We start from the raw sequence: 57,671 nt of genomic DNA, 5'->3' as shown, positions 1-57,671 counted from the left end.
GGGCGGCTTCCATCACGTCCATCACAATGAAGGGATCGACTTTGGACCGGCTTGAGTTTCGCATGCTGATCTCCCATGGTGCGGCCATGAGTTTTGACCGTGTATTCTCCTCCGCGTCAATCCCGGGCAGGCGCCTGTGGCCGCTTCTTTTCCATGCCGTTTGCGGCCTGTTTCACCGTGGGCGCATGACGGGCGCTGCGGTCGTCGTTGCGCTGGTGCTGACGCCAATGACGGCGCAGGCGCAATCAATTCGTTTGCTGCGCGATGCAGATATCGAGCATGGGCTGACGGAACTGGCCCGCCCGATCCTGCGAGCCGCAGGTCTGAACCCGCGACGGGTGCGGATACTGGTGGTCAATGACAGTGGCTTCAACGCCTTTGTGATCGACCAGCGGGCGATCTTCGTCAACTACGGGCTGATTCTGAAGTCGGATACGCCGGAAATGCTGCAGGCGGTGCTGGCGCATGAAGCCGCTCATATCGCCAATGGCCATATTGGACGCCGCATCCAAAACATGAGATCCGCAAGCACGGCCGCCGGGTTTGGCGCCGCTCTGGGCATGCTGGCCGCCGCTGCGGGGGGCGGGCGCGCCGCAGCGGGAGTGGCGTTCGGGGTGCAGTCCTCGGCCTTGCGAAATTTCCTGTCGCACACCCGTGCGGAGGAATCCTCTGCCGACCGATCCGCCATCGGCTACATGACCGCCGCGGGCATCAACCCGAAGGGAATGGTGGAGTTGCATCGGATCTTTGCCGGCCAGGAGGTACTGAGCCCGGCCAGTCAGGATCCCTATATGCGCTCTCATCCGCTGAGCCGGGATCGTATCCGCGCTGCGCAGGCCTACGTGGCTAGCGCCGGAGACGGCGCCCCGACCGATCCGCAAGCCGCCTATTGGCTGGCGCGGGTCCAGGGCAAACTGTCTGCCTTCACCCGCGCGCCCAGCTGGACCAAACGGCGGGTGTCCTCCGAGCGTTATGCGGATCTGAAACGCATGCGGGTCGCGGTGGCCCACCACCGCCAGAACAACCTCGGTCGGGCACAGGCCGAGATGCAGGCGCTGTTCGCGGCACGCCCAAAGGACGCATACTATCATGAGCTGTGGGGGCAGATCCTCTATGAGAACCGGCGCTGGCCCGCTGCGGTCTCTGCCTTTGCCACCGCAGCACAACTCGCCCCGAACGAACCGTTGATCCTGGCCAGCCTGGGACGGGCACAGCTTGCTGCCGGCAATCCACGCGCGGCACTGGACATAATGGAAAAGGCGCGCAGCCTCGATTTTCGCAACGCAACCTTGCTTCGCGACATGTCGCTGGCTTATGCCAAGACCAAGCAAACCGGTATGGCCGCACTGGTCACGGCAGAACGATACGCATTGCGGGGACGACTGGAAGATGCTGGCCCTCACGCCAAGCGCGCCACTGGCATTCTGCCACGCGGCTCCCCGGCATGGCGCCGGGCACAGGATGTGCTGATTGCATTTGAACAAGACGAGAAAAGGAAGAACAAATGATTGCCCCGACACGCATGGCCCTGATGGCGGCCTGCGCGCTCTCTCTCACCGCTCCGGCGGCGCGGGCGCTTGATCTGAACGACATGACCGAGGCCGAGCAGACGGCCTTTGGCGCAGCTGTGCGCAGCTATCTGATGGAAAACCCCGAGGTGATCCTGGAGGCCGTCGACGTGCTGGAACAACAGCAGGCTCAGGCAGACGCCCGGCGGGACGAAGCACTGGTCGCGGCCAATCTGCAGGAGTTGCAGGACGACGGCTATTCCTGGGTTGGCGGCAATCCCGATGGCGACATCACGCTGGTGGAGTTCATGGACTACCGCTGCGGCTATTGCCGCCGCGCCGCTCCGGAGGTCGAGGCATTGCTGGCCGCAGATTCAAATATCCGTTTTGTGATCAAGGAGCTCCCGATCCTGGGCGACGCCTCTGTCCTGTCCTCGCGCTTTGCCATCGCCACCAAACTGGTGGCCGGTGACGCGGCCTACAAGGACATCCACGACACGCTGCTCGCCTTCAAAGGCGAACCCAACGAGGTCGCAATGCGCCGTATGGCCGAAGGGCTGTCGCTGGATGCCGACGCGATCCTGGCCAAGATGGATGCGCCCGAGGTGAACGAGCAATTGCGGCGCACCCGAACGTTGGCGCAAACCCTGTCGATTTCCGGCACGCCGACCTTCGTGCTGGAAGAGGAAATGCTGCGCGGCTACCTGCCTGCGGATCAGATACAGATCATGATCGAGGAAATCCGCGCCGCGCGCAGCTGAGGGACGCCACCTTCGACGGGCGCGAGTGGCCCGGCCGCTATGACGTCCGGGGGGCAGCCAAGACACCAAGAGCATGGGGGCTCTGCCCCCAAACCCCCGAGATATTTATGAAAAGATGAAGGACAGAGATTACTCTGCCGCTTGCTCTACCGCCGCCGCCTCAGCATCGAGTGCGGCGGCTTTCTTTTCGACCTCCTCAACAATGTGGTCGATCATCTGGTCGTTGGACATCTTGTGGCTCGCCTTGCCCGCCAGATAGACCATGCCGGAGCCTGCGCCCCCGCCGGTGAACCCCACGTCGGTCATCAGCGCCTCGCCGGGGCCATTGACCACGCATCCGATGATCGACAGGCTCATCGGCGTCTTGATGTGTTCCAGCCGTTCTTCCAGCGTTTCGACCGTCTTGATGACGTCAAAGCCCTGCCGCGCGCAGCTGGGGCAGGAGATGATATTGACGCCGCGATGGCGCAGCCCAAGCGATTTCAGGATCTCAAAGCCGACCTTGACCTCCTCGACCGGGTCCGCCGAAAGGCTGACGCGCAGGGTGTCACCGATGCCCATCCACAAAAGCTGCCCAAGACCGATGGCAGATTTGATGGTGCCAGACATCAGCCCACCCGCCTCGGTGATGCCGAGGTGGATGGGGGCGTCAGTGGCCTCCGCCAGCATCTGATAGGCGGCGGCAGACATGAAGACGTCGGAGGCCTTCACGGAGATTTTGAATTCGTGGAAATCATGATCTTGCAGGATCTTGATGTGGTCCATGCCGCTTTCGACCATCGCGTCGGGACAGGGCTCACCGTATTTGTCCAACAGATGCTTTTCCAGACTGCCGGCATTGACCCCGATGCGGATCGAGCAGTTATGATCGCGCGCCGCGCGGATCACCTCGGCCACGCGTTTCTCGTCCCCGATATTGCCCGGGTTGATGCGCAGACAGGCCGCCCCCGCCTCGGCGGCCTCGATGCCGCGTTTGTAGTGGAAATGGATATCGGCAACGATGGGGACCGGACTTTCGCGCACGATCTCTTTCAAAGCGCGCGAGGAGGCCTCGTCCGGCACGGAGATCCGCACGATATCAGCGCCCGCATCCGCAGCCGCCTGCACCTGGGCAATCGTGCCCTTGATGTCGGTGGTCAGCGTGTTGGTCATGGTCTGCACCGCAATCGGGGCATCCCCGCCAACGGGAACATTCCCGACATGGATCTGGCGGCTCTTGCGGCGTTCGATGTTACGCCAGGGGCGAATGTGATTCATGGACATGGCTGCCTCGTCCTGCTTGTCGCGTCCCCCTTAAATAGGCCGACACCCCGGAGCCTGCAATGGCTGTCCGGGGTGTCAGGTAAATCCGTAACGGGAACGCAGGGTCTGCGTGATCGTGATGTCAGTCCGAGACGGACCCCGGGGTGGTCTGAACCGCCCGCAGCTGTGCAACCATCGTGGCCAGTGCCTCGTTTTGATCAGCCTCGAGATCCGCGAGCTGGAAACGTCCGCTCAGCGCATCCGGCGAAAGTTCGACATTCTTTGTCACCTGACCACGCCCGCCGACAGGACCGTAATGCTGGCCATTGACGGCGAAGTAGATAGCGCTGCTTTCGCCGGTGCGCAGGCGCGGCGCATCCTCGGTCAACGGCACCTCAAACGTCTGCCCCGGTTCCATGATGGTTTCAAAGATTACACTGCCATCGGCGGCCTTCACCTGAACCCAAGATGGTCGGACAGCAAGCATCTCGACTGACGGTGCAACGTCTTCGAGAACCTGCGGCACCGAGAGATCCGTTGCCTCATTCGCTGGAACCATTGCCTCCGCCAGCATCAGGCCGGGACGCTCCGTGCCCGCGAAATTACCCTGACCGCGCGGATCAAGGGTGGAAATCGGCGCATCGCGCGCCACGAGAACCGGCACATCCAGGGCCTGCGGGCGATAGAGACGATCCAGCGCTTCCGTTGCGGGATCGTCGGTCACATCCCCCGTCGCCAAGGCGGCAGTGGCCAGTGGGTCGAGTTCGGCAAGCACCTCGGGCGTTTGCTCTATCGGAGCAAATGTCACCTGCTGAACTTCGTGCAGCAGCTTCCACCCCCCGAAGGTCAGACCGCCAATGACACCGCACAAGACCAGCAGGGAGCCGATGGCGCGCGGGTCAACCTGGCTCAGCAGACTGTCGGTCACGGGCACGAAGGGCGTGGTGGAGTTGGTAAAGGCGTCTGCCCCAAGCCCTTTTCCAGCGCCGTAGGTCAGTTCCTTGGGCTTGCGAACAGAGGCCTCGGAGGACATCCCATGCGCCACGGAAAACCCGCTCTCGGCGCAAAAGCCATTGAAGGCCTTCTCCGGATCCATGTTCAGGTAACGGGCGTAGGAGCGCACATATCCGGCAATAAAACCCGGAGTATCAAAGACAGAAGGGTCGCAATTCTCGATGGCGTCGATATAGGAGGCCTTGATCCTGAGTTCACGCTGCACATCAAGCAGCGATTTACCCATGGTTGCCCGCTCGCCGCGCATCATGTCACCAAGGCGCACCTCGAAATCATCAAAGCCGCGGGGCGGCTCTGTTGTATTTTGACGACCTCGGAAACTGCGCTGCGTAAGGCGCCCGATCATGCCTGCTGTCCCATCAATACCTGCCGTTTTGCGACATATGCGCTGTACCAACCGATTCTCGATTCGTCAGCGCAGTTTCATTGATGAAACGATAACACAATTCTGTTTAATGAACACTTAGCAGTAGCTCATCCGGCTAGTTCGGCACGATTTAGCGCACAATGCGACCATAGACTGTCCATGGCGCGCACCAGATGATCCATTTCCTTCGGTCCGTGCACCGGCGAGGGCGTGAAGCGCAACCGTTCGGTGCCGCGCGGCACGGTCGGGTAATTGATGGGCTGCACGTAAATCCCGTAATCCGCCAGCAACATGTCCGACAATTTCTTGGTGTGGACAGGGTTTCCGACAATGACCGGCACGATGTGCGTGCCGTGGTCGATGATCGGCAGACCCATCATCTTGAGACGGGTTTTGAGATACCGCGCCTGCTCCTGATGCTTGTCGCGCAATTCCTGAGCGGTCTTCAGATGCCGCACGGAGGCTGCTGCACCCGCCGCGATCGACGGTGCCAGCGATGTGGTGAAGATGAAGCCCGGCGCGTAGGAGCGGATGGCATCGCACATCTTGGCCGATGCCGCGATATAGCCGCCCATGACGCCGTAGGCCTTTGAGAGTGTGCCGTTGATGATGTCGATGCGATGGGCGAGATTGTCACGTTCTGCAACACCGCCACCGCGGGGACCATACATGCCAACCGCGTGGACCTCATCAATATATGTAAGTGCGTTGAACTCTTCGGCGAGGTCGCAGATTTCCTCGATCGGGCCAAAATCCCCATCCATGGAATAGACCGACTCAAACGCGATCAGCTTGGGAGCAGCCGGGTCGTCCGCTGCCAGCAACTCGCGCAGATGGGCGACATCATTGTGGCGGAAGACACGTTTCGCACCGCCATTCCGGCGCACACCTTCGATCATGGAGGCATGGTTCAGCGCATCGGAGTAGATGATCAGGCCGGGCAGCAGCTTTGGCAAGGTCGAGAGCGTGGCGTCATTGGCGACATAGGCAGAGGTGAACAGCAGAGATGCTTCCTTGCCATGCAGGTCAGCCAGCTCCGCCTCGAGCTCCTTGTGATAGACCGTTGTGCCAGAGATGTTGCGGGTGCCCCCCGATCCGGCGCCGGTGGCGTCCAGCGCATCGCGCATCGCCTTCAGCACCACCGGGTGCTGGCCCATCCCGAGATAATCATTGCCGCACCAGACGGTGATGTCTTGCTCTGTCCCGTCGGGGCGTGTCCAGACGGCATGGGGAAACTGGCCACGACGGCGTTCAATATCAATAAACGTCCGATAGCGATCTTCCTCGTGAAGGCGTTCAATCGCTGCGTCGAGTTGTGAGGTATAATCCACCGTCATCTCCATAGCTGTCTGCCGTTGCCTGACCGGCCTGGCTGCGTCTTGATCCCGAACGGCCCTGCTGATGAAGCATGAGCGTCGTGATATATTTCACGGTCTCTAACCGGCACCCCTGTCCTGCACAACGTGATAGAGTGTCACGGCTCCAGCATCCTTGATACAGGTCAAATAAACCTTTTCTGGGCTTTTAGAACCATTCTGAGTTTCAGGCAAGCGCCAGAGACCGCAATGGCGCCATGCGAAAGCAGCGCAAAACGCCGCAGACAAGCGCAATGGTTGCGGATCGGAAACAGCTGTTCCGAAGCGAGACGACGCCGAAAAACCGCCGCCGGTGTTCTGATACAATTGTGCGACTGGCCCTTGATTTATCCCACTGCTAGGCTCCGCCCCGAGACCCGCCAGCAGCGCCTCGACCACAAGGCCCGCATGCGGAAAAGCACTATTTTCAGGAGAGACCGATGTCCCTTACCCCCGTTCTCGACAAGATCGATTCCGATATCTCGGCTGCAACCGACCGGCTGTTGGAGCTGCTGCGCATCCCGTCCATTTCAACCGACCCCGCCTACAAGGCCGACTGCGAGACCGCCGCGGATTGGCTGGTGGCAGATTTGAACAGCATCGGCATCAAGGCCGAAAAGCGCACAACTCCCGGCCATCCGATGGTGGTGGGCCATGTGGGCGAGGAAAACACGAAAGGCCCGCATCTTCTGTTTTACGGACACTATGATGTGCAACCGGTGGACCCGCTTGACCTGTGGAACACGCCCCCGTTTGAGCCGCAGATGGAAGAGACCAAAAACGGCACCGTGATCCGGGGGCGTGGCGCATCCGATGACAAGGGCCAGCTGATGACCTTCGTCGAGGCCTGCCGCGCATGGCAGGCGGTGCATGGCACCCTGCCCTGCCGCATCACCTTTTTCTTTGAGGGGGAGGAAGAATCGGGTTCTCCCTCGCTGATCCCTTTCCTGAAGGCTGCCCAGGAAGAGCTGTCTGCGGATATCGCGCTGATCTGCGACACCTCGATGGTGGCCCGTGGCGTGCCGTCGGTGGCCTCGCAGCTGCGCGGCATGATGAAGGACGAATTCACCCTGATCGGGCCGAAGATCGACCTGCACTCCGGCCACTACGGCGGTCCCGGCCTCAATCCGCTGCGCGAGATTTCCCATATCATCGCCTCTTTTCACGATCCCGAAACCGGTGCCGTTGCCGTGGATGGATTCTATGAAGGTGTGCATGAGGTGCCCGCCGATATCCTGCGCCAGTGGCAGGGCTGCGGCTTCGACGAAAAAGACTACCTGTCGAACGCTGGCTACACGGTGGCCCATGGCGAGAAGAAATACTCCACCCTGGAGCAGCAATGGGCCCGCCCGACGCTGGAAATCAACGGTCTGTGGGGCGGCTATCAGGGCGCGGGTACCAAGACGGTGATCCCGTCAGAGGCACATTGCAAGATCACCTGCCGTCTGGTCGGTGACATGGACCCCGCCGCGCTGCGCAAGAAGATCCGCGCCCATGTGGAGGCCCGTCTGCCCAAAGATTGCACCGTAAAATGGGATCTCGATCTGGACGGCGCCCCTGCCTATGTGATCGACACCACCCGCCCCGAGTTCGAGGCCGCCCGTGGCGCACTGACCGAGGAATGGAACCGTGAGGCGGTGTTCTCCGGCATGGGAGGCTCCATCCCGGTGGCCGGCTATTTCAAGTCGATCTTGGGCATGGATGCGATGTTGATCGGCTTTGCCAATGAAGATGACGCGATCCACTCTCCGAACGAGAAATACGATCTGGAGAGCTTCCACAAAGGCATTCGCTCCTGGGCGCGCGTGCTGGATGCACTGAGCAAAGCCTAAGTTAACAATGCGTGGGGGCGATGGGCGCCCCCACGCCTGCGCAGGACAAAGCCCTGGATTGAGCCGACAGCCGATACCTTTGTTTTTAAGGGCGGTCCCTGCCCTCGTGTCACTCCTCGCGCAGCACCGGCCTTGGGCGCGCGTCATCATCCAGCGCCACAAAGGTAAAGATCGCCTCGGTGACCTGCTGGGTCTCTTCCTGATGGCGGGCACGACGCCACGCGTGAACACGAATTCGCATCGAGGTGCGCCCGACCTTCAACATCTCCGCATAAAGAGAGACCTCATCGCCGACCAGAACCGGGCGATGGAACTGGATCTCTTCCACCGAAACGGTGGAAGCGCGCCCCTTGGATACACGCGCGGCGATTGTGCCTGCTGCGAGGTCCATCTGGCTCATCAACCAGCCCCCGAAGATGTCGCCTGCCGGATTGGTGTCAGTCGGCATGGCAATCACGCGGATCGTGGGCTGGGATTCAGGTGGGCTTTCAGGCGGATTTTCTGACACGGGCATGAATGGGCTTTCGTCTGTTCAACGGATGGCTGGGATCTGCCCCACTGTGTCGCCAGTATTTGCGCAGGAAAAGGCAAAACAGCAGCCTGAATGCGCGAAGGAACGGCGAATGCCAGTCTTTTGGAATTTTTTGTAAAAGAGAGTGAAAGTGGCGCGGTTGACGGGGCTCGAACCCGCGACCTCCGGCGTGACAGGCCGGCACTCTAACCAGCTGAGCTACAACCGCGCATTTTTGCTGACCTTGGTCAGCAGCTCCCATCCGGGACGGTCCTGATCCTCTGTCGAGGGCCCTCAGGCGGAGTGAAAGTGGCGCGGTTGACGGGGCTCGAACCCGCGACCTCCGGCGTGACAGGCCGGCACTCTAACCAGCTGAGCTACAACCGCGCATTTTCAATGCTGACCTTCGCCAGCGCTTCCCATCCGGGACGGTCCTGATCCTCTGACGAGGCCCCTCAGGCAGGGCAGCAGTGGCGCGGTTGACGGGGCTCGAACCCGCGACCCCCGGCGTGACAGGCCGGTACTCTAACCATCTGAGCTACAACCGCTTGCTGTGCGTTCAGCACCGTGTCTGAACGTTGGGGTGTAATATTCGCAGGTCGCAGGGGCCGTCAAGCGCAGAAACGCCATTTTTCTGGCTTTCGAGGGAAAATTTTGCTGCCGTCGATTAAACACATGAATTCGTGCGGGTTTCCCTGACCGAACCTACCATGCCTTGGCGACGTCGCCACATCGCTCACGATCCCGGGCAGAGCAACTTGTGCTACACCAACGCTCCGAGCAGAGGGCCGCATGCCGAGCACACACCGCCGCCCCTCAGCCCCCGGCACCACTGAGGTGCAGACTGGCAAATACATAACGGACCGAAGCAATATGGCCCGCGCAGCGCGACACGCCTCAATCATGGACAGGTCCATGCATATCCGTAAATTAATGTGTGATTGCGACTGGATTTTCTTTTGCTCGGGATCTAGCCTACCCAAGTTCAAACTCCGAGCCTGTCGCCTTCGGCCTCCCCGATGCCTCGACAGCAATCAAAATCGAACGGCATCCAGGGCGATAGCACCTTTTATGTGCGTTAATCCGGATCGTGGTCTCGTATTTGAACGTCAAAGTATTGGTTTCGAACTTTGGCCTTTAAATGGTTAAGTCATCAGTCATCATTTAGCTTTATTTTTACGGTAACAGATGTCGCCATCCGTTAACGAATACGGTGAATGGCTTCGATCACCGCTTGCAACACTGCGCAAGAGGCGCAGAAACGGACTACGTCATGAGGATGCGTATGCTTACTTTGTCACCAGACCTCAGGCGCTCTGTCTCCACGCAGAATGATCTGGTGCGCGCAGACCTCCCGTCCCGGTTCGCGTCGATTACACTGATGTCGATCATGTCGCTGTACTTCCTGCCGATACGGACCGTCGCGGCAATCTACTGCATCTACGCTTTCGTCGAGATCATCGGTCTCATCGTGTACAAAATGCTGGCGCGCAAAGTCACATTTGGCGCTGTCTTGCTGTTCACATCCTCGGCGTTCTGCGGCGTCTGGATTTTCAATGCGATCCCCGTGATGCTGTTTCTACAGCCGGATCCCTTCCCCAAACTGATGGGGGCGATGCTACTGACCATCGCGCTCAATCACTGCGTGGTCGCGCGTGCGGCCTGGATGTTCTTTGGTATCCTGACAGCTGTCCCGATCATCTGCGTCGTCGGCTACATGATCGGCAGCCTGCTCTATTCCTTTGCCGACCCGATCGAAATCGCCATTGCCGGGGTGGTGGTGGTGTTGGGGGCGGCCTACATGCTTAACGCAATGTGGGCGCAGCACCGCCTGACCAGCCGATTGCGCGAAGCGCTGGTTGAAGCTGAGGCTGGCAGCCGTGCCAAGAGCCGCTTCCTCGCGTCCATGAGCCACGAGATCCGCACCCCCCTGAACGCCATCTGCGGCATGTCCGAGCTTATTGAAGAAGGGCATTCCGACGCGGAACTACTGCAAGAGCGCACCCATCTGCTGCGCAAATCCGCACAGGCACTGACCGGCATACTTGATGACATACTCGACTATGCAAAGATAGAATCGGGTCATTTCGCATTGAACCTCGACGCCGCTGAGCTGAGGCTTGAAATCTCAAGTACGGTGGAAATGTTCCGGTCACAGGCTGCGGACAAGGGACTTCAATTCGACATCCAACTGGACGCCTCCGTCCCGACCTATGCCAAATGTGATGCCCTGCGCCTGCGTCAGGTGATCGGGAACCTGGTCTCCAACGCAGTGAAATATACAGAAAAGGGTGTCGTCTCGGTCAACGTGTGGGGAGAACCGCAGGACGGCAGCACCCTGCTGACTGTTCAGGTGACCGACACCGGGCGCGGCATGACGGAAGAACAGGCGGCCCATCTGTTCACGGAATTCTATCGCGCCGAGGACAAAACAGCGCCGAGCGTTCCGGGCACCGGGCTTGGCCTGTCGGTCGCACGCCATCTGGCCCGATTGATGGGCGGCGACATCACCTTTGCCACCCGCCCGGCAAAGGGAAGCAGCTTCACACTGGCCTGCCAGGTCGAAGCACTGCCGGCATCCGAGGCCCCCGCGATACCAGCGCAGGCAAAACCCGATGAGCGTCAGGACCTTGGTGGCATCCGGTCCGTCTTGCTCGTCGACGACACGGCCTCCAATCGCATGGTCGTGCGCGCCTTCCTGAACAACAGCGATGTTGAGATCATCGACGCTGGCAACGGTGCCGAAGCGCTGGAGCAGCTTGAAGAACGCTCGGTTGACCTTGTCTTGCTGGATATGAAGATGCCGGTGATGGATGGTCAGGAGACCCTGATCGAAATGGCGCGGCGCGGAGGGCGGATCAGCGCGACGCCGGTGATCATGCTGACTGCAAATGCCGCACCGGAAGATCAGGAACTGTGCCGCAGCCTGGGGGCCGCCGGGTATCTGGCCAAGCCCGTCAAGAAGTCCGTCCTGCTGTCCGAAATGCGCAGGGTCGCCAGCGCCCGGTCTTCCAAAGTGGCCTGATCCGCCTAAACCGGCACAGCCCCAACTATGAAATTTGCGCCTGAAGGTTGCAAATCAGTCGCCCGTTCATCGCGCGGCGAATGCCTGTGATCATGGCCCAATCAATTTCCATTTTTGCAATATGACTTACCTCACAATCCAACAACTTGATCGCCCCTGACTGTCTGGTTGCCTCAGGCGCCACACCATCATTTCTCCACCCAATTAATTCTTAATTTACTATTTTAGGCGAATCTATTTTCAAATTTAAACAAATTTTCCCAAAGCTGCTTTTGGGAAGACTGAAAAGGTGGATGGGCACCGTCATGCAGTCGACAGAAATCACTTTTGAAAACCTTGGCGAGACAGGGGCTCTTTTCACTGAGCTGATGCGCGCACGGTATCATCATTTTATCGAAGCGCGTGGCTGGCCACTTCCGAATGTGCGCGGCCTGGAGTTCGATCAGTATGACACGCCAGAGAGCATATACTGTGCAATCCACGATGGTTTGGAGGTGCACGGTGGCTTCAGGGTCACGCCGACAACCGCCAAATGTGTAAATTCCAGTTACATGCTGCGCGATGCGCAGCTTGGTCTGTTGCCAGACCTTCCGCCAACGATCCTAGACCACCCTGCCCCGCAAGACCCCAAGGTCTGGGAGGTGAGCAGAGTCTTCGTCGGCGACACGCTGAGCAGCCGTGAACGGATGAAAGTGCGGGACCAAATGGGGCTGAACTTCGCCCGCGTCGCTCGGAACTGGCATATTGATGCCTTTCTGTGCATCACCTCTGTCACCGTGGCGATGCTGACGCGCCGGTCGGGGTTGGACATGCTCGCTGCAGGACCTCGGTTCGAAGCGGGCGGCGAGACGTGTCAGGCCTATCTCCTTAAGGTCAATGCAACCAGTTTGCGCAGCCGCGCCGCCTGAGTACGACGTGCGTCACATTCGAAATCTGGTCAGGCTATACCGGCGTCCGCTCACGCCGAAACTGTGCTATGCGCCTGTGGCAAGGCAGACATCTGGCCTGAAAGCACCAGATCAGCTTGCCATCCGAGGTATCGGGACTGTAGAGAAAGCCGAACTTGCATAAATGGAGCCGGAGATGGCCGAGGAGCTTCTGTTCGAAGACGAACCGATGGCCCGTCAGCGGCTGAGACTGTGGCTGCAGATGTTGAAATCAGTGCGCCACGTCGAAGGTGTCCTGCGCGAACGACTGCGCGAAGGGCACAACATGACCCTGTCCCGGTTTGACGTTCTGGCCGCCCTCCATGCCGCACCTGACGGCATGAAGATGAGCGAGTTGTCCCAACACCTGGTGGTCTCCAACGGCAATGTGACTGGTGTTGTGGATCGGCTTGCGAAGGATGGTCTGGTGCAACGGGCCCCCTCGCCGCACGACCGCCGAGCATTTGTCGTTTCGGTCACACCGGAGGGGCGCGAGAAGATGGATCAGATGGTGCGCGAACACCTGGCCTGGATCGACTCCCTGATGTCACATGTCTCAGAGCCGGATGTCGCACGGGCGATATCCGTGATGCTGGATATCCGACAAAAGCCTGACAGACCGTCCGACACCTGACATCTCGTCATATCAGACAGGCGGAGATGCAGAGATGCAGAGATGCGGATGATCTCTGCACTCAGACGAGATGAACAGTCTCCTTGCATTACACGCAGGAACAACCGGTCGTGCCTCGGGCATGTGTGCTTACCTGCGGATCTGGCTCTAACTGAATTGCTTCGAACCTAAAGTAAAAAGCTGCATTTCGGCGCGCTGCGGGCCCGTGGAAGAGGCCGACGCGGTGGGATTCGCGACGCCTCGACGCCTGCTCGCCGATGCTGCAGCGCAGAGAAAACAGGCACTCCCCCGACAAAGCCCCTGAAAATTCGCCCAAAAACCAGCGTCCAGAAAAATATTCACTGCGATTAGAAACTTTATACTTGAAACAATGAGAAATATCCACCTGCATATATACCAAGCGAGAACAACAACAGGGATGAGGTCAATGAACCAAACAGACACGCTTGCCGCACTTGCCTCGGGACTTCTGGATGGGGGGATCAGGGTCGTCGATTGCTCCGCCCCGCTGGGACCGGACACCCCGCTTTTGAAGCTACCGCCCGAGATCGCAGACGACACGCCCCAGATCGAAATTAATCAGATTTCGAGATACGGCGACCGTGGTCCGTTCTGGGCCTGGAACTGGCTCAAGCTTGGTGAGCATTCGGGCACGCATTACGATGCGCCGCACCATTGGGTCACCGGCAAGGACTATCCGGATGGGTCCGTCGACACGATCGATCCGCAAAAATTCATGGCCCCTGCAAATGTCATCGACTGTTCGGCGCAGGCCGCCGAAGACAATGATTTCCTGCTGACCAAGCAGGGCGTGCAGGACTGGGAAGCCGAACACGGCGAGATCAAGGCCGGCGAATGGGTCCTGATGCGCACCGACTGGGATCAGTACAACCACGACGAGGACAAGTTTCTCAACACCGATGAGAACGGCCCTCACACCCCCGGCCCCTCGGCAGACTGCATCGAATACCTGATGGAGAAAAATGCGCTTGGTTGGGGGTCTCAGTGCATTGGGACCGACGCCGGACTAGCGGCCAGTTTTGAACTGCCCTTCCCGGCCCATAACCTGCTGCACAAGGCAAACCGCTATGGTCTGGCCTCGCTGACCAATCTCAAGGAGCTGCCCGCCAAAGGCGCGATCGTGGTCACTGCGCCGCTGAAGATCGTCAACGGAACAGGATCTCCGGTGCGCGTTCTCGCACTGGTTCCGGGGGCCTAAAACTATGTCATCTGCCACTGAATTCGACGTTGCCATCATAGGTTCAGGCATCAACGCGCTGACCTCTGGCGCCCTGCTAGCCAAGGCCGGAAAGCGCGTGGTGCTGTTGGAACGTGAATCCGTGGCAGGTGGCTGCATGCGCACCGAACCGCTCGGCGACGGCGTGCTCCATGACCCTTTGGCGACCACGTTGGTCCTGTGGGTGACCGGAGCTGCCCATGCCGCCCTTGGCGACGACCTGACCCGTCACGGCGTCGAATTCTGCGCCACCCGGACGCCCACTGGCGTGCTCCTGCCCGACGGTCAGTCGCTGGTCTACCAGATGGATCGTGCCGCCAATGTTGCGGCCTTCAACGCGGCAGCGGCGGGCGATGGCGACCAGCTTTCTGCGGATCTGGACGCGTTCGGCGGCAAGGCTGATCTGCTGTTCGGACTGATGGGCGGCGATCCATGGTCCCGCGCAACTGCCAAGCTGCTCGGCAAGGAGGCCTGGAAACGTGGCCCCCACGGGCTTGCCGCGACCATGGGGGAATCGCTGACCTCGATGCGGGGTTGGCTGGAAACCTCCTTCCAGTCCGAACTGTCTCAGGCGCTCTGGGCGCCGTGGTGCCTGCATGCGGGCCTTGGGCCGGAAGCTGCCTTTTCCGGACAGATGGGACAGATCATCGGCTTTGCCCTCGAAGCCGCCGGTGCACCGATCGCCAAGGGCGGCATCGCGTCCATGGTGCAGGGCCTGTGCGCGATCATCGAGGAACACGGCGGGACGGTGCGCACCAACGCCGACGTCAGCCGGATTGAACAGGCCAGCGGGGCGGTCACTGGCGTCACCCTTGCTGACGCGGAGTATATCGCCGCGCCCTCCGTACTGGCCTCGGTCACGCCGCATCAGCTCTACGGTACGCTGCTCGAGGGAGAGAGCAAAGCGGACGACCTGCGCCGCTATCGTTATGGCAAGGGGAACTTTCAGCTGCACTACGTCCTCGATGGGCCGGTGACCTGGCGCACGCCGGGAGTTGAGACCGTGCAGCTGTTGCATCTGACACCGGGATTGGACGGGGTCTCCAAGGCCGGAAATGAGGCAGAGCGCGGCCTGCTGCCGGAGGTGCCGACAATCTGCGTCGGCCAACCCTGTGCCGCAGACCCGACACGCGCGCCGGACGGAAAATCCGTTCTTTGGCTGCAGATGCCAGAGGCCCCACGTCACGTCAAAGGCGATGCCAAGGGCGAAATCTCCGTTCCCGAGGACGGCAGCTGGACGCCGGAGCTGCGCGAGGCGTTTGCAGATCGTGTCGAGCAGATCCTGGCCAGCCATATCGACGGCTTTTCCTCCAAGGTCGTGACACGACGGGCCATTTCACCTGCAGATCTGGCTGGCATGAATGCCAACCTTGTGGGCGGCGACCCCTATGGCGGCGCCTGCTCGCTGGAGCAGTTCTTTCTCTGGCGCCCTTTTACGGACAGCAAACGGCACACCACCGGGGTAAAGGGCCTCTATCACATCGGGGCCTCGACCCATCCGGGCCCCGGTCTGTCAGGTGGCTCGGGCTATCTCGTGGCGAAGGAGCTTGGCGCATGACCACCGGCCCCGATCATCTGGAGGAGTTCACCCCTTATCTGATGAACCGCATCATGGCGCGCTACAACAAGGGTGTTGAAGAGGCCCTGAAGGAGGTTGGGATCACGGTGGCGCAGATGCGCGCGCTGGCGGTGCTGACCGAGAGCGGCCCCTGCACCATCAATACACTCTCCGTGCTGACGGTGATCAAGCAATCAACGCTGTCACGCACGCTGGACACCATGGAAACAGCCGGGCTGATCCGGCGCGAGGCCGACAGCAAAGACAGCCGCATCCGCCACATCCAGCTGACAGACACGGGGCGGCACGTCCACGAAACCGCCTGGCCGGCCATGCTGCAGATGCAGGAGGTCATGCTGTCCGCGCTCTCTCCAGACGACAGAAAGATGATGAACGATCTGCTGCTGCGCGTGTTCTACAACATCCGCCAGCACGATTTTTAAAAGGCCCTCGCGGCCCTGTCCCGATGAGGGGCAGATCCATGCCACCTGCATCGCGCATGTGACCAAGTTTTCCGACATGGAGGCACAGCGACAGCGCGTCGTCCCCTTCAGATGTCGGTCGGTACGACCCAAGGAGACCACCCATGGCTGAACGTTCCTTTGCCAAGGAAGTCCAAAAACTGAAACAGGGAGATGGAGAGACCTTCTCGGGCGAAGGGATCCTCGCCATCACCAAGGCGCTGCTGGAAAATGGCGTTGGATATGTCGGGGGCTATCAGGGCTCGCCGATTTCGCATCTGATGGATGTTCTTGCAGATGCGCAGGAGATCCTCGGAGAGCTGGGCGTCCGGTTTGAAGCCTCCGCAAGCGAGGCCACCGCAACGGCGATGCTGGCGGCATCCGTACATTACCCCATTCGCGGAGCGGTCACCTACAAATCCGTTGTCGGGACCAATGTGGCCTCCGATGCGCTGTCCAATCTGGCCTCGGGCGGCGTAACCGGCGGCGCGCTCATCATTGTCGGCGAAGACTACGGCGAAGGCTCTTCGATCATGCAGGAGCGCACCTATGCCTTTGCCATGAAAAGCCAGGTCTGGATGCTGGACCCGCGCCCCAACCTGCCCTCGATCGTCGCCGCAGTTGGGGATGGTTTTGAGCTGTCGGAGGCCAGCAACACGCCGGTCATGCTGCAGATGGGCATCCGCTCCTGCCATGTGCACGGCTCTTTCGCCGCCTCCGACAATCGCCGCCCCGATATGACAGTGAGCCAGGCGCTGGAAAGCCCCCGCCGGGATCTTGAGCGGATCGTCCTGCCCCCTGCCACCTATCTTCATGAGGCGGAGAAGCTGACCAAACGCAAACCCGCGGCTGAACGCTTCATTCTGGAACGCGGCCTGAACGAGCGGTTTGGGCAGCCATCTGGAAAGGTCGGTCTGATCATCCAGGGTGGGACCTACAACACGGTGAACCGCGCGCTGAACCGTCTTGGGCTTGCCGACCTTTATGGCGATACCGATCTTGATATTCTCTGCCTCAACTGTGTCTACCCGCTGGTCGAAAGCCAAATCCTCGACTTTTGCGAGGACAAGGAGGCCGTTTTGATCGTCGAGGAGGGCCAGCCCAACTACATCGAACAGCAGATCGGGCATATGCTCTACAAGGCCGGCAAGCGCGTCACGCTTGAGGGCAAGGGCATGCTGCCGATGGGGGGCGAATATACCGGACAGGTGATGCTGCACGGGCTTGGGGAGTTTCTGACGGCATATGCGCCGGGCCTGATGCCAGCCGCCGCGGTCACCAAGAACGAAGCACCGGCGCCGATCCCGGATCTGTCCGACGTTCTGCCCGCACGCCCGCCGGGGTTCTGCACCGGCTGCCCGGAGCGGCCGATCTTTGCAGCGACAAAACTGGTCGAGCAGGAACTGGGTGAGCACCACATTTCATCGGACATCGGCTGCCATCTGTTTTCGATCATGCCGCCCTTTGATCTTGGCGCAACAACGATGGGGTATGGACTAGGTCCGGCCTCGGCTTCGGCGTTTCACAACGAAGACCCGCATGGCCGCCGCTCGATCTCCTTCGTCGGGGATGGCGGGTTCTGGCACAATGGTCTGACGTCGTCTGTGGGCAATGCGGTCTTCAACAAGTCCGACAATGTGATCGTGATCGTCGACAATTTTTATGCGGCGGCGACCGGCGGGCAGGACATCCTATCATCCCGCGCAGACAACAAGACCAAGCAGACGCAGAACTCCATCGTCGAGGCCTGCCAGGGCATGGGCGTCAAATGGATCCGCCAGATCGACAGAACCTATGACGTCACCAAGGTCCGCGACACGCTGAAAGAGGCACTGACAACACAAGTTGCAGGCCCGAAGGTCATCGTCGCCTCCTCAGAATGCATGCTGAACCGACAGCGTCGGGAGAAACCACTGCTGGCCAAGGCCACCAAGGAAGGCAAGCGCACCGTGCGGCCACGCTTTGGCGTTGATGAGGACATCTGCACCGGCGATCACGCCTGCATGCGGCTTTCGGGCTGCCCGTCCCTGTCGGTCAAGGATACCGGCGATCCACTGCGCGATGACCCGGTTGCGGCGATCGACCAGACCTGCGTCGGATGCGGCAATTGCGGCGAGGTCGCCGATGCCGCCGTGCTCTGCCCCAGTTTCTATCAGGCCGATATCGTATCAAACCCCACCCCGCGCGAAGGCCGCAAGGCGCGCAGGACCCAAAAGATCATTGATTGGCTGCAACGCAGGCGTGACGCGAAACGCGTGGTTTTCGCCTGAAGGAATTGACGACATGAACATTCAAAACACCTCGATTGCCGCCCGCCGTTCGCCCAGCGCAGAAGGTGAAAAAATCATCACGCTGGCCGCACTTGCCGTTGGTGGCCAGGGCGGTGGCGTCCTGACCAACTGGATCACGGCCGTCGCGGAGGCCAATGGCTATCGTGCGCAATCCACCTCGGTCGCGGGTGTGGCCCAGCGCACGGGGGCCACGATCTACTATGTCGAAATGTGTCGCGACACCGGCCGTATGCCGGTCTTTGCCCTGTCGCCCGCCGAAGGGGACGTCGACATCCTGATCGCGTCCGAACTGATGGAAGGGGGCCGCGCGATCATGCGTGGCTTTGTGACGCCGGGGCGCACCACCCTGATCGCTTCGACCCATCGCATTCCTGCGGTTGCGGAAAAAACGGTTCCCGGAGATGGGCGTGCCGATGGTCAGAAGGTGATCGAAGCCATGGGCATTGCCGCCGATCATACGGTGGCCTTCGACATGGAGGCGCTGGCAAAATCTGCCGGGTCGATGATCTCGTCCTCGCTGCTGGGCGGGCTGGCCGGGTCTGGCGCCCTGCCCTTTCCCAAGGAGAGCTATGAGGACGTGATCCGCGCCTCAGGCCGGGGCGTCGAGGCCTCGCTGCGGGCTTTCAATGATGCGTTTGACTGCGCCACGGGTAAACAGCAACCGCCACAGCCCGAAGCGGAAACGAAGCAGATCGAAACGCTGCATGTGCCATCCCGCCATCAGGACAAATGGGCGCAATTGCAATCGCGCCTTAATGCCTTGCCCGCCGCGGCCCAGGAGATGGCGGGATTGGGGCTGACCAAAGTGGTGGATTATCAGGACCTTGCCTACGGCGAGCAGTATATGGACATGGTCGAAGCTCTGGCCGTGACGGACAGCGCTCCGTTCGAGATGACCATTGCAGGGGCGAAATACTGCTCCCGCGCGCTGTGCTACGATGACATTCTGCGGGTCGCCGACATCAAGACCCGCGCCAGCCGGATGACCCGTGTGCGCGACGAGGTCGTGGTGGGGGATGACCAGGTGTTGATGGTGACCGAGTATTTCCATCCGCGCTTTGAAGAATTCACTACAACACTGCCCGGCTGGCTTGGCAAACGGCTGCGCAACTCATCCCGTCTCGAAGCGTTCTACGCGCGCTATCTAGACAAGGGGCGCCGGATCCGAACCGACCGGCTGCGTGGGTTCCTGATGCTCTGGGCGGTGTCGGCGCTGCGGCCCTGGCGCCGGTCTTTGCTGCGACATGAAACAGAGATGGCCCATATCGACCAGTGGTTCGCCACGGTGACAGAAGTGGCCCAACGTGACCGCGCTCTGGCGACGGAGCTTTTGGCCAACTACCGGCTGATCAAGGGCTACTCAGACACACATGTGCGCGGCCATTCGAAATTCGCCCGCATCATGCAGGCGCTGCCCATTCTGCAGGGGCGGCCCGACGCGGCGGACTGGATGCGACGACTGCGCACTGCCGCCTTGGCCGATGAGTCTGGGGCGCAACTGGAGGGCGCGCTGGCCACGGTCCAGAGCTTCGCCGGAGACGCTGCATGAGCGGCCCCATTCATATCATTGGCGCCGGGATCAACGGTCTTGTGGCCGCCGCAGATCTGGCCGCACGCGGGCGCAAGGTTCAGGTTTGGGAGCGCGGCCCCACCCCCGGCGGGGCGGTGCAGACCAAGGCGCTGACACTGCCCGGCTTTCACCATGACGTGGCCGCGATGAACCTCTCGATGTTCGCAGGCTCCGGCTTCATGGCGCGCCATGGCGAGGAGATGGCCCGCCATGGGCTGGAGCTGGTGTCCGTCGATCGTCCCTTTGCCCAGGCGATGACGCCGGGCGATTTTGTCGGCGTGTCGACAGATATCAACGAAACGCTGGCGAGCTTTCACAGTGAGCAAGACAAAGACACCTGGCAGTCATTGATGCGCGAATTCCCCGAGAAGGCTGCGGTAATCGGTGGGCTTCTGGGGACGCCAATGACGCGAACAGCGCTGCTGAAGTTCGTTTGGCGACAGTGGCGCAGCCTGGGGCTCGGCAAGATGACCGATATCGCCCGCCTGCTGATGACCTCCCCCCGCGACTGGCTGCAGGACACGTTCGAAGATCCCCGATTGCATTGCGCCTTTTCCACTTGGGGATTGCATCTGGACTTTGCGCCGGATGTTGCAGGCGGGGCCATCTTCCCGTTCCTCGAGGCCCTCGGCGGACAGGCACAGGGCATGGTCATCGGCAAGGGCGGTGCCGCGACTGTCACGGACGCGCTTGTGCGGATGATCGAGGCCCATGGCGGCAGCGTCACCTGCGATGCCGATGTCCGCGCCATTTCCCATACGCACGGAACCGTCACGGGCCTGAGCGTCAATGGCGAAGACATCGCCGCCAAGACGGTGCTGGCCGGACTGGCGCCGCGTCATCTGTCCACGCTGATTGGCGATAGCGGCCACGCCCGTTTTGATGCCGGGCTTGACGCCTTCCGCCACGCACCTGGCACGATGATGATTCACCTTGCACTGGATGGCCCGGTGCCGTGGGCTGCCCCCGAATTGGGTCGCTTTGCCTATGTGCATGTCGGCCAGTCCATCGACGCCACGGCGCAGACCTATCAACAGGCGATGGCCGGTTTGCTGCCGGACAGACCGGTGTTGGTGGTTGGGCAACCTTCGGTCTTTGATCCAACACGCGCGCCGGAGGGCAAACAGACGCTCTGGGTGCAGGTTCGCGTCCTGCCTGCGGATATCGCAGGGGACGCCAAAGGCAAGATCTCCGCACGGGACTGGGATCAGGCCAAAGCGCCATTTGCAGCCCGCGTGATTGATCAGCTGGAGGAGCAGGCACCGGGAGTGCGGGACCGCATTCTCGCCCAGACCGTAGTGTCGCCGAGAGATCTGGAAGCTGGCAACCCCAACCTCGTCGGCGGCGACCAGCTCTGCGGCTCGCATCATCTGCGGCAGAACTTTCTGTTCCGCCCGGTGCGTGGGTTCGCCGATGGCACGACCCCTATCAAGGGGTTGCACATGATCGGAGCTGCGGTCTGGCCAGGCGCCGGCACCGGCGCCGGTTCGGGGTTTTTCAAGGCACAAGACCTTTGACCGCCCTGCGGTCGCCCCTGCCCGCATGGGCAAAACACAAAAAATAAATTGGGTCGAAACAGGCCCGCCAACAGGAGAGAGAAGACATGAACACTATGAACCGTCGTGGTTTCCTAGGCACCTCAGCCTTTGCCACCGCTCTTGCGGCATCCGGCCTGCCGGTGATCGCCCAGAACGGGGGCGACCTGACCATTGCCTATAACGTGCCTGTGCAAAGCTGGGATCCGACCACCGGCCCTGCTGCGGTCAACCCGGTGCTGCAATCCATCTACTTGGCGGTGTTCGACCGCTTTGTCGGCCAGAACCCGGATCTCAGCTTTGACGCCGGGCTGCTGACCGACTGGGGGTTCAGCGAGGACAAATCCCAGATCCACATGACCGTCCGCGAAGGGGTGACCTGGCAGAACGGGGATCCGCTGACCCCGGATGACATCGTCTGGTCGCTGACCCGTGCCGCCCAGTCCGAAACCGGAAACCCGATGCAGTTCGTCTGGTCCAAGATCGGCAATTTCCAAATCGACGGGCAGCGCATCACCGCAGATGTGATCGAGTTCGAACCGGCCTTGTTCAAATGGATGGCGTTTCTGACGGCCTTTGTTCTGCCCAAGGACTATTACGAAAGCGTCGGCTCCGAAGGGTTTGAGAAAGCACCGATCGGATCTGGCCCCTATATGGTGGATACATTCGAACCCGGCGCCTACGTCCGCCTGAAAGCCTACGACGGCTATTGGGGGGCGGCTCCGGAGTTCTCCACCGTGACGATCAAATTCGTGACCGATGCGACCTCGCGCGTGGCCGAGGTGGAATCCGGCAACGCGGATATTACCACCAATATGCCCTACGAAGATTACGACCGCCTGATCGCCAAGGACGGCCTGTCCGGTCAGGCGGTGCCGATCACCGATATCGGCATGATCTTCCTCAACGACATCGGGCCGATGCTCGACAAGAATGTCCGCCTCGCGGCCCATCACGCCATCGACAAGGAGCTGATCATCGACCGGCTGCTGAAAGGCTATGGCGTGCCGCTGTCCACCCTCGAAGTGCCCGGCTATGCCGCCTTCGACGACAGCATCACGGTGCCCTACGACCCGGAGCGCGCCAAGGCGTTGCTGGCAGAGTCCGGCTACTCCACGGACAACCCGGTCAAGTTCACCATTCAGACGACCAAGGGCTTTAAGCCCAAGGATTATGAAATGGTGCAGGCCATCGTCGGACTGTGGCGTCGTGTCGGCATCGAAGCCGAAATCGAAGTGTACGAGATTGCCAAACACTACGAGCTGCGTGCCACCGACCAGCTGGCGCCTGCGGCCTTCTACAACTGGGGCAATTCGATCGGTGATCCGTCGACATCGACGGGATTTTCCATGTTCGGCCCCTCGCCACACGCGGTCTGGGACACCCCGGATCTGGTGGAAAAGATCGGCCCGCTGTTCGTGGAAGCCGACGAAGAAAAGCGCATTCAGGGCTACAAGGACGTATCCCGCTACATTGCTGAAGAGGGCTATGTAATCCCGCTCCTGCAATATGTGATGCCCATCGTCTACCGCTCGGATCTGAACGTCGCGGCCTATACCTCGGGCGACCTGCTGCCCCAGGCCGTGACATCCGTCTGATCTGTCAATCTCCTGCTGCCGGCCCGTTGCGGTCGGCGGCATCGAAGCGGAGTACCTTTGATGTTTCTCAGGACAGTGCTGTCCCGTCTGTTGACGACCCTCGTCACGCTGTTTGGCGTTGCGGTTGTTGTCTTTGTTCTGGTGCGAGTGGCACCAGGCAATCCGATCGCCATGATGCTGCCGCCGGGTGCGAGCGAGGACGACATCGCCCAGCTGACAGCCCTCTACGGGTTCGACAAGAGCCTGGTCGAACAGTTCTTCATCTGGATTGGCGGGGTGGTTCAGGGCGATTTCGGCACCTCCATCACCCTGCGCCAGCCGGTCGCCGATCTGGTCTTGTCCCGCCTCCCGGCGACGCTTGAGCTGTCATTCTTTGCCTTGCTGATCGCGGTCGCCATCGGCGGTGTGGCTGCCGTGATCGGGGCGCGTCGACGGGGCAGTCCGACGGAGGCCGCTGTCGACCTGACCAGTGGCGCTGTGCTCTCAATCCCCGATTTCCTCTGGGGGCTGCTGTTTGTCCTGCTGTTTGGTGTGCTCTGGCCCGTACTGTCTATTTCCGGGCGTCTCGATCCGAGGCTCGAGTTCGATTTCCTCACCAACTTCGTGGCTATCGAGGGACTTTTGCGGGGGCGTTTCGACGTCGCTGGCAGCGCGTTTTCACATATGCTGATGCCGGCGCTGTCGCTGGCGCTGCCATTGGCGGCGTTGATTGCACAATTGCTGAAGCAGAACCTCAAGGAGGTTCTGATCCAAGACTACACCACCTTGCCGCGGGTGCGCGGGTTCTCTGAAACGCAAGTGATCCTGCGGGACGCCATGCGCAATGCCGCCCTGCCGACGCTGACGCTGGTTGGGGTGCAGTTCACCTTTCTCATCGGTGGCACGGTGATCGTGGAGCGCCTTTTTGCTTACGGCGGCCTTGGGAACATGGCCATTGATGCGGTTATCAATCGTGATCTGCCGCTGATCCAAGGCATCGTGCTGCTGTTTGCCGCCCTGTTTGTGGCCATCAACCTGCTGGTGGATCTGTCCTACACCCTTTTGAACCCGAGGTTGCGTCATGGCTGATGTCTCCCTGCAAACCACGCCCCGTGTCCGCTCAGGGCGCCGCAACCTGCGTCTGTGGTTGCCATTGGCCTGGATCACCACGCTGGGTCTGGCGGCCCTTTTTGCACCGCTGATCGCGCCTCATGATCCACTTTATCAGGATCTGTTCCTCGAACGCCTTCCCCCGTTCTTCATGTCCGGCACGGAACCGGGCTATTGGCTCGGCACCGACAGTCTGGGCCGGGACGTTCTGTCGCGGGTCATCTACGGCACCCGCATCGCGCTGTGTGTCAGCCTGATCGCGGCAACGGCAACCTGTCTGGTGGGCTCGACCCTTGGGTTGTTGGCCGGGTATTTCGGCGGCTGGTGGGACCGGGTGATCTCTCGCCTCATCGAGATCTGGATGGCCTTTCCTCCGGTGCTGTTCGCGGTGTTGCTGGTGGCAGTCATGGGCACTGGTCTGACCTCGGTCATCGTGGCCATCGCCCTGATTGACTGGACCCGCTTTGCCCGTGTGATCCGCGCCGAGACCATGGTGCAGGCGCAGATGGATTATGTGGACAGCGCGCAGATCGGCGGCGCGCGGCGACTGACCACCCTGGTTTCGGAAATCCTGCCAAACGTGCTGCCGTCGATTGTCGCCCTGCTGATGCTGGAGATGGGCATCGCGGTGATCGTCGAGGCGATCCTCAGCTTCGTGAACTTGTCTCTGTCGTCGGATGTGGCGACCTGGGGCAGCATGATTGCCGAGGGACGCAACGCCATCCACTTTGCCTGGTGGGTGCTGCTGTTCCCGCTGATCGCCCTGTTCCTCACGGTGCTGAGCTTCTCTCAGCTCGGCGAAGGGCTGAAACAACGCTTTGATCCGGTGCTGCAATGACCATGTCCTCGACGCTGAACATCCAGAATCTGACCGTGTCCCTGCGCAGCGGCTTACCGCTTTTGAGACAGGTCAACCTGACGCTAGAGCCCGGAGAGGTGCGCGCGCTAGTTGGGGAAAGTGGCGCTGGCAAGTCGATGATCGGCAAGGCCGTTCTGGGCACCCTGCCCCCGGCGACACGGGTGACCCGCGGTCAGATCTTCCTCAGGGGTCAGGCACTGGATCACCTCAACGCCGCCCAGAGACGCCATTGCGTTGCCCAGAGCGCCGCCCTGATCCCGCAGGACCCGCTCACCGCACTAAACCCGGTACGCCGGATCGCGCCGCAGATCACCGACCCGCTGACCCGCATCCATGGCTGGTCTGCTGAACGTGCGCAGACGCGGGCACTGGAATTGCTGGATCGGGTCGAAATTCGTGATCCGGCGCGTGTCATGCGCAGCTACCCGCATGAACTGTCCGGCGGCATGCGTCAGCGCATTCTGATCGCAGCAGCCTTTGCACCCTCGCCGCCCCTGATTGTGGCGGACGAGCCGACCACTGCGCTGGACGTCACCGTACAGAAGCAGATTCTGAAACTTATCAGAGAGTTGCAAAAGGAAGTTGGCACCGCAGTGCTGTTTGTCACCCACGACATGGGGGTCGTGGCCAAGATCAGCCAGAAAGTATCCGTGCTGTTCCAAGGCCGCGTCATGGAGGATTCAACCACCGAGGCAATCTTCTCCAATCCGACCCACCCCTATACGCGCGCGCTGATTGCCGCCACGCCCAGCTACGCCGACCCCGCTCGCAGCTTCTCTCCGGTGCCGCCCGAACTGATCGCACAGATGAAATCAAAGATCGCACAGGAGGAGATCTTGTGATGGCCGCTCCCTTGATCTGCCCACAGACTGCTCCCGCTCCGGCGTTATTTTCGGTGCGCGGCCTGCGCCTTTCCTTTCCCGATACCGCCCATAAGCCGCTGTTTGCCCCCGCACCCCGGATCGAAGTTCTGAAAGGTCTCGATCTTGATCTGCCGCGGGGCCAGATCACCGGCATCGTTGGCGAGAGTGGCTCTGGCAAATCGACCTTGGGGCGGGTTCTGGTGCGTCTGTTGCGCCCGGATGCCGGTCAGGTTCTGCTCAATGGACAAGATATCGCCACGCTGGACGAGGCGGCGTTGCGTCCCCTGCGGCGAAACTTGCAGATGATCTTTCAGGATCCGATGTCGTCCCTCAATCCGCGCCACAAGATCTGGCGCATCGTTGCCGCCCCACTGGCGCGCTACGCGAATGACACGTCCACCCGCAACGCAAGCGCCGCGCGTCGGGATCAGGCCCTGCGGGCGCTGGAACGTGTCGGCCTCGATCCCAGCTTTGGCGAGCGGTATCCGCATGAGCTTTCCGGCGGGCAGCGCCAGCGCGTCGGCATCGCCCGCGCGATCGCACTAGAGCCGGAGTTCATTCTGGCCGACGAGATCGTTTCGGGCCTTGATGTCTCCAGCCAGGCGCAGGTGCTGTCGCTGCTCAAATCGCTGGCGCAGGAGATGAACCTGACCATCGCCTTCATCAGCCATGACCTGAGCGTGATCCGGCACCTATGCGACAATGTCATTGTATTGAACCGTGGTGAAATTCTGGAAAACGGCCCCGTAGAGCAGGTCTTTGCCGCCCCGCAATCCGACATCACGCGCCTGCTGCTCGATGCGATTCCACTGCCAGAGCTGGACGACAAATGGTTCGACTGACCATGTAACACAAGACAACGCCACAGTGGGCGCTGGCGCAGCGAGATCCAGTTCGGACCAACGGAGACAATCAAAATATCGCCCCGTCGCGCTAGTGCGCTGCGCGGGCGAAATATACACATTCTTGCGTAACTTGGCGCATTGAGGTTGCAAAAATCACTACACCCCAAGATCCGTCGCATTTTTATTTCAGACTTAAAGCTTCATGCTTGAAGAATTGAGAATGAGGCTCTACGCTTTTCGATATGGATACGGAACACCAAGAGGCTCAGAAGCGCCCGCTCCGCGCCAGCACACTCACCCAGGGAGACCGAACATGACCATCCGCTCACTCGCCACTGCCGCGTTTTTTGGCGCCTCAACCTTCACCGCAGCCGGCGTTCAAGCCGAAGAGGTGACGCTAAAGGCTGTCACGGCCTTTGCCACCGGCACAACTTTCTCCCGCGACTTCGAAGCCTTTGTCGACTGGGTCAATGAAAACGGCACAGGTCTGGTTCAGATCGACCTGCTGGGCGGGCCCGAGGCGGTGCCGCCCTTTGAACTGGGCAACGCGGTTCAGGCTGGCATCGTCGATATCGCGAACAACACCACAGCCTATTATCCGAACCTGCTGCCCACCGGTGATGCGCTGCATCTGGCGCAAAACACCATTCAGGACCAACGCGCCAATGGCTGCTATGAGCTGATCGACAGCATTCACCAGCAGCAGATGAATGTGAAATACCTCGCCCGCGTGGGCGACAACATGAACTATCACCTGTATCTGGCGAAACCGCTGGAGGGTCCGGACCTGACCGGTCTGACCATTCGCACCACGCCAGTCTATCGCGCCATGTTTGAAAAATTGGGGGCAACCCTTGTGCGTACCGCCCCGGGCGAGGTCTATACCGCCCTCGAACGCGGTGCGATTGATGGCTATGGCTGGCCCAGCCAGGGGGTTCTTGATCTTGGTTGGCACGAGCAGACAGCCTACCGGGTCGACCCTGGTTTTTATCAGGTCGATGTGAACTTCCTGGTGAACATGGACCGCTGGAACGACCTGAGCGCCGATCAACAGGCGCTGCTGGAACAGGCCGCCACCTGGATCGAGACGCAGAACGAAGAAAACATCGCGCGCAATCAGGCCGAAGCAGACGCACAGGCGGAAGCTGGCATTGAAACCGTCACCTTTGACGGCGCCGACAAGGAGCTATGGGCTGAGACCGCCCAATCCGAAGGTTGGGGCGAGGTGATGGAGATCGACGCTGAGCTTGGCCAGCAACTGCAATCCTGTCTGACAAAGTGAAGTGGCTGGGGCGGCCTCTGGTCGCTCCGCCGTTGTTCCCATGATGAACTTCAACCGCTGCTTCGGCGCGCTGACCACTGGCCTTGCCGTGCTCGCCGCCGCCATCCTTGCGGCGATCACGCTGGTGATCCCGTTAAATGTGTTTCTGCGCAACCTCGGCCTGCCGGTGATCTACGGCGCGCTTGATGTCATCGAGTACGGTCTGATGGCCATCGCCTTTCTGGGCGCCCCTTGGGTGCTGCGATTGGACGCCCATGTACAGGTCGACCTCGTGACCCGCGGGCTGCCACCGCGTGGGGCCCGCGTCGCCGCAATCCTGACCTGCCTGCTGGGGGCCATCACCTGTGCCGCGCTTGGCTGGGCCGGGCTGCAGGCCCTGATGCAATCCTACGCGCGCGGCTCCATGGTGCGCACCGCGTTCACCTTTCCTGAATGGTGGACACTGACCGTCCTGCCGCTGTCGATGCTTCTGTGCATGATCGAATTCCTGCGCAAAATCTTCCAACCCTCCGAAGACTCTGCGCCGCTGACCGGCCTCTGAAAGGAAATCCCATGGATTGGATTCTCACGCTTTCGCTGATGCTGGGGGGGCTGGCGGTCCTGCTGCTGATCGGCCTTCCGGTCGCCTTTGCCTTTATCACCGTCACCATGATCGGCGCGTTCGAGGTGTTGGGCGGGGATCGTGGTCTGCTGCAACTGGCCCGAAACTCCACCCAGTCGGTGGCCAATTTTCAGATGGCCCCGATACCCCTGTTCATTCTGATGGGGGAAATTCTGTTTCAGACCGGTATTGCCCACCGGGCCATAGATGCGATCGAACGCGTGGTGACCCGGGTGCCTGGCCGCCTGTCGGTGGTCACCGTCTTTGGCGGCACGATCTTTGCCGCTCTGTCCGGCTCTACCATCGCCAATACGGCCATGCTGGGCTCCACATTGATGCCGGGCATGCTGCAACGCGGCTACCATCCGACGATGGCCATGGGGCCGATCATGGCCTCTGGCGCGATCGCGATGCTGATCCCCCCGTCAGCCCTGGCCGTTCTGGTCGGCAGCCTTGCGGGCATCTCCATCTCGGGCCTGCTGATCGCGGGCGTGATCCCTGCACTGATGCTGGCCGGTGCCTTTGTCGTCTACATCATCGGTCGCAGCATCCTGGACCCCAGCGTTGCCCCGCCGGATGATCTGCCTGAGATGACACTTGCAGAGCGCTGGCGTCCCTTCATGATCTACGTCGCGCCCCTGTCCGTGCTGTTCGCGGTGGTGATCGGAAGCCTGCTGATGGGGTTTGCAACCCCGACAGAATCCGCCGCTCTTGGCTGTCTCGCAGCACTTGTGATCGGGGCCGCCTATCGCGCCCTGTCGCTGAGCAAGATCGCCAAGGCATTGATGGAAACGGTCAAACTCTCGGTGATGATCCTCTTCATCATGGCGGCCAGCCAGACATTTGCGCAGGTTCTGTCGTTCAGTGGCGCCACCAATGGTCTGATCGCTGCAATCAATGCGGTGGACCCGACCCCGACGATGGTGCTGGTAGGCATGATCCTGATCCTGCTGTTCCTGGGATGTTTCGTGGATCAGGTTTCGATGCTGATGGTCACGGTGCCGGTGTTTGTGCCGCTGGCGGCGCAACTGGGCATCAACGAGCTGGTTCTCGGCGTCGTCTATCTCTTGACCATGGAGATCGGACTGCTGACCCCGCCGTTTGGCCTGCTGTTGTTCGTGATGCGTGGCGTCGCGCCCGAGGGGATCGGCATGAAGCATATATATGCGGCAGTGACGCCATTCCTTGTCATCAAGCTCGCGGTATTGGCATTGATCGTCTGGCAACCTGCGATCGGCACCTGGCTACCGGGGTTGATGGCGCACTGAGCCGTCTGTCCCGAACAGTCGCACCGGACGACACGTGATCGCCAACCACGGCACTATGTGCCGCTCACCGGGCCCGCCATGACGCGGGCCCGGAGAAGCGGAGCCACAAGGCTCTCGACGCCCCCGTTCATCTGCCGCAGCCCGGCGTGCCCCAGCGCGATATCCTGTGCCCGTCCCTTCTCGGCCGAATTCCGGCCTCCGCTGACATGCTGACCAGAACTGTGTCGGCGGCCTGACACCCGATCGGCCCCTCCTTCACGACGCCTCCACATATTCTGCGCGCGATCCCAACGCTCTGCCGCTAACTCGCGAAACATCTGACAGAGGCAGGGAGCGGCCAATGAAAATCACAAAATCCAGCGGAGGGTGGCCGACATCCGGACTGACCCTGCGCGACACGGCACTTTTGGTATCCATTGCCGTTGGAGCCTGTGCGGCCTCCGATCAGGAAGGGGAGATTGTGGCCAGAGCCATCAGCCCGCTGGAAGGGTATTGGACACTGAGCGATGCCCCCAATACCGTCTTGATAGAACCCTGTGAGACGGGATCAGAAAAGCTCTGCGGTCGGCTTGTTGTCTTTGAGGGAGACCCAAACGCGCGCGACGCTTTCAACCCTGACCTTTTCGCCTGGGGGGAAAAGATCTGCAACAGTGTCGTCATCTCCGATCTCGAAGCAACCAAAGAGCCTCAGTCATATGCAGGTCGATTTTATGATCCCGGAGACGGCGAAGACCTCAATCTCATCATATCAATGACGTCGCACAATGTGATCGAAGCGCGCGCCTATTACGGAGCCAGCATAGACGAAGCGGTCGACCTGGGCGTGGCTGCCGCCACCGGTGAGCTGCCCGTATTCGCGACGGTTTCCTACGCAACGCGTGCCATCATCGGCAAGAAACACTTGGGCGAGACCTTCAGCTGGGTCCGCACAGCAAAACCGCAGCAACTGTGCAGCGACGCCCTCTGACCTTACTTTGACGCCTGACGGAAGCAGGACAGGATCTGCCGCGCCGCCTCTCCTGTTGTGCGGCCATACGACGGCGATCCGGAAACAGGGGGGTGGATTTCATAGATCCGCAGGCGGGTGAGCTTTTGATGTAATCTCCCGCAAACTCTTGATAACAAAAGCCAGCAGCGCTTGGCGGGCTACTCAACGACGCAAGACAAGGCTTTCTCTATTGTTCCGAGCCTGGATTCTTGCTTCATTCGCCCCGACGAGGGGACAATATTGATAAAAATACTTCACACTGCCGACCTCCACTTGGATTCACCACTCCGATCACTTGCGCTGAGAAATTCTGGCCTGCGCGACACCATTGCAGCAGCGTCCCGAAGTGCCTTCAGCCAGTTGATCGACCGTGCGATTTCCGAGGAGGTCGCCGCATTTCTGATTGCCGGTGATCTCTTCGACGGCAAGGAACGCACGGCTACAACCGGCGCTTTCTTGTTGGCAGAACTGGATCGGCTTGGTGAAGCGGGTATCGAAGTCTTCTACATCAAGGGAAACCATGACGCGGAGAATCCGATAGCCGGAGCCCTCGACCTGCCCGCCAATGTGCATGTATTCGACGCGCGCGGGGGCAAGAAACAACTGACCGATGACATCTGGATTCACGGTGTCAGCTTTGCCGATAGCCATGCCCCGGACAGCCTTCTCCCGCGCTTCAAATCACCGGTGCCGGGTGCGGTGAACATTGCCATGCTGCACAGCTCTCTTGGGGGGGCTGCAGGTCATGATGACTATGCCCCTTGCAGCGTCACCGCACTGACCGAGATGGGGTTTGATTACTGGGCGCTTGGTCACATCCACAAGCGGCAGGTACATTCGCGAACACCATGGGTTGTGATGCCCGGCATGCCACAGGGCCGTGATATCGGCGAGGCTGGCCCCAAGTCCGCGACACTTCTGACGATTGATCGTGGATGCATCAATGTGAGTGAAGTGCCCACATCTGTCGTAGAATTTGTCCATACCGAGCTGGACGTGACTGAAGCCGACAATAACGAGACCCTGCGCGCACTGCTCAAGGCCCACCTAAAAGAGAAGCGGCACGCAATCTCTGCACCCGCAGGCGTCCTCCGCTTGACTCTGACCGGTTGCCCTGCCCGCCATTGGAAATTCCTCAGGGACCGAGATGTCTGGAGCGAACAACTGGGCGAACTCGCCGAGAGCGCTGGAAATCTTTGGATCGACAAGCTGCTGTTCGCCTTTTCACCACCAAGCGCGAATGACACCGCCGGCAACGCCTCGGACGAGCTGGCCACAACCATGGCGACGATCCGCACGGAACCGGGGTTCACGGAGCTCGCGCGCACCGAGGTTGAGACAGTTCTGCAAGCTCTGCCTGCCACAATACGCGACAGGCTGATGGCGGATGAAGCCGAGCGAGATGCCTTGGTCGAGCGCCTCGCGAAAGCGGGCGCAGATCTTGTGCTCGCGCAGATGAAGGGCGTGGAGAAGTAATGCGGATCCAACGGCTTTCCCTCGACCGCTTCGGCCATTTTACCAACCGGCAGTTCGACTTCGGAGCTGCGGGTGATGGACATGATTTTCACATCATCTATGGCCCCAACGAAGCTGGTAAAACCACCACGATGGAAGCCGTCTTGCGGCTGTTTTACGGCTTTCCAACACGCGAGAGCTACGCGTTCAAGCACCCGCGCAAGAACCTGAAAATCTCCGCGATGCTGGATTTCGACGGGGAGCTGCGAAATTTCACCCGTCTGCCTACCAGTAACGGCGCGCTGGTGGATGATACTGGTACTCCCGTACCGGAAGCGGCGCTGTCCGCTCATTTGGCCGGCCTATCAGAACTGGATTACCGCCGCCTTCTCTGCCTCGACGATGAAACGATCGAAAGGGGCGGCGAAGAAATCGCCAACGCCGAAGGCGATATAGGGCGCCTGCTCTTTTCTGCTGCGGCGGGGGTCGCCGACCTCAGCAGCGTTCTGGACGGTATTCGTGAAAGAGCTGACGCGCTCTGGAAAAAACGCGGCCGCACCACACGCATCGCAGAACTAAAACGCGCCCTGATGGAAGTCGAAAAGGACATCAAGGCGCGCGACGTGACCGCCAGCGCGTGGAAGGCGCTCAAACGAGATCTTGGGAAGGCACAGGTCGCCGAACAGGCTGCGCGCACGGCACGCGATGCGTTAAACAGAGCGAAGGCCCGCACAGAGGCGCAACGACGCGCACTGCCGCTGATCGCTGAGATACGCGAGCTTGAGCAAAACATAGCGCCTTGGTCCGACTATCCCGAGCATCTCGACTTTCATCCCGAGCGCCTGATTGAGCTGCGCAGTGATCGCGGCGTCGCCACGCAGAACATTGCACGCCTGACCGATGAAATCGCGGCACTGGAAAAAGATCGCGCAGCGCTCGCGGTTGCGCCAGAGCGTCTTGAGCTCGCGACCGCCTTGGAAGCGCTGGAGGATCTTGCTGCGCGCGACCGCACCGCACATCTCGACCTCAAAAGGCGACAGGACGAACATCAAGCGGCAGAGACAGCCATGCGGCAGGCAGCCGTGGATCTAGGCATCACATCGCCGGATACGGATCTGCAAGACCTTATCCTGTCGAGCGCCGATATCGCCGAATTGGAGACTGCCGGAGAGCGGCTGCGCTTGGCCATTTCAAAAGAAGCGGCCGAGGCCGACGAAGTCGTAGAACTGCAAGAGCGCGTGGACGCCGCCACCCAAGCCTTGCAAGCTGACATGCCCTCCTCCGAGGCTCCGGAAAAGGTTGGTGACATTCTGCTCCGGTTTGATGCGGACAGTCTTGCGCCCGCCCATGCAGCTGCGCTGCAAGCAATCGGGGTTGCGCAGGCCAAGCTCCGACGAGACCTTTCGGCGCTCGCCCTTAACGGTGTCACATTCGACGCGCCGCCCGTCTGCCCAAGTTCGCGCCAGCAGGCAATAATCTGGTCCGAACGCCATCAGGACGTGCTGCGCGAGCTTCGTAAGACGACGGACAAACGGGACGAGTACCTAGAGGATGCGGAGGCGCGCGCCGCCCACGCCAACGCACTGACACGGAGTGCAAAGGTTGTCTCTGACGCAGAGTCTGAGGAGTTGCGCGGACTGCGTGACGCTCGATGGTCAGAGCATCTCGCCGCATTAGACACCGGCACTGCCAACAGTTTTCACACGGCGATGCAACTGCATGACAATGCCGCAGATGCGCGACTGGCGCAGCATCGCGAACTGGCACAGCTGCGCGAGATTTCACAGGCCGAAGCTGAGGCGCGCGCACGCGCAGCACAGACCGAAACGCGTCTCGCATCCCTGCGCCAAGAACTCTCTACCATCGAGGCGGCGGTCCATGCGGCAGCAACCCAAGTGGGGCTTGCCGCCAGCATCATGCCTGCCGAGTGGCTGGAATGGGTGCATCGACACGAGGTGGCCAGTGACGACGCGCAGGCCCTCTGGGAAACGCAAGAGGCGCATCAATCAACACTTCAGCGCGCCGACGCCCTGATGGCAGAGCTTTCAGCTGTTCTGCCGGTCGCTCCTGCAGATCTCGATATCGCCCTGAAAACGGCAAGACGTCTGGCCGAGGAGGAGCGCAAACGCGCAGAGATGCGTGTAAAGGCCGAGCACGTACTGCAACAGGCGCAACGTGATCTTTGCCGTCGTAGAGAGCGCCACGCAGACGCACTTAAAGCCAAGGAAAGTGCCGACCGGACCTGGCGCGCGCTTGTCAATGACCTTGCCGGAGCGCTGCTTTCGCCAGAACGTCTGATGGCCTCTTTGGAACCGCTGCGCGCCTTGCGCGAGTACGAGAAGACCCGCGCGAATGCTGCGCGAAGGGTCACAACAATGCAGGCCGACCAAAGGCAGTTCATCACGGAAATCAGCACCTTAGCGCACGCTCATGATGTTCCAGCCCAAACCACGGCCGCCGAAGCATACGCGGCGCTCAAATCACTCGCCGAAGACGCGCGCTTGGCCCGGGAGAAGCGCGAGGCAATCGACACTGCAATAACGGCCGCCAAGGCCGACAAAGACACCCACACAAAAGCGCAAAATGCCATCGATCAAGAGGTCGCGGCGATCGCATCAATCTTCCCGAAGCCTGACGCGCTGCAGGATGTTGATCGTCTGCGTGAGGTCGTAACCCGCGCACAGAAGGTGATCGAAGACCGCGCCTTGCTTGAAAAGCGCACCCGCGAAGTCCTGTCCGAGCTTGAAACCACCGATATGGAGGCGGCTCGGGCTGAGCTTTCTCAAACCTCGGTCACCGCACTGGAGGCCGCACTGGAAAGCCACGGCTCCGACCTTGCCCACGCCGAAGAAGAGCTGACCCGATCAATCCAAGCGCGGGTCACGGCGGAACATGCCCTTGCCGCGATCAAGGGCGACGACGCGGTTGCCACGCTGGTCGAACAAAAGGCGATGCTGGAACTTCAGTTGGAGGACGCTGCAGTGGAGCATCTTGAGTTGTCCTTGGGTCATCACCTCGCCTCCGACGCAATTCGACGCTACCGTGACAGTCACCGCAGCGGAATGCTAACGGCGACAGAGCAGTGTTTCTCCAGCCTCACACATGGTGCCTACCCCTCCCTCAGCACCCAGATCGACAAGGATAGCGAGGTTTTGCTGGCCGTTGACAATAATGGCGTCAGCAAAAGGGCGGATGAAATGTCAAAGGGCACGCGGTTCCAGCTGTATCTGGCCCTGCGTGCAGCGGCGCATGATCAGCTTGTCGCTCAAGGCACGACACTTCCCTTTTTCTGCGATGATATTTTTGAAACCTTCGATGAGGCGCGCACCAGTGCCGCGTGTCGCGTCATGGAAACCATAGGTGGACGAGGACAGGCGATTTACCTGACCCATCACCGGCATGTGGTCGAGATCGCCAAGGCCGTTTGCACCACGCCACCCATTGTTCATGAGCTTTAGAGCGCGGTGGCCTTGGCGGATCTGTCTTAGCCTGAGGACAACACATAGTGGAGTTGTTGTTGGTGCTTGCGTGCCCGGCCTCCGATATCACTACACACGGTAGGACAAACCGCCGACGATCAACGTTTTTCACCGCCATATGCTGTCAGGCTGCTCGCAAGTGTGAACCCATACGAGAGCCAGTTGCCTTGCCGTTTCACGTTATGCCAGCTCTTTGGCGTGTTCGCGCAGGACGAACTTCTGGATTTTGCCAGTGGAGGTGCGTGGGATCGGCATGAACACGAACTGTCCCGGTACTTTGTAGGACGCCAGCTGTTCTTTGCACCACGCACGCAAGACTGTCGCATCCACGGTTTCACCGCCGACCAATTCCACAAAAGCGCAGGGCGTTTCGCCCCATTTTTCGTGAGGCATCGCAACCACTGCGACAGTCTCAACCGCAGGATGGCGATACAGCGCTTCTTCCACCTCGATCGACGAAATATTCTCGCCCCCCGAAATGATGATGTCCTTGGAGCGATCCTTGAGCTGGATATAGCCATCCGCGTGCCGCACCCCCAGATCACCGGAATGGAACCATCCCCCCGCAAAAGCCGCCTGCGTGGCTGCAGGATTGCGAAAGTAGCCCTTCATCACGACGTTGCCGCGAAACATCACCTCGCCCATGGTTTTGCCGTCACGCGGCACGGGCTGCATGGTTTCGGGGTTCAACACGTCAAGACCTTCGAGCGGCAGATAGCGCACGCCCTGACGGGATTTCAACGCCGCTTGTTCCGCCGCAGGCAGGTTTGACCAGTCTTGATGCCAGTCATTCACCACGGCGGGTCCGTAGGTTTCGGTCAGCCCATAAAGATGCGTCACGTCGAAACCTGCGGCTTTCATATCTGCCAACAGCTTTTCGGGCGGCGGGGCGGCGGCCGTGAAGACCTGAACCGTCTGGCTGAGAGGGCGTTTTTGAGCTTCGGGGGCAGAGATCATCAGAGACATCACGATCGGTGCGCCGCAGAGATGGGTGACGCCCTCCTCCGCCAAGGCGGTCCAGATCGGCTCTGCCCTGACCTGGCGCAAACACACATGGGTTCCGATAATCGCCGACAGGGTCCAGGGGAAACACCAGCCGTTGCAGTGGAACATCGGCAGGGTCCAGAGATAGACCGCATGTTTCGCCATCGAGGTGGTCAGCGCATTGCCCTGTGCCAAGAGGTAAGCACCACGATGATGCGAGACCACGCCCTTCGGGTCGCCGGTGGTGCCGGAGGTGTAGTTGATTGAAATCGCGTCCCATTCATCCAGCGGCATCAGCCAGTCAAAATCGGGATCACCCGTGGCGAGAAACGCGTCATAGTCCTGCAGATCAGTTTGGATCTCAGGCTCGGAGAACTCAGGATCATTGTACTGAATGATCAGCGGCTTCACTGTTGCCAGTGCCAGCGCCTCTTGCACCAGAGGCATGAATTCGCGATCCACAATGACCACTTTCGACATGGCGTGGTCCAGCTGAAACGCGATCACGGATGCATCAAGGCGTGTATTCACCGAGTGCAAAACTGCACCACACATGGGCACACCATAGTGGCATTCCAGCATTGCAGGCGTATTGGCCAGCACGGCAGACACCGTATCCCCACGCCCGATGGCCTGCTGCGCCAAAGCAGACGCCAGTTGGCGCGACCGCGCGTAAAACTCCGCATAGCTGCGACGCAACGCGCCATGCACGATCGCTGTGTGTTCCGGAAAGACCAACGCCGCCCGTTCCAGAAATGTCAGCGGTGTCAGCGGCTGGTGGTTTGCGGGATTGCGGTCCAGGTCGGTATCGTAGGGGTTCGCACTCATCTCTCAGGCGTCCTGCCAATGGGGGCTGCGCTTTTCAATGAATGCGCTGATACCTTCGCGCGCGTCCTGCGCCAGCATATTTTCGACCATCACGCGGGAGGCGTAGTCATAGGCGTCAGACAGCGTCATTTCGCGCTGCGCGTAAAAGGCACGTTTTCCGGTCGCCAGTGTCATGCTGGATTTGGATGCGATCTTGCGTGCAAGCTCCATCGTCGTGTCTTGCAACACGTCTGACGCAACGGCGTGGTTTACAAGACCGATCTCCGCCGCCCGCGTGGCTGACGTCATATCGCCCGTCAGCAACATCTCCATCGCGTGTTTGTTCGCCACATTGCGCGACAGCGCCACCATTGGGGTGGAGCAGAACAGCCCGATATGAACGCCGGGCGTGCTGAATGATGCGCTATCCGACGCAATCGCCAAATCGCAGCTTGCAACCAGCTGGCAGCCGGCGGCAGTCGCAACACCGGTGACTTCGGCGATGACCGGCTTGGGGCAATTCACGATGCCCTGCATGACGCCCGCACACATCGACATGATCTTGGCAAAATATGCTTTGCCACCATCGTCTGCGCTGCGCCCCGCCGTCATTTCCTTCAGGTCGTGACCGGCACAAAACGCAGGACCGTTGGCGGCCAGAACAACGACGCGCACGGCTTGGTCCGCCCCCGCTGCATCAAAGGCCGCGCCGAGCTCTGCCAGCATCGCCTCGGACAGTGCATTGCGCCGCCCAACATCATTCAGTGTCAGCCGTAGAATTCCGCTCGCGTCCAGATCACGCTGCAGGATGTCGGAGGTGCTCACGACGATACTCCTTTCGGGGTTTCAAACTATGTTGATTTCTACACTGTCAGCCAAAGTATTGGCGATAAAGCAATATCGATGCGCGCGGTCCTGCATTTGCGCCAGTTCTTCGGTGGTAACGGCAAACCCGGTATCGAAACGCACCACGGGATGCAGATCGATCCGGGTCACCGACATTTGCCCCTTTGGGTTTTTGCCCAGATGCGCCTCAGCGTAATCGTGATAGCTTGCCACCGGCCAACCCGCTTTGGCCGCCAGCGCCAGAAAGGTCATCATGTGGCAACTGGACAGCGCCGAAGCCAGCGCCTGTTCGGGGTTTGTGTTGTCCGGATCTCCGCCCCAGTCTGGGGCGGAGTCCACAAGCATGTCATAGCGGTTGTTGTACTGAACCGTATGTTCGTTGGAATATGTCCCTGTCTGAAACACAGGTGCCGCACGCTGCCAATGCAGCTCAATGGCGAGGTCTGACATTTGAATTGCCTTTGCTGAAGATGCCTTACGCCGCTGCGATCTGCTTTTTGGGATCATAGAACGGACGCTCACAGATGGTCGCACGGGCGGGGCCGGAATTGGTCACCACCTCGACCTCTGCGCCAATGTTGGCATGCTCTGCGGCAACCATAGCCAATGCGATGTTCTTCTCCAGACGTGGTGAATAGACCGCGGATGTCACCTTGCCGATTTCCTCACCGGCGGACTGCACCCCCCAGAAGGTCGTGTTCGGCCCGGTAAGTGGCGCACCGTCGAGGATCAGACCCACCTGCTTGCGGCTGACGCCTTCTTCCTTGATCCGGCGCAGCGCGGCTTTGCCGATAAAGTCGGCCTCCATGTCAAGGTTCACCAGCCGGTCAAAACCCAGCTCGAACGGGTTGGTACCCATGTCCGCATCCGCGTGATAGGACAGCATCCCGCCCTCGATACGCCGGATGGACGACGTGTGACCAGGCTTCAGGCCAAACTCCAGCCCCGCGGCCATGATCGTCTCCCAAAGCAGATCACCCTTGGAGCCGTCACGCAGGTAGATCTCATACCCCAGCTCGCTCGACCAGCCGGTGCGGGACACCACCAGCGGGATGCCGTTCAGTTCAACCTCCCGCAGCCAGTAGTAGCGCAGGTCCATAATGTCGTCACCGAACAGCGCTTTCATGATCTCACCCGACATGGGACCCTGCAATTGCAGCGGCGAGACATCAGGTTCACCGATCGTGACATCAAGGCCGGAATTGATCGCAACCCCTTGCGCCCACAGCAGAATATCACTGTCGGCCAGCGAAATCCAAAAGTGGTTTTCAGCGAGGCGCAGCAAGATAGGGTCATTCAGGATGCCGCCATCGGCGTTTGTGATCAGAATGTATTTGCACTGTCCCACAGCCATCTTGGACAGGTCACGGCAGGTCAGCATCTGGGTGAATTGCGCGGCATCCGGACCGGTAATTTCGACCTGCCGCTCAACGGCGACATCACACAGGATCGCGTCGTTCACGAGGTTCCAGAAGTTCTGCTCCGGATCCCCGAAATCACGTGGGATATACATGTGATTGTAGACCGAAAACCCTTGCGCGCCCCAACGCACAGTTGCGTCAAAATAGGGTGATTTGCGGATCTGTGTGCCGAAACCAAAATCATCTGCGTGCATTGAAACGTCCTCCCGTTTTGTCCGTGATCCTCCCGACCACAAACTGCCAAACTCTGTCCGAGATATAGTCCGAGAGATGCAGCGACTGTGGACTGAAGTTTTTCAATTCGCAGTCTGGTCAGGCCGTTTATTGCCCTCCAACAGGACCGATTGGACCGGCTTGCCTATTTTTGACGTTCGCAGATGCCAGCTTTGCGATACTGGGCAAGGCTGACTTCACCTGCCGCGTCGCGAAATGAGTCATGTAGCGATCAATGCCGAGATCTTCGGCATGAAACTCTTCCATCAGATCCTGAAACGCAGAGAGCGTGGGGGTGATCACCTTCATGATGTAGTCGACCCCGCCACCCGTGGCGATGCAGTCAATGATCTCGTCCCGACTGTTGATGAAGGCCTCGAAACGATCAAAGTCTATCTTCCGGTGACGGCTCAACGAGACTGTCACAATCACTTGGGCGAAATCAGCCAGTTGCGCCAATGCGATGTCAGCATGATAGCCGCGAATATACCCGGCAGCTTTCAACCGAGTCAGCCGTGCCCAGCAGGGCGTCGCCGAAAGACTGCAAATCTCTGCCAGTCTTGCTTTGCTCAACTGGCCGTGTCTCTGCAGCGCACTCAGAATACGAATGTCTGCGGCATCAAGGGCAAGCTGTTTCATTCACGTCGTCCTTACGGTCCTAGCAATTTGCAGAATGCGGTCATGGACGGTTCTAGCCTGCCCCACCCGCGCCAACGCCCTCTTTTGCGACAAGTATCCACTTTTAACGCCCCGCTGACCTGCGCGCTTTCCCCAACTTCATTGGCGGAGAAAAACGATCTCTTGGCGGTACACCGGTTCGGTGATTGGCAATTTGACGCGCAGTAGATTCCTTCGCCGCCGATCATACCTGCAATAGCGACGATGCTACCGACACACCGCGTTCGACTGCCGAGACAACTGGAACAATGCGCATCGCGGCACGCCGCGCCTGTCAAAACTCGTGCAGAGTCACCATTTCGACTTGTTCGTCTGCCCCAGCAGTCTACAACTCACACCTGATCATTCCTGCTGGAGGCAAAAGCCCCGCTTCGGTCTGCACGGGCTCAGCACTATGGTTAAACCAGAACTCCTCTGTCGCGGTGCGGCGGGTACGGACCCCTTCAGGCATTTTGCGCAACGCCAGACCCGCCGCTGTGCCAATGATCGTGATCAACTGATCCAGACCATCCGCATCAAGCCAACCGCCGCAATAGGTCTGTCTGCCCATTCGCATCGCCACTGGAGCGCCCTGCGCAGTCACAAGGATCACTTCGGCGTCCCCTTCCAATACCTCCAGGTAGCGGTGTACCGCGCCGCCATTCGTAAGCGCGACAGGCATATCCGGCCGCAGGCTTTCCACTCGGGAAACAGTCACATCAAGCCCGACAAGCGCAGGTGGCAGCGGATCGGTCGGGATGTTGAAGTGATCATCCCGCGCGCCACTACGGGGGCCATAAAGGACTTCGGCATCGCTCTGTTCCAGCGAGGCTTTCAAATCCGCTGGCATATGCATCATGCCTGGCGCGAGTATCAGCCTATAGCCGGCGAAATCGCGCGCCTTGGCGGGAAGGATATCAATCGTAAGACCGGCCCGCCGAAGCGCTTTATAGTGGTCGAGGATCAGTTGGAAATAGCTGAGCCCCGCGCCATGCGGCTGCGTCGACCAAGCCCAATCGGCGTCATAATCAAACAAGATCGCCACTTGAGCCTGTGCGGACTGGACCTCAGGCGCGGCTTCCAGCTCCCTCGCCACGTCGCGTGCCTCCTCGATGGCAGGTGCGTCCTCGCTGTCGGGGCGCAGAAGTCCTGCGTGCATCTGTTCTTGTGCGAACGGGGCTTGCCGCCAGCGAAAATAACAAACCGCCTCAGCCCCATGGGCGAAGGCCTCCCAGGTCCAAAGTCGCACCATTCCCGGCAACGGCGCCGGATTGTAGGGGGCCCAGTTCACCGGGCCCGGCTGCTGCTCCATCACCCACCAACGCCCGCGCCCGACAGCACGGTAGAGATCGTGATGCAGCGCCTGGAAATCGGGATCGCCCTGCCGTGCATAGGCGCGTTGTTCTTCGGGCGTCGCACCAACGCGGTCCTCTAGGAACCCAAGCGGATAGCTGTCCCACGTCGCAATTTCCAGATCCTCTCCCAGCTTGAAGTGATCAAAATCGGTGATCCGTCCCATGTAGTTATGAGAAATCGGCGCGGTAGAGCATGCCTTGATGATGTCCACCTGAGCGCGGTTGAAGGCCACCACCTGATCCGAACTGAAGCGTTTGAACGCAAGCACATGCGCGGGGTTCGGCTCCGTTACCGTCAGGTTTGGCAGGCCGATCTCGGAAAAACTGCGGTATTCCATAGACCAGAACACATTGCCCCAAGCCGCGTTCAGGGCATTGATGTCGCCATCGAAAGTCTCAAACAACCAGTGGTGAAAAGCCACTTTGGCGGCGTCGGAATAACTGATGGTCGTATCGTGGCATCCATATTCGTTATCAGTCTGCCATGCTGCCACATAGGGATTGCCGCCGTAACGCTCCGCCATCAGACGGGTGATGCGCTGGCTCTCGGCAAAGTAGCCTTTGTGACTGAAGCAGTAATGCCGCCGCGATCCGAACCCGCGCACCTGCCCCTGTGCATCCACGGCGAACATGTCCGGGTGGCGATCTGCCATCCAACGTGGCGGCGTCGCTGTGGGCGTTCCCAATACCACCTGCAGGCCCTGCGCCCCAAGCGTCTCGATCGCGCGATCAAGCCAATCCCAGTGCAGCTCACCTGGGTTAGGTTCGATCTTTGACCAGGAGAACTCACCGATGCGGACCCACGTAAGGCCTGCCTCTTTCATCCGCGCGGCGTCCTGAGCCCAGATTTTTTCCGGCCAATGTTCGGGGTAGTAGCAGGTGCCAAGGGTTCGTTTCATGATCGTCTCACAAGATGACTTGATGTTCACGCTGCCCCACGACCGATGTCGGCGCAGCGAAGGTCTGACCAGCGGGGGAGCGGTCCAGTCCCTCGGCTGCTGTGGTGATGTAAAGAGTGGAAAGATCCGCCCCACCAAAGGCCGGGCAGGAGGACTGTGGGGTTGGCACGGAAACAGATGCCAACAAAGCCCCTTCAGGACTGTAGCAGGCCACGCGCCCGGCGCCCCATTGCGCGTTCCAGAGGTTGCCATCCGCGTCCACGACCGCGCCATCGGCGCCAAAATCCTTTCCGCTGAAATCAAGGTAGACTTCAGCCTTCCCTTCAGGCCAACCGGACTTAACCGCCAGCGGCTGGCGCAAGATCGTGCCCACATTGGTGTCTGTATAATACGCACAGGAGCGATCAGGCGCGAAGCAGATCGCATTTGAAATGGTCACATCCGACACCAGTTGGCGCAACTCGCCGCGATAGTAGCGATAGATGGCCCCTGCCCCTTTTTCTGCGTGAAAGCCCATGGTGCCGATCCAAAATCCCCCCCAGGGATCCGCGCGCCCATCATTGGAGCGTGTTGTCGGATTACCCGCTTCCAGAGGACACAAAAGCACGCGCTCTTCGCTCAAGAGGTCGAACCGCCAAAGGCCAGTTTGGCTGGCGATGACCAGCGTATCATGATCCACCCAACCGGCAGCAGAGACGCATTCGTCAAACTGCCAGATGCGCGTCTCATCCCCCTCGACCGAGAGCATCCGCTTGCCCAGAATGTCGAACCAAAAGAGCTGCTGGCGCTCCGGGTGCCAAAGCGGTCCCTCTCCGAGTGCACAGGCCACATTACTGAAAACCGACGCGTTCACGAAAACGCCTCGTCATAGGCACGAACCATCTTCCGTGCGTTGGCTGCGATCTCTGCAACCGTATTGCCGGGCTGAAAGAGATTTGACCCGATCCCGAAACCACTGATCCCCGCCGCCTTCCAATCGGCAAAATTCTCAGGCCCCACGCCGCCCACCGCATAGGTCGCGGTACCCGCAGGCAGGATCGTCTTGATCGCCCTAAAGCCATCAACTCCGAGTTTGAAAGCGGGGAAGAATTTCAGCCCATCCGCCCCCGCGCGCAGTGCGGTGAGTGCCTCAGTTGGGGTGAACACACCGGGAAAGGACAGCATCCCTGCCTCTTTGCTCGCCGCGATGACCTCTGGGTTGCAATCGGGCGAGACGACCATCTGCGCACCAATGTCCTGAAGACGCGCGACGGATTGCGTGTCAAGCACGGTCCCGGCCCCGATCAGCGCACCGCCCGAAGCATGATCCACCATTGCAGAAATACTGTCGAAAGGACTGGGTGAATTCAGCGGCACCTCAATGCGCGTAATTCCGGCTTCGATAAGCGCGTCTGTGACAGGCAATGCTTTCTCGGGTGTAAGCCCCCGCAGGATGGCAATAATATTGCGGCTCATGGATTTATCCTTACTTCATTTGAGCGCGGGCGGCGCTGAGACCGGCCAGCGTGGCTTTTTCCGCTTCAAAGATCTCGACCGTCGCGCCCCCTATCTTGAGGGCTGTGGCGTAGGCCTGCGCGATTGCATTGTCGCCCACGACCACAACCGGGCTCCCCCGCCAGGCGTCACGCATCGCCGCGACCTCCATGCCGAGCAGATATCCTGAGGCGCGCGCACGTGCTGCGACCGGATCAAGATCGTTCAACAAAGCTGCAGCCCGCAGACCAAAGAGCGCGTTGGCCAGGTGATCCGGCCTGGCAGCGCCATCCCGACACCCCGCGTCGAAGGCTTGGTCGTCCCAGCCTTCATGCGCCAGCGTATGCCGTAGCACGGAATGGTCGCTGACCAGTTGGAACAACTCACCCGACATAAAGGTCGAAAACCCGGTGATACTGCCCTTTTGAACCGAAACCCATTTGGTATGAGTGCCGGGCAGACAAATGACCCCGTCTAGCTTTGAGTGGGTCGCAAAGACGCCGGCGATCTGGGTTTCCTCGCCGCGCATCACGTCGGCAGGTTCGGATTGTTTTACACCTGACAGGATATGCACGCGAAGACGCTTGTCCCCTGTTGCAACGCGTGTTGCGGTTTCAAACGAGGGCGGCCTGCACGGAGTTGCCATGTAGGGGGCCTCCGCCCAGCCCTGCCGTGAGCCCGCCATGCCGCAGCACACCACTGTCACTTCCCCGTCCGAGGTCAGATACGGCTCCAGCAAGTTCAAAAGTGTCTGCTCATACTCAGCGGGTGTCAGCCGCGACATGCCTTTGTCAGAATCGATGCGGCAAAGCGGCACCCCATCCGCCCCCATCGGCCAAAGCCGCAGATGCGAGGTGCCCCAATCCACCGCCACCCATTGGGCCGGAGTATGGTTCAGATCACTCATCCTGACACCACAACGCCACCATCCACCACCAGCGCCTGACCAGAGATCATGCGACTGGATTTGGACGCCAGGAAGAGTGTCGATTCAACAATATCCTGGGGTGCGAGATGGTCTTTCAGGCACTGGCGCTCAAGATGCGCGGCAAGCGCCTCCGGCGTCGCCCATTTGTCGAGCTGTTTGTCGGTCAGCACCCAGCCCGGCGCAAGCGCGTTGGCACGGATGCGGTCAGGCCCGAATTCACGCGCAAGGCTCCTGGTCATGCCGTTGATACCGGAATTGGCAGTGGTATAGGCCGGATATCCACTGTTCCCCATCATGTAGCTGACCGACGTGAAGTTCACGATTGCGCCACCGCCAAGCTGCTGCATCCCCGGCAGCACCGCCTGGCAGGCGAAAAAGTATGCCTTGAGATTGATTGCCTGCGACCAGTCCCAGAAATCCTCGTCAACATCGAGTGTCGCGTGGCGCTGATCATTCGCAGCGTTATTGACCAACACGCCGATAGGGCCATGCGCGTGTGCGGCATGTGCAATCGCAGCTTTCAGCGCAGAGATATCGGTAATATCACATTGGACAAATAGCGGTCTGTTGCCGGTCTCCCTCTCCATCCGTTCGACAAACTCACTGGCGTCAGAGCGCCCGACAAAAGCCACCTTCGCCCCCTGTTTCAGAAAGCCTTCGGTCAGTGCCGCTCCAATACCAGAACCGCCACCAGTGATGAAAACGGAGGCCCCCTCAAGGTCACGGAAAGTTGCGTTAAGATCCATATCAGTGGCTCTCCCTTGTCACGGGCCGAGTATCCTTACCCACCAGGAAATCCAGATCCGCGCCCCTGTCGGCCTGCAGGACGTGATCGACGTAGAGTTTCGCATAGCCGCGGGTATAGTGCGGTTCGTCCGGTCGCCACGCCGTGCGCCGCGCCTCCATTTCTTCTGTTGAGATCAACAGCTCCAGCTCGCCCCTTGAGGCAGACACGCTGATCCGGTCGCCGGTTTTGACAAGTGCCAGCGGTCCACCCGCCTGTGCCTCGGGCGAAACATGCAAAATGACCGTCCCAAAAGCGGTGCCGGACATGCGCGCATCAGAGACGCGGATCATGTCCTTCACCCCTTGGGTCACCAGTTTGCGTGGGATCGGCATATTTCCCACCTCCGGCATCCCCGGATAACCCTTCGGTCCACAGCCCTTGAGCACAAGAATGGTCTCTGCCGTCACGGGCAAATCCTCGCGGTCGATATTGGCCTTCATGTCCTCAATGCTCTCAAACACATAGGCCTCGCCCTCGTGTTCCAGCAGATGATCCGAAGCCGCGGAGGGCTTCACGATCGCGCCGTTGGGTGCAAGGTTGCCGCGCAGCACCCGCAAGCCGGCAGCGGGTTTCACGGGCGCGTCAAAACGGTGGATCACGTCTTCGTTGAAGCACTCAGCCCCGTCTGCATAGGCCGCAATATCGCCGCCCAGCACCGTCTTGGCGTTGCGCAGATGACCCTGGTCCTGCAATTCCTTCAGCACTACGGGCATGCCGCCAGCGTAGCAAAAGTCTTCCATCAAGTATTGGCCCGAGGGCATGCAGTTGACCAGCAATGGGATCTCGGACCCGATCTCGAAATCCTTCAGGTCCAGCTCCACGCCAACCCGACCGGCCATCGCCAGAAGATGCACCACCGCATTGGTGGAGCCCCCGACGGCGGCATTTGCGAGGATGGCGTTTTCAAACGCCTGTTTGGTCATCACGTCAGAAGGCTTCAGGTCTTCCTCGACCATTTCGACGATCCGTTTCCCCGTGAGATGAGCCAGCGCCATACGACGTGAATCTACCGCTGGAAGTGCGGCGTTGGTTGGCAGCGATAGGCCCATGGCTTCCACCAAGGACGCCATAGTCGATGCCGTGCCCATGGTCATGCACACTCCCTTTGAACGGCTCATGCCCGACTCCGCGCTCATGAAGTCCTTCAGGGTCATTTCACCCGCACGCACCGCTTCAGAGAATTTCCACACGTCAGTGCCAGACCCGATATCCTGACCGCGGTATTTGCCGTTCAGCATTGGACCGGAGGAGACGACGATAGACGGCAGGTCGACCGAAGCCGCACCCATCAGCTGGCCCGGAGTGGTCTTGTCACACCCACCGAGCAGCACAACCCCGTCGATCCCATATGCGCGGATCGATTCCTCCACATCCATCGCCAGAAGGTTGCGAAACAGCATGGCCGTGGGCTTCATCTGAGTTTCGCCCAGGCTCATCACCGGGAACTCCACCGGAAAGCCGCCCGCCTCCCAGACCCCGCGTTTCACACCCTCAGCAAGGTCACGCAGGCCAGAGTTACACGGCGTCAACTCGGACCAGGTATTGCAGATGCCGATGATCGGTCGCCCGTCAAAGGCATGATCTGGAAAGCCCTGGTTCTTCATCCAGGACCGATGAATGAAGCCGTCCTTATCCAGCTTGCCGTACCAGCCACGGCTGCGACGGTCTTTGGTCATAGTTTTTCTCCTTCGATCACCCAGATCGTTTCAGGGAATTGCCAGGGAAGCGTCAGCCCCTGCTGCATCAGGATCTGACCGCTGAGTGTGAGCGCCCCGTCCTTCAGTGCCGTGCGTCCCCGAGAAAGGTGGTGCAGCTCGTCGCGGTTGACGAGATCGATCCGGTAAAGCGCGAATGGATCGAGGTCAGTCAGCCGCAACGGGCGCGGCATGATCTGATGCGACGTGCGCGCCTTACCAGCAAAAACCACAAATCGACTGCCGTCGGCCGCCTGCTGCTGTTCTGCGATGACGCTGTCATCCGCACTATCGAGGCGCAGGATGTCCGCACCCATCCGCCAATGTCGGTTGTCTTTCCACCAGGCGGTGACGCGGGTGAGAACGTCGGCCTCCACCTCGGTTAATTCGCGTGGGTCCATCTCGAACCCCATGTGTCGCTGCGCCGCGACCCAGGCGCGCATGTGGATGTCGATCATCCGCCCCGACGTATGGCACCGGCGCGGCCCGACATGCGAACCTGTGACCGGCAGTGGCAGGAACAGCGCCGCATCGTGCTGGATACGCAGCCGCTCCAGTGCGTCGTTGCTGTCTGACAGCCAAACCCGCTGCGTGAGGCTCAGAATTCCGGCATCAATCCGCCCGCCACCAGAGGCACAGCTCTCGATTTCGACCTCGGGAAAAGCCGTACGCAGGTCTCGCAAAAGCGTATAAATGCCCTCAGACTGTGTCGCATCAGCGACGGGTAGCAAACGGTTGTGATCCCACTTCAGATAGTCGATCCGGTTTGTGCTCAGGATCGTTGAAAGCTTATCGAACAGGTGGTCTCTCACGTCGCCTCTCGACAGGTCCAGAACGCGCTGTTGGCGCCCCTCAATCTGATCGACAGGCCCAAGAATCCAGTCCGGATGCGCCCGCGCCAGATCGCTGTCGAGGTTCACCATCTCCGGCTCGACCCACAGGCCGAAGGTCATGCCGAGGCGTTCGACATGGTCGATCAGTGGCGTCAGCCCCTCGGGCCATTTGCGGCGGTCAATGTCCCAATCGCCCAACGATGAGGTGTCGTCATCACGTTTCCCGAACCACCCATCGTCAAGCACGAAACGTTCCGCGCCCAGCTTGGCCGCCCGCTCTGCGATCTCGCTCAGAACGCCGAAGTCATGCTTGAAATAGACCGCCTCCCAGCAATTGTAGTGCACCGGGCGTGGGATATCGGGCTTTGGCCAGTCAACCACATGGTCGCGCAGCAGGCGTTGAAAGGCAGTCGCACATCCGTTGAAACCGCGTTGAGACACCGCCAGATATAGCGGCGCGCTGCGAAACTTGGTGCCGGCAGGGCGCGCACCGGACGCATGGCCCCACTGTATCTGACGCCTTCCAGAAGGCAGCTCTTCCGCCAACATCACATGTCCGCCGGACCAGCCATAGTGCATGGCAAAGACGGTACCTTGGGTATTGGTCGCGCCCGCTTCTGGGAAATAGGCCAAAGGCGGGTGCTCATGACCGGACCGCCCGGACCGTGCCTCACGCTTGTGGATACCCGCGCGCCAGGGGGCGCGTTCCATTTGAAATTCACCGATCCAACGACCCGAGAAATCCACGATCTCCTGCCCCATTTGCGGCCCTGGCAAAACCGGCGCTGCGAGATGATGCAGTGTGATCTCCTGCTCTGCGGTCAGCGACGTCGAGGCCGCAATGGTCTCGCCCCGCACCTCGAAGTCTATGAACAGCGTCAGGTCAAGCTTGCGATCCCGACAGGTGAACTGAAGGCCATTTGTCTCTTCCAGCCGGAAACGCGGATAGAGCGGCACGCCATCGCGATAGGCAATCAACCCCGGCTGCCCCTCGAAGGACAGAGCAGCTTCTGGGCATAGCGACAGTGGCGGCAGACGATCAATCATTCCGCCCGTCACTTCCTGTTCACAGGCACGGGCCAGCGCGCTCAGATCCGTCTCCGGGTGCAGCGAAGGCCCCCAATAGAGCGCGCCGGGAAGACCGCCGTCAGATGACAGCACGAGCGTTTGCCCCGGCGCATCAATCCGCCAAAGTTGCAGACCTGCGCTCATTTCACCGCCCCGAGTGTCAGACCGGCAATGAAATGCCGCTGCATCAGAAAAAACATCGCCACCGGCGGCAGCGCCGCCACGATCGAGCCGGCACTCATCAGGTGATAGGCGGCACGATACTGCGCATTAAACGAGGTGATCCCCGCCGTAACCGGCTGGCTCTCGGCGCCCTGGGTCAACACCACTGCCCAAAAATAGTCGTTCCAGATGAAGGTGAAGATCAGCACCGACAACGCTGCGATCGCAGGCTTCATCAACGGCAGCACGACAAACCAGAAAATCCGCCATTCCGCGACCCCCTCGACCCGCGCGGCCTCGATCAGCTCAAACGGCAGGGCGCGGATGAAGTTGCGCATGAACAATGTACAAAAACCGGTCTGAAAGGCCACATGGAAAAGCACCAGTCCAAGCTTGGTGTTATAAAGACCCATATCCAGCGTCAGATCGCGCACCGGCACCATCAGGATTTGAAACGGTACAAAATTCCCGGCCACAAACATGAAGAACAACAAGAGGTTGCCGCGGAATTTATACACGCCAAGCGCAAAACCGGTCATGCAGGACAGGGCCACCGCACCGATCACCGTCGGCACTGTAATCAGCACCGAATTCAGGAGATAGCGCGGCATGTCAGAAGCAAAGAAAACCTTGCCGTAGTTCTCAAAGCCTTTGAACGCGGAGGGCCAGCCCCAATAGTTGCCGGTGGTGAAATCCACATCCGGCTTGATGGAAAACACGGCCACAGCGATCAGGGGCAACAGCCACAGTACCAGCGCCATCGGCACGAGCGCCTGATAGGTGGCGGCCCAGGCGGGAGAGGATTTCTCGATCGGACGCGGGAACATCAGCGGCCCCCTTTCTCTTCTTGGTACATCGACCACAGGAAGTAGGCGATGAAGGACAGCATGATCAGGAACAGCACCACCGCGATGGCTGCGCCATAGCCCATGCGGAAACCGTATTCTGACAATGCTTTTTCAAACATGTAAAAGGACAGAACGCGGGACGACCCAAACGGTCCGCCGTTGGTCATGATCGAAATCAGATCGAAAGATCGCAAGGCCCCGATGATCGTCACGACGAAGGCAATGAATGTGGCAGGCCGCAGCTGCGGGATGATGACATACCACAGCATCTTCATGCCCTTTGCGCCATCCAGACGGGCGGCTTCCACTTGCTCGGGGTCCACCGCATTAAGCCCCGTGAGGTAGAGGATCATGCAATAGGCCGTTTGCGGCCAGAGACCGGCAACAATAATACCGTAGGTCACAAGGTTCGGATCACCCAATACATTGACCGTACCAAAGCCGAAAAAACCAAGGATCTGATTCAACAAGCCAAACGTCGGGTCGTAGAACCAGCTGAACACCAGTCCGACCACCACTTGGCTGATCACAAACGGGAAGAAAAACAGAGATTTGTATAGCCGAATACCGACAACGTTCTGGTTCAGAAACAGCGCAATCGCCAATCCCGCCGGGATCGCCAGCAGATACATCAGCAGCCATTTCAGGTTGTTCCACATGGAGACCTCAAAGGCGCGGTCATCCATCAGCTCAATATAATTCTCCGCCCCCACATAGACCGGCTCTCCCAGGCCATCCCAGCGGTAGAACGACAGGTTAAAGCTCTGCACAATCGGAAAGATAACGTAGAACGCGAAGAACAATACGCCCGGCAACAGGAACAGAGCCGGCGCCAGTGTCTGACGGTTGCGCCGGATCCAGCCCGGCGCACCATCGTTAAGCGGAGTTGTTGTGTCAACCAAAGGAGCACCTCCAGGATACACGCACCACGCTGCGGATGATCGCAGGCTGGGTGAGCGAAACGTCAGTTATTGCGGCGAAACGGACATAGAGATCGCGTGGCGGTTTTTGGGCGGAAGCGAGCCCGCCCAAAAATTCACGATCAGTAGATCCGCTGACGGGCCTTCTCGAGACGGTTCAGGACGTCTTCCAGGTTGTCAGGAAACACCATGAACTCTTGAAAGCCTTCCATCGCGATCGAAGCCATTTCTGCCGGGGCGTCGCGGTCAAAGAACTGAGCGATGCCGCCGGGGCTGTTGGAGGACAGCATCTCAAACCCTTGGTTGAGCATTTCGTCCGCATCCACCGAGGACGATGCATTGACCGGCAACTGACCCAAAGCAGGGCCTGCGTTGATCTCGGTCTGCACATCGGCGGAGACCACGTAGCGCAGGAATTCGCGAGCAGCTTCCTTGTTCTGTGCGCCTGACGGGATATGGAACGTATCGGTCGGCGCATCTTCGGCCAGTTCCACATCAGGGTTGATCACCGGGAACTGATAGAAATCCAGCTGTTCGTCGCTGAGGCCCGCCTCTCGCAGTGGCGCCACCGCAAAGTTGCCCATGAGATAGGCCGCGGCCTCCCCATTTACCATGAACGGAAGAGCTTCCTGCCAGCTGTAGGACTGATGGTTGTCAATGAAGGCCCCCATATCGATCAGCTCGCGCCAATTTGCGAAGGTCTGCTTCACACGATCATCGGTCCATTCCACGTCACCGTTGGTCAGCGCCATATGGAAGTCATATCCATTGGTGCGCATGTTCAGATAATCAAACCAGCCACCAGCGGTCCAAAGAAACTTGCTGCCGATGGTGAAGCACTTGCGGCCCGAGTCGAGGATCTTCTGGCAATTCGACTTGAAGGCTTCCCAGTCCTTGGGTTCTTCCAGTCCCAGCTCGTCATAGATATCTTCGCGGTAGTAAACGCCCCACTGATAGTAGGTATACGGCACGCCCCACTGCTTCCCGTCGAGCGTCATCGCGCCCTTGGTGGAGGCAAGATTGTCGGCAATCGCAGGCTCCGCCCAGAGATCAGAGACATCCTCGAACAGACCGGCCGACACATAGGGGCGCATACGGTTTGCCGCATACCAATTGGCCACGTCCGGCGCATTCGCGGTCAGGAAGTTACGGATCTGTGTCTTATAGGCCTCGCGGTCGATCACGGTCAGTTCGACCGACAGATCCGGATGCAGGGCGTCGAAATCAGATGCCAGCTTCTCCATCACCGCGCGTGGTGCCGGGTTCGACATATCCGAGAAAATCTTGAGCGTCCCGCTCAACTCCGAGGCCTGTGCAGACGCGGTCAAACCAACGACCATCGCAAGTCCTGCGGCCGTTCCCTTCAGCAAGTTCATGGTATCCTCCCTTATTGACTGTCGGTCGCCGGTCTCACATAGTGGAACCCGTTTCCAACTATTGAAACCATGAGAGATTCTAGCTATGAATGTCAACAGTCTCTTCACCCGAGGGTTCAGAGACGTAAGGGAGGACAGCAATGGCAACGCCGGATGCGCCGCAGCGCGGCAACGACGGAACCGTCGGAAAAGCCTTGGAAGTTTTGGATCAGGTCGCGGAATATGGGCGTCCAGTGCGCTTTGGAGAATTGCTCGCAGCCTCGCCCCACCCCAAGGCCACGCTCTACCGTCTAATCCAGACGCTGACGAATCAGGGCATGCTGCGCTTCGATGAAGTTCAGCAGACCTATTCACCCGGCCTGCGTTTGGTGCGGCTCGCACACGCAGCATGGCGGCAAAGCTCGCTCGCGCCGGTCGCCCGCCCGTATCTCGATGCGCTATCGGCCGAAGTCGGAGAGACCATTCACCTCGCGCAACTGGATCATGGTCAGGTGCTGTATGTGGACAAGCGCAACGCCCGCACCCCGATCGAGATGTTCAGCCAGGCGGGCAAAATCGGCCCCGGCTATTGTACCGGTGTCGGCAAGGCGATGATTGCACATCTCGACGAAGACGCCCGCGAGGATGCCATCCGGCGGCAAGCGTTTTTCCAGCACACGCCTCACACCTTGGGTAAGGAGACCGACTTTCGGGCCGACCTCGACAGCATTCGCGCGCAGGGGATCGCCTTTGACCGCGAAGAGCATGAGCCTGGCATCATTTGTATCGCCGCCCCGATCCTTTCTTCCAAGGGTCGGGTCATGGGCGGACTTTCCATCACCTCATCCACCGAACGGCAATCGCTGGAAGGGCTCACCACGCTGAAGCCACGGCTGCTTACGACCGCAAACGAGATCGCGGAGGCTGCTGAAAGCTGGCAGTTCCCCACCTGAAGGAGGAGTGGCGTCGGGCCAGGAAACACCCGCGCCCATAGAGAGGACAACATCCATGACAGGCGTAACGCTAACCAATGCCGTGAAGAAATACGGCGAAGTACAAACCATCTTTGATGTGAACCTCGACATCGAGGACGGTGAATTCTGTGTCTTTGTCGGACCGTCGGGCTGCGGCAAATCTACCTTGTTGCGCATGGTTGCAGGCCTCGAGGAAACGACTTCAGGCCAGATCCATATTGGCAGTCGAGACGTGACCAACGTCGAAGCGGCAGAGCGTGGCGTCGCGATGGTGTTCCAGTCCTACGCGCTCTATCCCCACATGAGTGTTGAAGAAAACATGGGGTTTGGCCTCAAAATGACCGGCCATCCCAAAGAGGAAATCAAGGAAAAAGTCTCTGAGGCCTCCCGCATCCTGCAACTTGACGCATATCTGAAGCGCAAACCCAAAGCTCTGTCTGGCGGTCAGCGCCAGCGCGTCGCCATTGGCCGCGCAATCGTGCGTGGGCCCGATGTCTTTCTGTTTGACGAACCACTCTCCAATCTTGACGCGGAACTGCGCGTCGATATGCGAGTGGAAATCGCGCGCCTGCACAAGGAGATCGGCGCGACCATGATCTATGTGACGCACGATCAGGTTGAGGCGATGACACTCGCGGATAAAATCGTCGTCCTACGTGCAGGCCGGGTGGAGCAAGTCGGGAAACCGATGGACCTCTACAACAACCCCGACAATCGCTTCGTCGCGGGCTTTATCGGCTCTCCCAGCATGAATTTTGTCGAAGGCAAGGTGTGCGGTGGCAAGGTCACGGTCGACGCATTTGGCGGTCGTGAGATCACCACCTCTGTGGCGCTTCCCCCAGAAGGCTCCAAAGTCATTGTGGGCTTGCGCCCTCAGCAAATCACTGTCAGCGCAGGAGGATCCGCGACACTGGACCTGCGCGAGCGGTTGGGCGCGGTTGCCTATGATCACCTGATCTGTGCTGACGGCTCCAAGATCATTGTGGAAACGCGTGGCGAAGATGCGCTTGATGAAGGCGCCTCCATCAGCCTCGATTTTTCTGACGATGATGCCTTCCTATTCGACGCAAAGACAGAAATGCGGCTTCGCTAGCGCCCTGACCCGCTAATTTCGGCTGTTAGGCTCAGCAGCCGAAACCCGCCAGCAGCCGGGTTATATATAGTGGGTAGAAAACGAACTGGATCGCCCCGGGCCTGTCGGAGGCCTAGCTTCTTTTCATGTGCGCATATCAAGCACGTCGAACTGTGCATACGGGTTCCCGTCAGCCTGTGCTGGCGGGATGTTTCCGATTGGGCCATGCAGGTGTCTGTTGTTGAACCAGTTCGTCGTGCGATCGCGGGCGGGAGGTGCCTTGCGCATGCGGCGCGTGTAACCGCATGAATTCGCACGTTGGATCCTCCATCGGAAGACTCGTGCAACAACGCGGTCGAGCCTCCATTAAGGGCCAATGCTTGACTTCAACCGTGAGGCCCCTCCCCCTTTATGCGCAGGAAGCTGGCCTCCCCGGCAAAGACATAGCGCAGCAGCAAAAGCTCGACATGCGCAGCGTTGCGACTGCAAAAGGCCTGCAGCATCTGGCGATGCAGGTCGACCAGCGTGTGATGTGCCTCCTCATCCCGCAGCGTCACCAGCCGGACAGACTGAATTTGCGCCATGTAGCGCAGAATGGTCTCCCGCAGCTCAACGTTCGGCACTGCCATGATCCAGGTGCGGCGAATATCCTCTGAAGCGGCGTAAAGACTCTCGACATCGCCCGTCTCCAGAGTTCGTTCTGAACGGGCGACGGCCTCGGTCAGCGTTTCCAGGTCGGCCTCGGTCAGGTTGGCTGTGGCCAGCGCAGCCGCACGTGGCTCCAGCAGACGGCGCAACTCAAACATGTCGAGTATCTGGTCATACTGCAGGGTGGGCAAGGTGAAGCCTCTCGTCGTGCTTTCCAGGTAGCCCTCATGCGTCAGGCGCATCAACGCATCACGCACCGGCATACGCGATACGTGAAACTCCTCCGCGATCGCGGTGTCGACGAGGCGATCATCATATGTGATCTCGCCCCGCTGGATACGCCCCAGATATGTTTCGTAAATCTTGTCCTTCATGTGGCGCTTGGGTGTGTCCGCCATGATCGCCCCTAACTGTATACTAAAGCTTGGTCCTAAGTTGCAGGCAACCTTAGCCTTAACCCTCCTATAGCGCCATTATAAACTTCAAGCTTAAACAAAATGTTTGTATCCGTATACGAAACATGCCAACGATATCGACAACAAGACGCGAAAACGCGCTTCACCACGCAACAAGGGAAACCACAATGTCATCCACACGAAATCTGCTCACCGGCCTCGCAGTTGCGGCGCTGACTACGTTCTCCGGCGCCAGCACCATGGCTCAGGAGGCCCTTAAGATCGGAGCCTACCCGGCGAACCCGCCTTGGGAATTCAAGAACGAAGCGGGTGACTTTGAGGGGTTCGAAGTCGACATCATCAATGAGATCGCAACCCGCCTCGGCACGACGACTGAGATCAACGGCCTCGATTTTCGTGCCCTTTTCGTGGCGACAGCCTCGGGCCGTGTGGATGCCGTGATTTCCTCGCTGACGATCACCGATGAACGTCTTGAGGCGCAGTCCTTCACGCAGCCCTATTTCTCCGGCGCGCTTGGCGTGGGCACCAAGAAGGATGCAGGCATCAGCAGCATCGACGACATCAATGGAAAGCGCATCGGGTCGATCGCCACGTCTTTTCCGGAAAACTGGCTGAAAGAGCGTCAGGATGAACTGGGCTACAAAGCTTATTCCAGCTACGACACCACCGCGAATATGCTGACCGACCTGCGCAGTGGACGGATCGAAGCGGCGGTAAACGACATCGTCAGCCTGCGCTACGCTTTTGCGCAGCCACAGATGGATATGCTTCAGGTGTCCGCAGAGATCCCAACCGGCGACAAGTTTGCGATCATGCTTCCGAAAGAATCAGAACACTTGCAAGCGTTCAACGATGCCATCTCCGCCATGTGATGTGCCCCCATCGAGTGGTCCAATTTGAATGTTAATGCATCGTCGGCCTTTGGTCTATCAGGACGATGCTTTTGGGCGCTGGGGGCCGGTATCCTAAGGCGCTGTGGGGCCTAACCGTGTTGTAGTGGCGACGCCAGCGTTCGATGAGGATCTGTGCTTCACGCAGCGTGGTGAAGACCTCGCCGTTTAGTAACTCATCCCGGAAGCGGGCGTTGAAGCTCTCGCAGTAGCCGTTCTCCCAAGGTGATCCCGGGGCAATGAATGCGGTCTTCGCGCCCACGGCAC

General features: G+C 59.9%; 48 protein-coding genes and 3 tRNA genes (1 of these 51 running past the window's edge). 26 read left to right on the top strand and 25 right to left on the bottom strand.

Annotation, left to right across the window (positions count from 1 at the left end; all coding sequences use genetic code 11):
• Positions 1-64, bottom strand: the 5' end (the start) of a protein-coding gene (locus CLV89_RS15150) for a pyridoxal phosphate-dependent aminotransferase (RefSeq protein WP_106164508.1). The gene continues 1,082 nt to the left of window position 1, outside the view; only the first 64 of its 1,146 coding nucleotides appear in the window; it begins with the start codon at positions 62-64; its stop codon lies off the left edge, out of view.
• Between CLV89_RS15150 and CLV89_RS15145 the strand changes: the two genes are divergently transcribed.
• Both CLV89_RS15145 and CLV89_RS15140 read left to right on the top strand, forming a co-directional pair.
• A complete protein-coding gene (locus CLV89_RS15145; RefSeq protein WP_106164507.1) occupies positions 63-1,508 on the top strand; it encodes a M48 family metalloprotease in 1,446 nt (481 codons plus the stop codon). The two genes, CLV89_RS15150 and CLV89_RS15145, sit on opposite strands and share 2 nt — an antisense overlap.
• The gene (locus tag CLV89_RS15140) at positions 1,505-2,269 is read left to right on the top strand and encodes a DsbA family protein (RefSeq protein WP_106164506.1); all 765 of its coding nucleotides are present in this window, start codon (positions 1,505-1,507) and stop codon (positions 2,267-2,269) included. The genes CLV89_RS15145 and CLV89_RS15140 overlap by 4 nt, the downstream gene beginning before the upstream one ends.
• Before the next feature lie 129 nt (positions 2,270-2,398).
• Here CLV89_RS15140 and ispG read toward each other — a convergent pair whose 3' ends face one another.
• The 3 genes from ispG to hemA all read right to left on the bottom strand — a co-directional run bounded on the left by ispG (position 2,399) and on the right by hemA (position 6,223).
• Complete coding sequence (gene ispG, locus CLV89_RS15135; protein WP_106164505.1) at positions 2,399-3,532, bottom strand: flavodoxin-dependent (E)-4-hydroxy-3-methylbut-2-enyl-diphosphate synthase; 1,134 nt, start codon at positions 3,530-3,532, stop codon at positions 2,399-2,401.
• 121 nt (positions 3,533-3,653) lie between these two features.
• A complete protein-coding gene (locus CLV89_RS15130; protein WP_106164504.1) occupies positions 3,654-4,871 on the bottom strand; it encodes a helix-turn-helix domain-containing protein in 1,218 nt (405 codons plus the stop codon).
• Positions 4,872-4,999: 128 nt separating this feature from the next.
• Positions 5,000-6,223 carry a 5-aminolevulinate synthase gene (gene hemA / locus CLV89_RS15125; protein WP_106164598.1) on the bottom strand — a complete coding sequence of 408 codons (1,224 nt, stop codon included), beginning with the start codon at positions 6,221-6,223 and terminating at the stop codon, positions 5,000-5,002.
• 464 nt (positions 6,224-6,687) lie between these two features.
• On the opposite strand from hemA, the gene CLV89_RS15120 reads away from it, so the two are divergent.
• Positions 6,688-8,079: a dipeptidase gene (locus CLV89_RS15120; RefSeq protein WP_106164503.1), complete on the top strand. Its 1,392-nt coding sequence runs from the start codon at positions 6,688-6,690 to the stop codon at positions 8,077-8,079.
• 109 nt (positions 8,080-8,188) lie between these two features.
• Here the strand turns inward: CLV89_RS15120 and CLV89_RS15115 are convergent, their stop codons facing one another.
• From CLV89_RS15115 to CLV89_RS15100, 4 genes are all read right to left on the bottom strand, one after another.
• Positions 8,189-8,593: an acyl-CoA thioesterase gene (locus CLV89_RS15115; RefSeq protein WP_106164502.1), complete on the bottom strand. Its 405-nt coding sequence runs from the start codon at positions 8,591-8,593 to the stop codon at positions 8,189-8,191.
• A 149-nt stretch (positions 8,594-8,742) separates the two neighbouring features.
• Positions 8,743-8,819, bottom strand: a tRNA-Asp gene (locus CLV89_RS15110).
• Positions 8,820-8,900: 81 nt separating this feature from the next.
• Positions 8,901-8,977: transfer RNA gene (locus CLV89_RS15105), tRNA-Asp, on the bottom strand.
• A gap of 84 nt (positions 8,978-9,061) precedes the next feature.
• A tRNA-Asp gene (locus CLV89_RS15100) sits at positions 9,062-9,138 on the bottom strand.
• Positions 9,139-9,875: 737 nt separating this feature from the next.
• Between CLV89_RS15100 and CLV89_RS15095 the strand changes: the two genes are divergently transcribed.
• The 20 genes from CLV89_RS15095 (at position 9,876) to CLV89_RS15000 (ending at position 36,133) form a co-directional block, all read left to right on the top strand.
• Positions 9,876-11,615: an ATP-binding protein gene (locus tag CLV89_RS15095; protein ID WP_106164501.1), complete on the top strand. Its 1,740-nt coding sequence runs from the start codon at positions 9,876-9,878 to the stop codon at positions 11,613-11,615.
• A gap of 305 nt (positions 11,616-11,920) precedes the next feature.
• Positions 11,921-12,523: an acyl-homoserine-lactone synthase gene (locus CLV89_RS15090; protein WP_106164597.1), complete on the top strand. Its 603-nt coding sequence runs from the start codon at positions 11,921-11,923 to the stop codon at positions 12,521-12,523.
• Between the two features lie 175 nt (positions 12,524-12,698).
• Positions 12,699-13,175 carry a MarR family winged helix-turn-helix transcriptional regulator gene (locus CLV89_RS15085; RefSeq protein ID WP_106164596.1) on the top strand — a complete coding sequence of 159 codons (477 nt, stop codon included), beginning with the start codon at positions 12,699-12,701 and terminating at the stop codon, positions 13,173-13,175.
• A 427-nt stretch (positions 13,176-13,602) separates the two neighbouring features.
• Positions 13,603-14,394, top strand: a complete 792-nt coding sequence (locus tag CLV89_RS15080) for a cyclase family protein (RefSeq protein WP_106164500.1) — start codon at positions 13,603-13,605, stop codon at positions 14,392-14,394.
• A gap of 4 nt (positions 14,395-14,398) precedes the next feature.
• Positions 14,399-15,970, top strand: coding sequence for a phytoene desaturase family protein (locus CLV89_RS15075; protein WP_106164499.1), 1,572 nt, complete (start codon positions 14,399-14,401; stop codon positions 15,968-15,970).
• Positions 15,967-16,413, top strand: coding sequence for a MarR family winged helix-turn-helix transcriptional regulator (locus CLV89_RS15070; protein WP_106164498.1), 447 nt, complete (start codon positions 15,967-15,969; stop codon positions 16,411-16,413). Before CLV89_RS15075 ends, CLV89_RS15070 begins: the two co-directional genes overlap by 4 nt.
• Positions 16,414-16,556: 143 nt before the next feature.
• Positions 16,557-18,701 carry a thiamine pyrophosphate-dependent enzyme gene (locus CLV89_RS15065; RefSeq protein WP_106164497.1) on the top strand — a complete coding sequence of 715 codons (2,145 nt, stop codon included), beginning with the start codon at positions 16,557-16,559 and terminating at the stop codon, positions 18,699-18,701.
• A gap of 13 nt (positions 18,702-18,714) precedes the next feature.
• Positions 18,715-20,271 (top strand): indolepyruvate oxidoreductase subunit beta family protein, encoded by a 1,557-nt coding sequence (locus tag CLV89_RS15060; protein WP_106164496.1) that lies wholly within the window; start codon positions 18,715-18,717, stop codon positions 20,269-20,271.
• Positions 20,268-21,809: a phytoene desaturase family protein gene (locus tag CLV89_RS15055; protein ID WP_106164495.1), complete on the top strand. Its 1,542-nt coding sequence runs from the start codon at positions 20,268-20,270 to the stop codon at positions 21,807-21,809. Before CLV89_RS15060 ends, CLV89_RS15055 begins: the two co-directional genes overlap by 4 nt.
• Positions 21,810-21,895: 86 nt before the next feature.
• Entirely contained in the window at positions 21,896-23,425 is a 1,530-nt protein-coding gene (locus CLV89_RS15050; RefSeq protein WP_106164494.1) for an ABC transporter substrate-binding protein, read from the top strand.
• A gap of 60 nt (positions 23,426-23,485) precedes the next feature.
• The gene (locus CLV89_RS15045; protein WP_106164493.1) at positions 23,486-24,493 is read left to right on the top strand and encodes an ABC transporter permease; all 1,008 of its coding nucleotides are present in this window, start codon (positions 23,486-23,488) and stop codon (positions 24,491-24,493) included.
• Entirely contained in the window at positions 24,486-25,352 is an 867-nt protein-coding gene (locus CLV89_RS15040) for an ABC transporter permease (protein WP_106164492.1), read from the top strand. The genes CLV89_RS15045 and CLV89_RS15040 overlap by 8 nt, the downstream gene beginning before the upstream one ends.
• A complete protein-coding gene (locus CLV89_RS15035) occupies positions 25,349-26,215 on the top strand; it encodes an ABC transporter ATP-binding protein (RefSeq protein WP_207796944.1) in 867 nt (288 codons plus the stop codon). The genes CLV89_RS15040 and CLV89_RS15035 overlap by 4 nt, the downstream gene beginning before the upstream one ends.
• Positions 26,215-27,078, top strand: a complete 864-nt coding sequence (locus tag CLV89_RS15030; protein WP_106164491.1) for an ABC transporter ATP-binding protein — start codon at positions 26,215-26,217, stop codon at positions 27,076-27,078. Before CLV89_RS15035 ends, CLV89_RS15030 begins: the two co-directional genes overlap by 1 nt.
• Positions 27,079-27,394: 316 nt before the next feature.
• Positions 27,395-28,363: a TRAP transporter substrate-binding protein DctP gene (gene dctP / locus CLV89_RS15025; protein WP_106164490.1), complete on the top strand. Its 969-nt coding sequence runs from the start codon at positions 27,395-27,397 to the stop codon at positions 28,361-28,363.
• 40 nt (positions 28,364-28,403) lie between these two features.
• A complete protein-coding gene (locus tag CLV89_RS15020; protein WP_106164594.1) occupies positions 28,404-28,904 on the top strand; it encodes a TRAP transporter small permease in 501 nt (166 codons plus the stop codon).
• 11 nt (positions 28,905-28,915) lie between these two features.
• Entirely contained in the window at positions 28,916-30,232 is a 1,317-nt protein-coding gene (locus tag CLV89_RS15015; RefSeq protein WP_106164489.1) for a TRAP transporter large permease, read from the top strand.
• 340 nt (positions 30,233-30,572) lie between these two features.
• Positions 30,573-31,199, top strand: a complete 627-nt coding sequence (locus tag CLV89_RS15010; protein ID WP_106164488.1) for a DUF2147 domain-containing protein — start codon at positions 30,573-30,575, stop codon at positions 31,197-31,199.
• A gap of 261 nt (positions 31,200-31,460) precedes the next feature.
• Positions 31,461-32,696, top strand: a complete 1,236-nt coding sequence (locus CLV89_RS15005) for a metallophosphoesterase family protein (RefSeq protein ID WP_106164487.1) — start codon at positions 31,461-31,463, stop codon at positions 32,694-32,696.
• Positions 32,696-36,133 (top strand): YhaN family protein, encoded by a 3,438-nt coding sequence (locus CLV89_RS15000; RefSeq protein WP_106164486.1) that lies wholly within the window; start codon positions 32,696-32,698, stop codon positions 36,131-36,133. Before CLV89_RS15005 ends, CLV89_RS15000 begins: the two co-directional genes overlap by 1 nt.
• A gap of 201 nt (positions 36,134-36,334) precedes the next feature.
• Here the strand turns inward: CLV89_RS15000 and CLV89_RS14995 are convergent, their stop codons facing one another.
• The 15 genes from CLV89_RS14995 to CLV89_RS14925 form a co-directional block, all read right to left on the bottom strand.
• Entirely contained in the window at positions 36,335-37,966 is a 1,632-nt protein-coding gene (locus CLV89_RS14995) for an acyl-CoA synthetase (protein WP_106164485.1), read from the bottom strand.
• A 3-nt stretch (positions 37,967-37,969) separates the two neighbouring features.
• Positions 37,970-38,770 carry an enoyl-CoA hydratase gene (locus CLV89_RS14990; RefSeq protein ID WP_106164484.1) on the bottom strand — a complete coding sequence of 267 codons (801 nt, stop codon included), beginning with the start codon at positions 38,768-38,770 and terminating at the stop codon, positions 37,970-37,972.
• 21 nt (positions 38,771-38,791) lie between these two features.
• Positions 38,792-39,241, bottom strand: coding sequence for an OsmC family protein (locus tag CLV89_RS14985; protein ID WP_106164483.1), 450 nt, complete (start codon positions 39,239-39,241; stop codon positions 38,792-38,794).
• Between the two features lie 25 nt (positions 39,242-39,266).
• The gene (locus tag CLV89_RS14980; protein ID WP_106164482.1) at positions 39,267-40,406 is read right to left on the bottom strand and encodes a glycine cleavage T C-terminal barrel domain-containing protein; all 1,140 of its coding nucleotides are present in this window, start codon (positions 40,404-40,406) and stop codon (positions 39,267-39,269) included.
• Between the two features lie 127 nt (positions 40,407-40,533).
• Positions 40,534-41,064 (bottom strand): Lrp/AsnC family transcriptional regulator, encoded by a 531-nt coding sequence (locus tag CLV89_RS14975; protein ID WP_106164481.1) that lies wholly within the window; start codon positions 41,062-41,064, stop codon positions 40,534-40,536.
• Between the two features lie 364 nt (positions 41,065-41,428).
• Entirely contained in the window at positions 41,429-43,336 is a 1,908-nt protein-coding gene (locus CLV89_RS14970; protein ID WP_106164480.1) for a beta-galactosidase, read from the bottom strand.
• Positions 43,337-43,343: 7 nt separating this feature from the next.
• A complete protein-coding gene (locus tag CLV89_RS14965; protein WP_106164479.1) occupies positions 43,344-44,189 on the bottom strand; it encodes an SMP-30/gluconolactonase/LRE family protein in 846 nt (281 codons plus the stop codon).
• Positions 44,186-44,791: a 2-dehydro-3-deoxy-6-phosphogalactonate aldolase gene (locus CLV89_RS14960; RefSeq protein WP_106164478.1), complete on the bottom strand. Its 606-nt coding sequence runs from the start codon at positions 44,789-44,791 to the stop codon at positions 44,186-44,188. Before CLV89_RS14960 ends, CLV89_RS14965 begins: the two co-directional genes overlap by 4 nt.
• A gap of 10 nt (positions 44,792-44,801) precedes the next feature.
• A complete protein-coding gene (locus tag CLV89_RS14955; RefSeq protein ID WP_106164477.1) occupies positions 44,802-45,716 on the bottom strand; it encodes a 2-dehydro-3-deoxygalactonokinase in 915 nt (304 codons plus the stop codon).
• Positions 45,713-46,483, bottom strand: coding sequence for an SDR family NAD(P)-dependent oxidoreductase (locus tag CLV89_RS14950; RefSeq protein WP_106164476.1), 771 nt, complete (start codon positions 46,481-46,483; stop codon positions 45,713-45,715). Before CLV89_RS14950 ends, CLV89_RS14955 begins: the two co-directional genes overlap by 4 nt.
• A gap of 1 nt (position 46,484) precedes the next feature.
• Positions 46,485-48,200, bottom strand: coding sequence for an IlvD/Edd family dehydratase (locus CLV89_RS14945; protein ID WP_106164475.1), 1,716 nt, complete (start codon positions 48,198-48,200; stop codon positions 46,485-46,487).
• Positions 48,197-50,263, bottom strand: a complete 2,067-nt coding sequence (locus tag CLV89_RS14940; protein ID WP_106164474.1) for an alpha-galactosidase — start codon at positions 50,261-50,263, stop codon at positions 48,197-48,199. The genes CLV89_RS14945 and CLV89_RS14940 overlap by 4 nt, the downstream gene beginning before the upstream one ends.
• A complete protein-coding gene (locus CLV89_RS14935; RefSeq protein WP_106164473.1) occupies positions 50,260-51,108 on the bottom strand; it encodes a carbohydrate ABC transporter permease in 849 nt (282 codons plus the stop codon). The genes CLV89_RS14940 and CLV89_RS14935 overlap by 4 nt, the downstream gene beginning before the upstream one ends.
• The gene (locus tag CLV89_RS14930) at positions 51,108-52,031 is read right to left on the bottom strand and encodes a carbohydrate ABC transporter permease (RefSeq protein WP_207796943.1); all 924 of its coding nucleotides are present in this window, start codon (positions 52,029-52,031) and stop codon (positions 51,108-51,110) included. The genes CLV89_RS14935 and CLV89_RS14930 overlap by 1 nt, the downstream gene beginning before the upstream one ends.
• 140 nt (positions 52,032-52,171) lie before the next feature.
• Complete coding sequence (locus CLV89_RS14925) at positions 52,172-53,425, bottom strand: ABC transporter substrate-binding protein (RefSeq protein ID WP_106164471.1); 1,254 nt, start codon at positions 53,423-53,425, stop codon at positions 52,172-52,174.
• A gap of 140 nt (positions 53,426-53,565) precedes the next feature.
• On the opposite strand from CLV89_RS14925, the gene CLV89_RS14920 reads away from it, so the two are divergent.
• Entirely contained in the window at positions 53,566-54,357 is a 792-nt protein-coding gene (locus CLV89_RS14920) for an IclR family transcriptional regulator (protein WP_106164470.1), read from the top strand.
• Between the two features lie 55 nt (positions 54,358-54,412).
• The gene (locus CLV89_RS14915; protein ID WP_106164469.1) at positions 54,413-55,471 is read left to right on the top strand and encodes an ABC transporter ATP-binding protein; all 1,059 of its coding nucleotides are present in this window, start codon (positions 54,413-54,415) and stop codon (positions 55,469-55,471) included.
• A 365-nt stretch (positions 55,472-55,836) separates the two neighbouring features.
• Here the strand turns inward: CLV89_RS14915 and CLV89_RS14910 are convergent, their stop codons facing one another.
• Positions 55,837-56,496 carry a GntR family transcriptional regulator gene (locus CLV89_RS14910; RefSeq protein WP_106164468.1) on the bottom strand — a complete coding sequence of 220 codons (660 nt, stop codon included), beginning with the start codon at positions 56,494-56,496 and terminating at the stop codon, positions 55,837-55,839.
• A 185-nt stretch (positions 56,497-56,681) separates the two neighbouring features.
• Here CLV89_RS14910 and CLV89_RS14905 point away from each other — a divergent pair, with 185 nt between their 5' ends.
• Positions 56,682-57,386: an ABC transporter substrate-binding protein gene (locus CLV89_RS14905; RefSeq protein WP_165798138.1), complete on the top strand. Its 705-nt coding sequence runs from the start codon at positions 56,682-56,684 to the stop codon at positions 57,384-57,386.
• Positions 57,387-57,417: 31 nt separating this feature from the next.
• Here the strand turns inward: CLV89_RS14905 and CLV89_RS14900 are convergent.
• Positions 57,418-57,671 (bottom strand): integrase core domain-containing protein (locus CLV89_RS14900; protein WP_133166708.1); only part of this gene is annotated, 254 nt, incomplete at its 5' end.

Origin of the sequence: Tritonibacter scottomollicae, from assembly GCF_003003215.1 — a bacterium.
Lineage (GTDB): Bacteria > Pseudomonadota > Alphaproteobacteria > Rhodobacterales > Rhodobacteraceae > Epibacterium > Epibacterium scottomollicae.
The sequence above is the reverse complement of the archived record's forward strand: the minus strand, read 5'-3'. Positions and strand labels throughout refer to the sequence as shown.

Bases quoted from the DNA above. Each gene is read 5' to 3' on its own strand.
- CLV89_RS14915 (WP_106164469.1), top strand. From the start codon at position 54,413: ATGACAGGCGTAACGCTAACCAATGCCGTGAAGAAATACGGCGAAGTA.
- CLV89_RS15020 (WP_106164594.1), top strand. From the start codon at position 28,404: ATGATGAACTTCAACCGCTGCTTCGGCGCGCTGACCACTGGCCTTGCC.
- CLV89_RS14925 (WP_106164471.1), bottom strand. From the start codon at position 53,425: ATGAACTTGCTGAAGGGAACGGCCGCAGGACTTGCGATGGTCGTTGGT.
- CLV89_RS15030 (WP_106164491.1), top strand. From the start codon at position 26,215: ATGGCCGCTCCCTTGATCTGCCCACAGACTGCTCCCGCTCCGGCGTTA.
- CLV89_RS14945 (WP_106164475.1), bottom strand. From the start codon at position 48,200: ATGACCAAAGACCGTCGCAGCCGTGGCTGGTACGGCAAGCTGGATAAG.
- CLV89_RS15040 (WP_106164492.1), top strand. From the start codon at position 24,486: ATGGCTGATGTCTCCCTGCAAACCACGCCCCGTGTCCGCTCAGGGCGC.
- CLV89_RS15060 (WP_106164496.1), top strand. From the start codon at position 18,715: ATGAACATTCAAAACACCTCGATTGCCGCCCGCCGTTCGCCCAGCGCA.
- CLV89_RS14985 (WP_106164483.1), bottom strand. From the start codon at position 39,241: ATGTCAGACCTCGCCATTGAGCTGCATTGGCAGCGTGCGGCACCTGTG.
- CLV89_RS15010 (WP_106164488.1), top strand. From the start codon at position 30,573: ATGAAAATCACAAAATCCAGCGGAGGGTGGCCGACATCCGGACTGACC.
- CLV89_RS14995 (WP_106164485.1), bottom strand. From the start codon at position 37,966: ATGAGTGCGAACCCCTACGATACCGACCTGGACCGCAATCCCGCAAAC.
- CLV89_RS15075 (WP_106164499.1), top strand. From the start codon at position 14,399: ATGTCATCTGCCACTGAATTCGACGTTGCCATCATAGGTTCAGGCATC.
- CLV89_RS15015 (WP_106164489.1), top strand. From the start codon at position 28,916: ATGGATTGGATTCTCACGCTTTCGCTGATGCTGGGGGGGCTGGCGGTC.
- CLV89_RS14955 (WP_106164477.1), bottom strand. From the start codon at position 45,716: ATGAGTGATCTGAACCATACTCCGGCCCAATGGGTGGCGGTGGATTGG.
- ispG (WP_106164505.1), bottom strand. From the start codon at position 3,532: ATGTCCATGAATCACATTCGCCCCTGGCGTAACATCGAACGCCGCAAG.
- CLV89_RS14950 (WP_106164476.1), bottom strand. From the start codon at position 46,483: ATGGATCTTAACGCAACTTTCCGTGACCTTGAGGGGGCCTCCGTTTTC.
- CLV89_RS15085 (WP_106164596.1), top strand. From the start codon at position 12,699: ATGGCCGAGGAGCTTCTGTTCGAAGACGAACCGATGGCCCGTCAGCGG.
- CLV89_RS14970 (WP_106164480.1), bottom strand. From the start codon at position 43,336: ATGAAACGAACCCTTGGCACCTGCTACTACCCCGAACATTGGCCGGAA.
- CLV89_RS14960 (WP_106164478.1), bottom strand. From the start codon at position 44,791: ATGAGCCGCAATATTATTGCCATCCTGCGGGGGCTTACACCCGAGAAA.
- CLV89_RS15070 (WP_106164498.1), top strand. From the start codon at position 15,967: ATGACCACCGGCCCCGATCATCTGGAGGAGTTCACCCCTTATCTGATG.
- CLV89_RS15035 (WP_207796944.1), top strand. From the start codon at position 25,349: ATGACCATGTCCTCGACGCTGAACATCCAGAATCTGACCGTGTCCCTG.
- CLV89_RS15090 (WP_106164597.1), top strand. From the start codon at position 11,921: ATGCAGTCGACAGAAATCACTTTTGAAAACCTTGGCGAGACAGGGGCT.
- CLV89_RS14920 (WP_106164470.1), top strand. From the start codon at position 53,566: ATGGCAACGCCGGATGCGCCGCAGCGCGGCAACGACGGAACCGTCGGA.
- CLV89_RS15000 (WP_106164486.1), top strand. From the start codon at position 32,696: ATGCGGATCCAACGGCTTTCCCTCGACCGCTTCGGCCATTTTACCAAC.
- CLV89_RS14935 (WP_106164473.1), bottom strand. From the start codon at position 51,108: ATGTTCCCGCGTCCGATCGAGAAATCCTCTCCCGCCTGGGCCGCCACC.
- CLV89_RS15050 (WP_106164494.1), top strand. From the start codon at position 21,896: ATGAACACTATGAACCGTCGTGGTTTCCTAGGCACCTCAGCCTTTGCC.
- CLV89_RS15130 (WP_106164504.1), bottom strand. From the start codon at position 4,871: ATGATCGGGCGCCTTACGCAGCGCAGTTTCCGAGGTCGTCAAAATACA.
- CLV89_RS15115 (WP_106164502.1), bottom strand. From the start codon at position 8,593: ATGCCCGTGTCAGAAAATCCGCCTGAAAGCCCACCTGAATCCCAGCCC.
- CLV89_RS15055 (WP_106164495.1), top strand. From the start codon at position 20,268: ATGAGCGGCCCCATTCATATCATTGGCGCCGGGATCAACGGTCTTGTG.
- CLV89_RS14940 (WP_106164474.1), bottom strand. From the start codon at position 50,263: ATGAGCGCAGGTCTGCAACTTTGGCGGATTGATGCGCCGGGGCAAACG.
- CLV89_RS14910 (WP_106164468.1), bottom strand. From the start codon at position 56,496: ATGGCGGACACACCCAAGCGCCACATGAAGGACAAGATTTACGAAACA.
- CLV89_RS15080 (WP_106164500.1), top strand. From the start codon at position 13,603: ATGAACCAAACAGACACGCTTGCCGCACTTGCCTCGGGACTTCTGGAT.
- CLV89_RS15095 (WP_106164501.1), top strand. From the start codon at position 9,876: ATGCTTACTTTGTCACCAGACCTCAGGCGCTCTGTCTCCACGCAGAAT.
- CLV89_RS14905 (WP_165798138.1), top strand. From the start codon at position 56,682: ATGTCATCCACACGAAATCTGCTCACCGGCCTCGCAGTTGCGGCGCTG.
- CLV89_RS15140 (WP_106164506.1), top strand. From the start codon at position 1,505: ATGATTGCCCCGACACGCATGGCCCTGATGGCGGCCTGCGCGCTCTCT.
- CLV89_RS15065 (WP_106164497.1), top strand. From the start codon at position 16,557: ATGGCTGAACGTTCCTTTGCCAAGGAAGTCCAAAAACTGAAACAGGGA.
- CLV89_RS14975 (WP_106164481.1), bottom strand. From the start codon at position 41,064: ATGAAACAGCTTGCCCTTGATGCCGCAGACATTCGTATTCTGAGTGCG.
- dctP (WP_106164490.1), top strand. From the start codon at position 27,395: ATGACCATCCGCTCACTCGCCACTGCCGCGTTTTTTGGCGCCTCAACC.
- CLV89_RS15120 (WP_106164503.1), top strand. From the start codon at position 6,688: ATGTCCCTTACCCCCGTTCTCGACAAGATCGATTCCGATATCTCGGCT.
- CLV89_RS14980 (WP_106164482.1), bottom strand. From the start codon at position 40,406: ATGCACGCAGATGATTTTGGTTTCGGCACACAGATCCGCAAATCACCC.
- CLV89_RS15145 (WP_106164507.1), top strand. From the start codon at position 63: ATGCTGATCTCCCATGGTGCGGCCATGAGTTTTGACCGTGTATTCTCC.
- CLV89_RS15045 (WP_106164493.1), top strand. From the start codon at position 23,486: ATGTTTCTCAGGACAGTGCTGTCCCGTCTGTTGACGACCCTCGTCACG.